The sequence below is a fragment of the Salinarchaeum sp. IM2453 genome (genome assembly GCF_019693215.1).
Taxonomy (GTDB): Archaea; Halobacteriota; Halobacteria; order Halobacteriales; family Salinarchaeaceae; genus IM2453.
Genome location: NZ_CP081183.1, coordinates 1 through 57,671 on the forward strand (window position 1 = coordinate 1; position 57,671 = coordinate 57,671).

General features: G+C 48.5%; 51 protein-coding genes and 3 tRNA genes (1 of these 54 running past the window's edge). 20 read left to right on the forward strand and 34 right to left on the reverse strand.

The annotated features are described in order from the left end of the window. Together K0C01_RS00005 and K0C01_RS00010 are read left to right on the forward strand one after the other, a co-directional pair. Positions 1–3,729, forward strand: coding sequence for a UvrD-helicase domain-containing protein (locus K0C01_RS00005; protein WP_221170045.1), 3,729 nt, complete (start codon positions 1–3; stop codon positions 3,727–3,729). 658 nt (positions 3,730–4,387) lie between these two features. Next, complete coding sequence (locus K0C01_RS00010) at positions 4,388–5,098, forward strand: ferredoxin--NADP reductase (RefSeq protein WP_221170046.1); 711 nt, start codon at positions 4,388–4,390, stop codon at positions 5,096–5,098. Positions 5,099–5,318: 220 nt separating this feature from the next. On the opposite strand, the gene K0C01_RS00015 is transcribed toward K0C01_RS00010, so the two are convergent. The 6 genes from K0C01_RS00015 to K0C01_RS00040 all read right to left on the reverse strand — a co-directional run bounded on the left by K0C01_RS00015 (position 5,319) and on the right by K0C01_RS00040 (position 11,208). Continuing rightward, positions 5,319–6,026 carry a TorD/DmsD family molecular chaperone gene (locus K0C01_RS00015; RefSeq protein ID WP_221170047.1) on the reverse strand — a complete coding sequence of 236 codons (708 nt, stop codon included), beginning with the start codon at positions 6,024–6,026 and terminating at the stop codon, positions 5,319–5,321. A gap of 37 nt (positions 6,027–6,063) precedes the next feature. After that, entirely contained in the window at positions 6,064–7,131 is a 1,068-nt protein-coding gene (nrfD, locus tag K0C01_RS00020) for an NrfD/PsrC family molybdoenzyme membrane anchor subunit (RefSeq protein ID WP_255568317.1), read from the reverse strand. Further along, positions 7,124–7,729 (reverse strand): 4Fe-4S dicluster domain-containing protein, encoded by a 606-nt coding sequence (locus tag K0C01_RS00025; protein ID WP_255568318.1) that lies wholly within the window; start codon positions 7,727–7,729, stop codon positions 7,124–7,126. The genes nrfD and K0C01_RS00025 overlap by 8 nt, the downstream gene beginning before the upstream one ends. Continuing rightward, positions 7,729–9,996, reverse strand: coding sequence for a molybdopterin-containing oxidoreductase family protein (locus tag K0C01_RS00030; protein ID WP_221170049.1), 2,268 nt, complete (start codon positions 9,994–9,996; stop codon positions 7,729–7,731). Before K0C01_RS00030 ends, K0C01_RS00025 begins: the two co-directional genes overlap by 1 nt. An 88-nt stretch (positions 9,997–10,084) precedes the next feature. Continuing rightward, positions 10,085–10,729, reverse strand: a complete 645-nt coding sequence (locus K0C01_RS00035) for a helix-turn-helix domain-containing protein (protein WP_221170050.1) — start codon at positions 10,727–10,729, stop codon at positions 10,085–10,087. A gap of 408 nt (positions 10,730–11,137) precedes the next feature. After that, positions 11,138–11,208, reverse strand: a tRNA-Gly gene (locus tag K0C01_RS00040). Between the two features lie 112 nt (positions 11,209–11,320). On the opposite strand from K0C01_RS00040, the gene amrA reads away from it, so the two are divergent. Beyond that, the gene (amrA, locus tag K0C01_RS00045; protein ID WP_221170051.1) at positions 11,321–11,905 is read left to right on the forward strand and encodes an AmmeMemoRadiSam system protein A; all 585 of its coding nucleotides are present in this window, start codon (positions 11,321–11,323) and stop codon (positions 11,903–11,905) included. A gap of 1 nt (position 11,906) precedes the next feature. Further along, positions 11,907–12,755: an AmmeMemoRadiSam system protein B gene (gene amrB, locus K0C01_RS00050; RefSeq protein WP_221170052.1), complete on the forward strand. Its 849-nt coding sequence runs from the start codon at positions 11,907–11,909 to the stop codon at positions 12,753–12,755. 111 nt (positions 12,756–12,866) lie between these two features. On the opposite strand, the gene K0C01_RS00055 is transcribed toward amrB, so the two are convergent. From K0C01_RS00055 to K0C01_RS00065, 3 genes are all read right to left on the reverse strand, one after another. Beyond that, positions 12,867–14,123 (reverse strand): RNA-guided endonuclease InsQ/TnpB family protein, encoded by a 1,257-nt coding sequence (locus K0C01_RS00055; RefSeq protein ID WP_221170053.1) that lies wholly within the window; start codon positions 14,121–14,123, stop codon positions 12,867–12,869. Positions 14,124–14,273: 150 nt separating this feature from the next. Next, positions 14,274–15,335: an AmmeMemoRadiSam system radical SAM enzyme gene (gene amrS / locus K0C01_RS00060; RefSeq protein WP_221170054.1), complete on the reverse strand. Its 1,062-nt coding sequence runs from the start codon at positions 15,333–15,335 to the stop codon at positions 14,274–14,276. Between the two features lie 155 nt (positions 15,336–15,490). After that, positions 15,491–16,747 (reverse strand): RNA-guided endonuclease InsQ/TnpB family protein, encoded by a 1,257-nt coding sequence (locus tag K0C01_RS00065; RefSeq protein ID WP_221170055.1) that lies wholly within the window; start codon positions 16,745–16,747, stop codon positions 15,491–15,493. A 271-nt stretch (positions 16,748–17,018) separates the two neighbouring features. Between K0C01_RS00065 and K0C01_RS00070 the strand changes: the two genes are divergently transcribed. After that, on the forward strand, positions 17,019–17,231 hold the full coding sequence (locus K0C01_RS00070; protein ID WP_221170056.1) for a hypothetical protein: 213 nt from the start codon (positions 17,019–17,021) through the stop codon (positions 17,229–17,231). 14 nt (positions 17,232–17,245) lie between these two features. On the opposite strand, the gene K0C01_RS00075 is transcribed toward K0C01_RS00070, so the two are convergent. The 7 genes from K0C01_RS00075 to K0C01_RS00105 all read right to left on the reverse strand — a co-directional run bounded on the left by K0C01_RS00075 (position 17,246) and on the right by K0C01_RS00105 (position 22,588). Further along, positions 17,246–18,490 (reverse strand): HEAT repeat domain-containing protein, encoded by a 1,245-nt coding sequence (locus K0C01_RS00075; RefSeq protein ID WP_221170057.1) that lies wholly within the window; start codon positions 18,488–18,490, stop codon positions 17,246–17,248. A gap of 70 nt (positions 18,491–18,560) precedes the next feature. After that, positions 18,561–19,232 carry a protein sorting system archaetidylserine synthase gene (locus tag K0C01_RS00080; protein WP_221170058.1) on the reverse strand — a complete coding sequence of 224 codons (672 nt, stop codon included), beginning with the start codon at positions 19,230–19,232 and terminating at the stop codon, positions 18,561–18,563. A gap of 116 nt (positions 19,233–19,348) precedes the next feature. Then, entirely contained in the window at positions 19,349–19,984 is a 636-nt protein-coding gene (locus K0C01_RS00085; RefSeq protein WP_221170059.1) for a 30S ribosomal protein S3ae, read from the reverse strand. A gap of 2 nt (positions 19,985–19,986) precedes the next feature. Then, complete coding sequence (locus K0C01_RS00090) at positions 19,987–20,229, reverse strand: KEOPS complex subunit Pcc1 (RefSeq protein ID WP_221170060.1); 243 nt, start codon at positions 20,227–20,229, stop codon at positions 19,987–19,989. Beyond that, on the reverse strand, positions 20,226–21,380 hold the full coding sequence (locus K0C01_RS00095) for a hypothetical protein (protein WP_221170061.1): 1,155 nt from the start codon (positions 21,378–21,380) through the stop codon (positions 20,226–20,228). The genes K0C01_RS00090 and K0C01_RS00095 overlap by 4 nt, the downstream gene beginning before the upstream one ends. Next, positions 21,380–21,844, reverse strand: coding sequence for a 30S ribosomal protein S15 (locus K0C01_RS00100; RefSeq protein ID WP_221170062.1), 465 nt, complete (start codon positions 21,842–21,844; stop codon positions 21,380–21,382). The genes K0C01_RS00095 and K0C01_RS00100 overlap by 1 nt, the downstream gene beginning before the upstream one ends. A gap of 168 nt (positions 21,845–22,012) precedes the next feature. Then, positions 22,013–22,588 (reverse strand): PspA-associated protein PspAB, encoded by a 576-nt coding sequence (locus K0C01_RS00105; protein WP_221170063.1) that lies wholly within the window; start codon positions 22,586–22,588, stop codon positions 22,013–22,015. 194 nt (positions 22,589–22,782) lie between these two features. Between K0C01_RS00105 and K0C01_RS00110 the strand changes: the two genes are divergently transcribed. Then, the gene (locus tag K0C01_RS00110) at positions 22,783–22,929 is read left to right on the forward strand and encodes a DUF7557 family protein (RefSeq protein WP_221170064.1); all 147 of its coding nucleotides are present in this window, start codon (positions 22,783–22,785) and stop codon (positions 22,927–22,929) included. A 1-nt stretch (position 22,930) separates the two neighbouring features. Here the strand turns inward: K0C01_RS00110 and K0C01_RS00115 are convergent, their stop codons facing one another. The 3 genes from K0C01_RS00115 to K0C01_RS00125 are packed head-to-tail and all read right to left on the reverse strand — an operon-like array spanning position 22,931 to position 25,671. Beyond that, complete coding sequence (locus tag K0C01_RS00115; protein WP_221170065.1) at positions 22,931–23,821, reverse strand: ketopantoate reductase family protein; 891 nt, start codon at positions 23,819–23,821, stop codon at positions 22,931–22,933. A gap of 9 nt (positions 23,822–23,830) precedes the next feature. Beyond that, a complete protein-coding gene (locus tag K0C01_RS00120; RefSeq protein ID WP_221170066.1) occupies positions 23,831–24,214 on the reverse strand; it encodes a tautomerase family protein in 384 nt (127 codons plus the stop codon). A 44-nt stretch (positions 24,215–24,258) separates the two neighbouring features. Next, on the reverse strand, positions 24,259–25,671 hold the full coding sequence (locus K0C01_RS00125) for an MATE family efflux transporter (protein ID WP_255568319.1): 1,413 nt from the start codon (positions 25,669–25,671) through the stop codon (positions 24,259–24,261). Positions 25,672–25,924: 253 nt separating this feature from the next. Between K0C01_RS00125 and K0C01_RS00130 the strand changes: the two genes are divergently transcribed. Beyond that, complete coding sequence (locus K0C01_RS00130) at positions 25,925–27,595, forward strand: sensor histidine kinase (RefSeq protein ID WP_221170067.1); 1,671 nt, start codon at positions 25,925–25,927, stop codon at positions 27,593–27,595. 19 nt (positions 27,596–27,614) lie between these two features. Here K0C01_RS00130 and K0C01_RS00135 read toward each other — a convergent pair whose 3' ends face one another. The 5 genes from K0C01_RS00135 to K0C01_RS00155 all read right to left on the reverse strand — a co-directional run bounded on the left by K0C01_RS00135 (position 27,615) and on the right by K0C01_RS00155 (position 31,206). Next, positions 27,615–28,661, reverse strand: coding sequence for a zinc-binding dehydrogenase (locus K0C01_RS00135; RefSeq protein WP_221170068.1), 1,047 nt, complete (start codon positions 28,659–28,661; stop codon positions 27,615–27,617). A 170-nt stretch (positions 28,662–28,831) separates the two neighbouring features. Beyond that, positions 28,832–29,278 carry an SRPBCC family protein gene (locus K0C01_RS00140; protein ID WP_221170069.1) on the reverse strand — a complete coding sequence of 149 codons (447 nt, stop codon included), beginning with the start codon at positions 29,276–29,278 and terminating at the stop codon, positions 28,832–28,834. Between the two features lie 210 nt (positions 29,279–29,488). Further along, positions 29,489–30,400, reverse strand: a complete 912-nt coding sequence (locus tag K0C01_RS00145) for an isocitrate lyase/PEP mutase family protein (protein ID WP_221170070.1) — start codon at positions 30,398–30,400, stop codon at positions 29,489–29,491. A gap of 98 nt (positions 30,401–30,498) precedes the next feature. After that, positions 30,499–30,570, reverse strand: a tRNA-Ala gene (locus K0C01_RS00150). Between the two features lie 48 nt (positions 30,571–30,618). Further along, positions 30,619–31,206, reverse strand: a complete 588-nt coding sequence (locus K0C01_RS00155; RefSeq protein ID WP_221170071.1) for a thioredoxin family protein — start codon at positions 31,204–31,206, stop codon at positions 30,619–30,621. Positions 31,207–31,318: 112 nt separating this feature from the next. On the opposite strand from K0C01_RS00155, the gene K0C01_RS00160 reads away from it, so the two are divergent. Then, positions 31,319–31,488: transfer RNA gene (locus K0C01_RS00160), tRNA-Trp, on the forward strand. A 294-nt stretch (positions 31,489–31,782) separates the two neighbouring features. On the opposite strand, the gene proC is transcribed toward K0C01_RS00160, so the two are convergent. The 4 genes from proC to K0C01_RS00180 all read right to left on the reverse strand — a co-directional run bounded on the left by proC (position 31,783) and on the right by K0C01_RS00180 (position 36,773). Beyond that, positions 31,783–32,559 carry a pyrroline-5-carboxylate reductase gene (proC, locus tag K0C01_RS00165; RefSeq protein WP_221170072.1) on the reverse strand — a complete coding sequence of 259 codons (777 nt, stop codon included), beginning with the start codon at positions 32,557–32,559 and terminating at the stop codon, positions 31,783–31,785. Between the two features lie 132 nt (positions 32,560–32,691). Then, complete coding sequence (locus K0C01_RS00170) at positions 32,692–34,281, reverse strand: aldehyde dehydrogenase family protein (RefSeq protein WP_255568320.1); 1,590 nt, start codon at positions 34,279–34,281, stop codon at positions 32,692–32,694. A 162-nt stretch (positions 34,282–34,443) separates the two neighbouring features. Next, the gene (locus K0C01_RS00175) at positions 34,444–35,610 is read right to left on the reverse strand and encodes an NAD(P)/FAD-dependent oxidoreductase (protein ID WP_221170073.1); all 1,167 of its coding nucleotides are present in this window, start codon (positions 35,608–35,610) and stop codon (positions 34,444–34,446) included. A 5-nt stretch (positions 35,611–35,615) separates the two neighbouring features. Beyond that, positions 35,616–36,773, reverse strand: coding sequence for a Rossmann-fold NAD(P)-binding domain-containing protein (locus K0C01_RS00180; protein WP_221170074.1), 1,158 nt, complete (start codon positions 36,771–36,773; stop codon positions 35,616–35,618). A 386-nt stretch (positions 36,774–37,159) separates the two neighbouring features. Between K0C01_RS00180 and K0C01_RS00185 the strand changes: the two genes are divergently transcribed. The 5 genes from K0C01_RS00185 to fdhF all read left to right on the forward strand — a co-directional run bounded on the left by K0C01_RS00185 (position 37,160) and on the right by fdhF (position 43,052). Then, positions 37,160–37,417 (forward strand): hypothetical protein, encoded by a 258-nt coding sequence (locus K0C01_RS00185; protein ID WP_221170075.1) that lies wholly within the window; start codon positions 37,160–37,162, stop codon positions 37,415–37,417. A 178-nt stretch (positions 37,418–37,595) separates the two neighbouring features. Continuing rightward, the gene (locus tag K0C01_RS00190) at positions 37,596–38,084 is read left to right on the forward strand and encodes a dihydrofolate reductase (protein ID WP_221170076.1); all 489 of its coding nucleotides are present in this window, start codon (positions 37,596–37,598) and stop codon (positions 38,082–38,084) included. A gap of 10 nt (positions 38,085–38,094) precedes the next feature. Next, on the forward strand, positions 38,095–39,510 hold the full coding sequence (locus K0C01_RS00195) for an alpha,alpha-trehalose-phosphate synthase (UDP-forming) (protein WP_221170077.1): 1,416 nt from the start codon (positions 38,095–38,097) through the stop codon (positions 39,508–39,510). Between the two features lie 118 nt (positions 39,511–39,628). Beyond that, positions 39,629–40,774 carry a dihydropteroate synthase gene (locus K0C01_RS00200; protein ID WP_221170078.1) on the forward strand — a complete coding sequence of 382 codons (1,146 nt, stop codon included), beginning with the start codon at positions 39,629–39,631 and terminating at the stop codon, positions 40,772–40,774. Positions 40,775–40,958: 184 nt separating this feature from the next. Beyond that, a complete protein-coding gene (fdhF, locus tag K0C01_RS00205; RefSeq protein ID WP_221170079.1) occupies positions 40,959–43,052 on the forward strand; it encodes a formate dehydrogenase subunit alpha in 2,094 nt (697 codons plus the stop codon). Between the two features lie 225 nt (positions 43,053–43,277). Here the strand turns inward: fdhF and K0C01_RS00210 are convergent, their stop codons facing one another. Continuing rightward, entirely contained in the window at positions 43,278–44,987 is a 1,710-nt protein-coding gene (locus K0C01_RS00210) for a formate--tetrahydrofolate ligase (protein ID WP_221170080.1), read from the reverse strand. Positions 44,988–45,348: 361 nt separating this feature from the next. Here K0C01_RS00210 and pdxS point away from each other — a divergent pair, with 361 nt between their 5' ends. Beyond that, positions 45,349–46,257, forward strand: coding sequence for a pyridoxal 5'-phosphate synthase lyase subunit PdxS (pdxS, locus tag K0C01_RS00215; protein ID WP_221170081.1), 909 nt, complete (start codon positions 45,349–45,351; stop codon positions 46,255–46,257). Positions 46,258–46,904: 647 nt separating this feature from the next. On the opposite strand, the gene K0C01_RS00220 is transcribed toward pdxS, so the two are convergent. Continuing rightward, positions 46,905–47,789 (reverse strand): homoserine kinase, encoded by an 885-nt coding sequence (locus K0C01_RS00220; protein WP_221170082.1) that lies wholly within the window; start codon positions 47,787–47,789, stop codon positions 46,905–46,907. Between the two features lie 149 nt (positions 47,790–47,938). On the opposite strand from K0C01_RS00220, the gene K0C01_RS00225 reads away from it, so the two are divergent. From K0C01_RS00225 to carB, 6 genes are all read left to right on the forward strand, one after another. Further along, positions 47,939–49,177, forward strand: coding sequence for an NAD(P)/FAD-dependent oxidoreductase (locus tag K0C01_RS00225; protein WP_221170083.1), 1,239 nt, complete (start codon positions 47,939–47,941; stop codon positions 49,175–49,177). 26 nt (positions 49,178–49,203) lie between these two features. After that, entirely contained in the window at positions 49,204–49,617 is a 414-nt protein-coding gene (locus tag K0C01_RS00230; RefSeq protein WP_221170084.1) for a DUF7124 domain-containing protein, read from the forward strand. A gap of 299 nt (positions 49,618–49,916) precedes the next feature. Then, complete coding sequence (locus K0C01_RS00235; RefSeq protein WP_221170085.1) at positions 49,917–50,699, forward strand: DUF7847 domain-containing protein; 783 nt, start codon at positions 49,917–49,919, stop codon at positions 50,697–50,699. Positions 50,700–50,786: 87 nt separating this feature from the next. After that, positions 50,787–51,305: a DUF5815 family protein gene (locus K0C01_RS00240; protein ID WP_221170086.1), complete on the forward strand. Its 519-nt coding sequence runs from the start codon at positions 50,787–50,789 to the stop codon at positions 51,303–51,305. A gap of 254 nt (positions 51,306–51,559) precedes the next feature. Continuing rightward, entirely contained in the window at positions 51,560–51,763 is a 204-nt protein-coding gene (locus K0C01_RS00245; RefSeq protein ID WP_221170087.1) for an HTH domain-containing protein, read from the forward strand. A 92-nt stretch (positions 51,764–51,855) separates the two neighbouring features. Then, positions 51,856–55,053, forward strand: a complete 3,198-nt coding sequence (carB, locus tag K0C01_RS00250) for a carbamoyl-phosphate synthase large subunit (protein ID WP_221170088.1) — start codon at positions 51,856–51,858, stop codon at positions 55,051–55,053. A gap of 73 nt (positions 55,054–55,126) precedes the next feature. On the opposite strand, the gene phoU is transcribed toward carB, so the two are convergent. The 4 genes from phoU to pstC form a co-directional block, all read right to left on the reverse strand. After that, positions 55,127–55,810: a phosphate signaling complex protein PhoU gene (phoU, locus tag K0C01_RS00255; RefSeq protein WP_221170089.1), complete on the reverse strand. Its 684-nt coding sequence runs from the start codon at positions 55,808–55,810 to the stop codon at positions 55,127–55,129. A gap of 104 nt (positions 55,811–55,914) precedes the next feature. Then, the gene (pstB, locus tag K0C01_RS00260; protein WP_221170090.1) at positions 55,915–56,727 is read right to left on the reverse strand and encodes a phosphate ABC transporter ATP-binding protein PstB; all 813 of its coding nucleotides are present in this window, start codon (positions 56,725–56,727) and stop codon (positions 55,915–55,917) included. Further along, positions 56,724–57,638, reverse strand: a complete 915-nt coding sequence (pstA, locus tag K0C01_RS00265; protein ID WP_221170091.1) for a phosphate ABC transporter permease PstA — start codon at positions 57,636–57,638, stop codon at positions 56,724–56,726. The genes pstB and pstA overlap by 4 nt, the downstream gene beginning before the upstream one ends. After that, positions 57,635–57,671: the 3' end of a phosphate ABC transporter permease subunit PstC gene (gene pstC / locus K0C01_RS00270; RefSeq protein ID WP_221170092.1), read on the reverse strand. Its footprint extends 887 nt past the window's final position; the window shows 37 of its 924 coding nt (coding positions 888–924); its start codon lies beyond the right edge, outside the window; its stop codon occupies positions 57,635–57,637. The genes pstA and pstC overlap by 4 nt, the downstream gene beginning before the upstream one ends.

Here is a 57,671-nt window from a genome sequence, read left to right on the forward strand (position 1 = left end):
ATGGTCTCATATGAAGATCTGACCGACGAACAGCAGCGGGCCGTTGACGCGCTTGATCGAAACGTGACGCTCACCGCCGGCGCAGGCACCGGGAAAACCACGACACTGACTGCCCGATACCTGCGGATGATCGAGAAGTCGTTAGGAGGAGCGACTGACGGAGGAGAAGAGAGCGAGGTTTTGCTTCCCGAAAATATCCTCACGACCACGTTTACGGAGCGTGCAGCAAACGAACTGGAAGACAACGTCCGTGGCGAGATTACGGATCGGATTTCGTCACTGGAAGCCGACAAATTCGAAGCTTGGCGAACGGTCGCTGACGAACTCGAACACGGGTACATTCATACGCTGCACGGCTTCTGTGCCCGACTCCTTCGAGAACACGCGCTGAGTGTTGACGGTCTTGACCCTAGCTTCGATACCTTGGACGAGAACGAGACGACCGCCCTCATCCACGATACCGTTGGAACGGTCCTCGAAGAACACGAGAACCACGACGCAGTCCGGACGCTGGCGCAGCGGTTTTCTCGAAATCAGCTGCAGGACGTGCTTACTGACCTCGTGAACGAGCGGCCGGAAAGTATCGAATGGGCAGAGCGATGGGCCGACGCGAGCGAAGAAGAATACATCTCGTTCGTTGAATCCGAACTTCATCCGATCGATCCGGACGAGGCAGCCGAACGATTGGCCCAGCCGGAGTTCACAGAGGCCCTCACAACGCTTCGGGAGCTCGTGGAGAATCCACCGGACATCTCGACAGAAGGAACCGCCTGGAAGCGAGCCGTGACCGTGGTCGAAATCCTCGGCGATGACTTCGATGATGGCGTCCCCAATCGAAGGAAACAGACGACAATCTCGAAACTCAGCATCCATCTCACGAAGGGAAGCGGCGAGCGCTACGCGGACTATACTGGAGCGAAGACGCACTGGGGGGACAATCCTTGGAAAGACGAGTTCGACACTGCCATCGAGCAACTGGTCGAAACGCTCCAACCGGAAGCGTATGCGGTCAGTGTCGATCCCGAGTTAGAGGCGAGGAGTTTCCCACTGGTCAATGCCCTCGCAGAGGTAACGTTACTCGCGGTCGAGGAATACGAGGCTCGAAAGCGCAGGCAGAACGCCGCTGATTTCTCGGATCTCATCACATACACAGTCGAGTTCCTCGACGACGAGGCGAACGAACACATCCGGACGGAACTCCGCGAGCAGTTCGACTACATCATGCTGGACGAGTTTCAGGATACCGATCCGCGTCAGTGGGATCTCATCAAGCTCCTGACGGCGAGCGAGAAGGGGACGTTCGATGCGGAGAACGTGTTCGTCGTCGGTGACGTGAAACAGAGCATCTATCGGTTCCGGAACGCCGACGTGACCCAGTTCAAGGAGATTGCTGACACGCTCGAAGAGACTGGCCCTGTCGCTGATCGAGATGACGACCAGCTTTCGACGAACTTCCGGACACTTCCGACAGTACTGGAGACGATCAACGAACTGTTCGAAATGGTCTTTGACGACGACGGAAAGCCATACGAGGCACCCCCACAGCGATTAACGCCCGCACGGGATGATCCAGCCGCAGTCGGGAGTGCCGAATATCTCCTCGTCCCGACTGATTCGGAGCTTCGGGAAGCCCGGTTCGACCACTACGAAGCGTTCGCCGACGCAGAGCCGGAGAGCGATGCTGAACTGGAAGCGATGGCTCTCGCAGCGCGTCTCTCACAGGTACTCACCGAGCCGTATCAGGTCTACCCAGAGGACACTGCTCCTGACGAGGAAACGCCCGAACCACGAGATATTGAGCCGAGTGATATTGCGATACTTCTCCGGAGTCGCACACATCTCAAGGCCTACGAGCGAGCGCTGGACGAGGCGAACGTCCCGTATTCCGTCGCGTCCGGGATCGGCTTCTACGAGACGACGGAGATTACGGCACTATTGAATCTGTTTCGAGCGCTTGCAGACCCACACGATGAGCGCGCACTCTACGCTGTGCTTCGATCACCGCTGTTCGGATTCACCGACGACACACTTGCGCACCTCAAGGTGCACGACGAGACGCTGTGGGATGCACTTGCGACGACGGAGACATCCGAGCTCGCGGAAGCTCACGGGCTGCTCCGTGAGTGGCGTCACCGGGCTGGACTTGGCGATGGTGTCGGTGATTTCGATGGATCGTGGGCCGCATTTCTGACTGGCATCCTCGAAGATACTGGGTATCTGGTGAACGTGAGCGCGGGTGACCGCTCACAGCAAGCGATGGCGAACGTCGAGAAGTTCCGAGAGCAACTGCGCGGCTTGAGCGACGATGGCGTCCGCAGTCTCACCACTCTGTTGAATCGAATCGAACGTCGGGTCGAACTGGGTGGCCGTGAGAGTGAAGCCGAAACGACCGACGAGGGGGTCCAGATTCTGACGATTCACGACTCGAAGGGGATGGAGTTCCCGTTCGTGGTCGTTCCGGAAATCAGTCGAGAATTCAAGGACGATGCTGCTCTCGGCAGCGGAAAAGTTGAGTTCGAACGGGTCGGTGACGAACACGCGGTCGGCATGAAGGCACCGAGTCCCGATGATCCGTTCGAACTGAAGGACACGATTGCCCGCGAAACCGTACGAGAGCAGCGTCGTCAAGAAGAACGTGCCGAGGAGAAGCGAGTGCTCTACGTGGCTTGCACGCGGGCCCGGGACCACCTACTCCTCTGTGGCACCCACGAACTCGATAGTGACGCGGAACAAACTACACTCACAAACATCGCTGAAGCTGATCCGGAATCGGCGTCGAGTTGGCGTGACTGGGTACAGCCGGCTCTTCTCCCCGACGAACTGTGTAGCAAATTAGATTCTGAGATCACCATCAACCGGTCATATGGTGATGGATCGTATCAGGTCTCGCTGCCGACACCCAAGGTCCAACGTGAACTGGATACGGGAGAAGTGGATCCAACAGTAGAACTGTCACCGGATCCACCGGAACGCGACATCACATTCCGCTTGTCAGCGACTGATCTGGCCGCCCTACTCGGCGGATACGGTGATCTAGAAGTTGACGAGAAGACTCGAACGGCTTTCGTCGAGAAGCAGGAAGATAGCCCAGACGATCGCCACGGTGAAGATGATTTGGCAGAGCAGGATAGTGAGAGCGAAACCGAGATCGGTTCGGAGTCGGCGACTGGAGAGACAAGGATCGATCCAAGAGTGTTCGGAGAGATGGTACATCGGATCTGTGAGTTGCGCCCCCCAGAATCCCAGTGGTCGAATCTCATGGAACAAACTCTCGTCGACGAGGACGCAGACGTAGAACTCACCAGCAAATTGCAGCGCCGTGTGAGTGAACACGCCCAACGAGGGATCGCTTACGTTGATGAGCAGGCTTCAGATTCCAAAATCAAACAACAGTACGACGAGCTATACGTTACTGCCGAGTTCGATCGAGGAGAGATTGCCGGCTACATCGATCATCTCATCGTAAGCGACGATGCGTACCACATCATCGACTACAAGACGGGTGCTGTTACGCCAGAGGAAATCGAAGAGGATGCGGAGTACTACCAGAACCAGATGAAGGCCTACGCTGTTGCCATGCACCAACAACAGACAGATCGTCCAGTCCGCGTGTCACTCGTATTCACCGATATTGACGAGGCATGGGAAATCGAGTGGAGCACGACAGAGATCGAGTCTATGCAGGAGAATCTGGAATCTGAGTTACTGACTCGAATGGAACTTACCTAATCTGGCGAAATAACTGTTCGGTGTGTGATGTGAACCAATACTGACTGCTGAATACAGAGGATAAACTCAGCAGCAGCAAAAATCTCAGTTACATCCCTGGTTATCAAGCAGAAAAGGCAATAAAGGTTCTTTCAGAAAACGATTGATCTATTCTTAATCAAATTCCGTATATCGGGTTGATAAGATCAGCTCATGGCGGTGATCAGCTCTTCAACTTCGTCTTCAGATCAACTCGTTCGCCGTCGCATACCCGCTGTCTTTGCAGGTTGTGAAGTACCTCGGCGACCGTCCGGTCGAGACCGCGAAGAATAGCCTCCAACGAATCGGGTCTCACTCCCGATACGGTTTCGGAGAACTGCGGCTGAAGCCCCTCGGCGAGCAGTATCAGGAATCAGAGAAGTAACGATTAACTGACGACCAATAGAACGCTAGAATGAGGATGAATCGGGCGAGAAAAATACAGCGGTGCGGCTGAATAACGAAATCGTATTACCAACAACTGATAAAGGACCGATGCACCACCTAAAACAATCCCGGGAGTTGAGATCTCAGTACGTGACCTCCTCCTGCGCCTGAAGGCTGGTGCTTTCGTCTCGGATCTTCTGTAACGATCACCATCCGACTTATATACTGTTAGAATATATACTATTGTTATAGAATGGCATACAAAGCAACCATCGTGGATACGTACCCATTGGCTAACCGAGTGAAAGGCTTCCGTCTCCGTGTGCCTGATCACACATTTGATTTTGAACCAGGACAGCACACAACAATCAGGTTCGAGACAGACGGTGATTCTGTCGTACGTCCGTATACGCCGACGAATCTGCCAGGAACAAATGAGCTGACACTTGCAATTAAGCGGTATGAAAGTGGATACGCATCATCATATATGCACACAAGAGACATCGGAGATACGATCACAATCGGACCAATTGAGGGGTCGCTAACGCTTGACGACCCAGATCGAGATATCGCACTGTTAGCGTCTGGAACTGGCCTAACGCCAATGTTAGCAATCTGTCGTCACTACTTACAGGAAGGATCTGGATCTGTCCACGTTGTATTAGGCGAGCGTACAGGGGAGTCAATCATGCATCGATCAACGCTAAATGAGCTAGCTGCAGAACACCCAGAACTGTCTGTCACATTCACACTTTCTGATCCGGAGTGGGACTGGCTAGGTCGTGTTGGATATGTACAGGAACATCTCGATGAGTTGTTTGATGACTTTGACACGCGGGACTTCTATATCTGTGGAGTGCCACAGATGGTCGTTGACACAAAAGAAGAGCTACGTGAACTTGGGACACCGGAGGAACGAATACACAGTGAAGGATGGGAAGATGGAGTTGTTGATGCTGAATAGATAGGATCACTGATACTAGCGGGGCCTGCTAGTCACCATGGATTCTTTTGTGCGGTGACAGCTAACTCTGTTGGTCAATAGTCCTTTCAGAGATTAGCTTTTGCTGGCTACGTCCCTGTTAACGAGCCGCTGAAGGCGGCAAGTAGGTAGAGCTGTGCAACGGTGTCATGCTACAACTATAATGAGTATACTTTATCCCAAGACCAGAATGTACAGCTAACTACCTAATATGTTCTCTGGCTCTGTGGTACTTATTCTGTACTTGTTCTGAGTTTGGTGTATCGATGTTATTACGTTTTCGGGCCGTAGCAATGATTTCACATGTAGCAGTAACACAATGGCGATGAAACGGTGCATCAGCAGCAGCTTCAGTAGCAAGTCGCCGAAGTGCCGGTAGCCAGTCGAGATGTTGCTCAATGAAACGTTGATACGCTGAATCTTGTTTATGCTGCAAGAGTAAAGCAGCATATTCCAGCATAAGCGCAAGGTGATCGTCAGCATAAGCATCCGGAGTCGATACTCCTATGATATCGTAACGACTACGCATGTCAGTTGCTGCTGGTCCTAGTAGTAGTCCATCACTTTGCCATGTACTGTGCCACGGACGGTATACCGACTCTATCAGTGGTGCATATGGAGTTACGAGCCCTTCAAACAGGGAGATATATTCAGTATCAAATGCCGCAGGAGTTTCCGGAGCATGTGTGGGATCACCATTTTCAGTTGACACCGAAATACCAAGACGGTCGGTATGTTCTGCAAGTTCGACAGCAAAGGAGTCATCTTGAACGTCACGATGGAACTGTTTATCAGGGTGCTTCAGCCCTTCTGCGAGCAGAGTGTATAGCGAGATCCACGTTTTACGTCTGTCGGTTAAACTATTCGCATCATCTTGAGTTGGGTTGTTATTACTGGTGGGATGTTTCATGGTTTGAATTATCTAAATTACACGTCAGTCATGGTGATCATGTAGCGAGGGGAGCGTTATATGCTGCGGCAATGATCAGATAGCGAAGCGCAGCTCCACCAAGCACAACAAAGGTAAATTTCACTGTATATGCTCCACGGAGGAACTTTTCAAGTCGACAATTCGCCTGAATATCAGCGTTCTTTTCTACCAAGATCAGAACAACTGACAGAATCAACGGAAGGACGAGCCCAATTGTAACAACGCCACCCCAGAACATAATTCCATACTCTTCTGTCAGCAAACTAAAAGCAACTTCAGCACCTGGTCCGCCAGAGGCTAGCGTCACTAACAGTAATGCGAGAACAACTGCTTCAGCGAGAATAATCGTATCATCAGCAACACTGAAACTGGTTACTTTTGTTTCCTGAAGGCCATCAAATAGGACAGTGGCACCCATCGTGGCTGCAATGCCGATTGAGAGTGCACTGGCTACGAATAGAAGTGGAAGCAACGTTCCATCCCAAAGGGGAACGGTTGAGGAGACATATCCAAGCTTTAACCCGGTGTAGGCGATGGTCGCAATTGCAAGTATTGAACCGATTGCTGTAGTTGCCAACTGTCCCGCTCGATTTGGTTTTATCCAGTTGGCTAGTCGTGTAAGCAACGTATCTATGGGAATGCCGGATCTACGTTCGACATATTCTGTGATTTTTCGAGGAAATGCGCTTTTGCCGACTGGCTCACTGCCCCACAGTGTCCAAAGTACCTGTAACGTCACAATGAGTGTGAACAGTACGATAAGCCACGTGCCAATCACAAGCCACGAGCCAAAATTGACAAAGAGAATCGGGAACAGTAAGGCTCGAAATGGTGCACCGAGATGGAAAAATAGCAGAAAAAACATGCCGGCTGCTATGCCTACAACCGTGAAAATGAGTCCCCACTGCGTTATTATGTGCATCGACTGGCCACTAGCCGTGCCGTCGGATCGCTGCCCAAGCAAATTAGCAGCTGTGCCAGTCAAATACGCGCCTCCAGCAAGTCCACTAAAGAATAGGTATGCCGCAATATACCAGCCATATTCTTGCTGAATCATCCAGATCAGACCATCTGGATCACTCATCACCATCGTTTACCTCCACAGTATTTTCTGGCTCAAGGATGAGGGCTGGACCAACATCATCAAGTTGAAACTCTTTAGCAGCATCCTCAGAAGCTTCCCGCACTAATTCATTGATTGGACCGGCTTTGAGCGCACCTGTTACGCAGTTATCAGTACAAGCAGGGGTTTCACGGGCTGTTTCAGATTCGTCTCGAGATGGCGAGTCATGACCGTTACCCGGTCCAGATCCAAGACAACCATTACATTTCTGAGCGATTCCATCTTCTCCGAACTGTATCGCTCCGTACGGACAGGCATATGAACAGTAATTACATCCAATGCAGCGGCTCTGGTTAATCGTGACAATTCCGTCTGTATCACGTTTTTCAAGTGCATGAGTTGGACAAACATCCCGACACGTGGGCTCACTGCAATGGTGGCATCCAATGGAAACAGAAACTTCATCATAATCTGGGAATTCACCTTCACCAACGTGTTCAACGCGTCGCCATAGAATACCTTCATCAGTATCAAGATCATTTTGAACCTGACAGGCCTGTGTGCAAGCGTGACAGCCAATACATTTGTTAGGATCAAAGTAGAATCCAAATTGACTCATCAGGTATCACCTCCTACACGTTCGAGTTTGACCGGATGATTTCTATCAACCATACCGGTGACCGGATCAACATGCTGTTCAGTATTCATCTTCATGAGGTTTCCACCAGCCTGATCAGGTGTAATTGAGTACTCACCAAAACCAGCTACAGTGAACAACCATCCAGGACGGACTCCTTCATAAACATGCGCAACAAGTTCAACCTCGCCATTCGTTGCCTCAACTCGAACGCGATCTCCCGTTGTAATTCCACGAGGCTCAGCATCGTCCGGATTGATATGTAGCAGGTTTCCATCATACTCTTCATTTCTGAATCCGTACCGATCCAGATACTCTTCGCGAGCCTCATCAAGAGCTTGACAGTGGCCGCGAGAAAGCTGTTCAACAAATCCGTCCGTTAACAGTAATGGATACTCTTCGTCTGTTGTTTCACCATATACTCCTTCAGGCGGACGCCATTCGGGGGCAGTGCTGACGCCTACGTCCTTTGCAAAACTTTCATATTCTTCGACAACATCAAGATCGAATTGAAATTTGCCAGTCTCCGTGTCAAACCCATCACCACGCCACTGCTCATACTCAACATCCGAAACAATCTCATAGCTTTGTTCAGCAACTTCGTCGAATGATTTTCCGATCCCTGAGAGTCGCTCATCATAGTACTCAGTGGCATCCTCCCATGGGAAATATTCACCCCAGCCAAGTTCCTCAGCCAGTGCACTATATATTTCATAATCTGTTCGACAGTTTTCAATTGGATCAATAATCGCCTTCGAAGCAGTGACCCAGCCAGACTTACTGTACGAACTGTCACCGCCAGTATCTAAAAATGGTTGTTCTAGTGTTGAAGCACCAGGAAAAACGACATCAGCGCGACGGCTGACACCACTCCAGAATGCATCAACAGTAATAACAAGATCCATTGCTTCAAGTGCCTCAGCCCATGCGTCACTGTTACCACTTTTCAGCGGAGCAGACCAGTTATTGACAAAGCCTTGTATATCTCCACGCTCGACTGCTGTTGGGACAAAATTATGAGAAAGATCCCGGATATGGCGCTGGTAAGGGTAGTCGTCATACTTGGGGGTTGACCGATCCTCGTGATTAGCAGGGACATCGATGCCCCTTTTCTCAAATGGATCAGCAAGTGTAAATCCAGACCGCCAGTGTCGAGTCCCTCCTTTTCGATCAATACATCCAACTAGACCGTTGAGTGCGTGAACATTCTGGCAGTTTTTAAACCCATTGCCCTGAAACGAAAGGCCAGTGAATGGAAAAGCAACTGATTTGGGAGCTGCTTTAGCAAATTCGATAGCAAGCTCTTTGATCGTTTCACTATTAACATCAGTAATATCCGCGGCCCACTCAGGAGTTTTATCATCGACTGCGTCACGGTATGAATCAAATCCATAGGTCCAGTCCTCGACGAAGCTGTCGTCATATAACCCTTTCTCAATAATTACATTACCCATCGCAAGTGCGAGTGCTCCATCGGTCCGTGGCCTAATAGGGATCCATAGGTCTGCGACCTCAGCAGTCTTTGTATATCGAGGATCAATACATACTAAGGTTGCATCATTCTCGTTAATTGCCTCCAAGATACCTTTTGGCTCCCATTGGCCACGAAATGATTCCATTGGATTTCGGCCCCATGCAATAATAAACTCCGAGTTCCGCCAGTCTGGCCATTCTCGCCCATAACCAGCCATCCATTCCCATGAATCTGAAAATGGACCGTGGCATGTCGTTTTTCGGCCGACCTGCACTGGAGCGCCGTATAAGTCCCGGAAGAGCAAGTCGTGAAAATCTCCACCAATAGGGTATCCCTGATAGCGGAGTAATTTTTCCGGGCCATGTATTTCACGGAACGATTGAAGCCGTTCGGCCGCATACGCAATGGCTTCATCCCAGTCAGAAGCCCGAAGATTACCGTCTTCACGAATGTACGGACGCGTTATCCTGTTAGGATTGTAGGTTTTATCAAGTTGCGCAAGGCCTTTGGAGCATAATGTGCCTTCAGTTCCAGGGCCAGCACTGGACTTTGGATGTCCATCAACTCCGGTCAAGTCGACCGGCTGTCTGTCCTCAAGAATAACTTCTTGTCCGCAACTGGCTCGACAAATCCAACAGTTGTTATATGCTGCTTCTCTGTCTGCTGCTGCATCGGCAGGCTCTTCACCAAGACTGATACAGCCGGCAGCTGCCGCAGCAACACCGGCAACAGAACCTTTGAGAAACCGTCGTCGTCGTACTGATTTTTCCGTCATTATGGGTACTAATCTGTTTTTACTGTTGTCTTCATTAGTGCTATATTGCTGGAACAATCAAGAGGGTATTTCCTTATTATGAGTCATTTTAAGTACTCCCGGGAAACGAGTCACAAGTAGCCTCGAAAACAAGCTTCCGTTCAGCTGATTGGAGCCGCTGTGAGACCGTACCTTTTGATACATCAAACTGATCAGCTAGTTCTTCAAGAGATATCGCGCGTGGCTGATCATAGTAACCGTTCTTAATAGCTTGGCGAAGTGTCTTTTGCTCTAATGTTGTTAATGTCGAAAAGTCAATCGTTCGTAAATCAGATGGATTATCTTCAGCATTGAATCTGGATAGTTTTTGTACAGTAACTTCTCCAATTGACGAGAGATTTTCAACGAGGTCAACCAGTGTGCTCCGTGAACAGACGTATCCCTCGATATGAATCCCGGATTCGGTTACATCTGTGACATGTGCACTAAATCCGTCATGGTTAAGAAGCTCATAATAACAGTCTTGATCATGACAGGGTTGCTCGACTTGTTCGATTTGTGCCCTGTCATTAACATGCTCCGCCCCCTCAATGGTTAGCAGACATCGATTCCCATTAGATTGGCGAGACACTGAGTCTAATGTGCAGGCATGAGAACAAAGATCGTTCACCAAACACGGATGCGTGTTAGGGAGATCAAGGTTTATCTCCACATAAAGATCAAGAGTATCAGCGTTTGGTAAAATGGTACTCATGATAACTTTATGTATTAATTGCAGGATCATAAGGCACTATATTTACATATACAGACATTATTTACCCCTTAGCCCAAAAATGTCTGCATAAGATTGGTGAACTACTCCACTCCCTTATTCACTCACCGCTAACGCGGGTCGCTCAACTTACTGCGTAGCTCCTTGAATACTGAGGCTTAGCCTGGAGAAATTAAAACCACCGTGTAACGTCAACAGCCTCGTGGTCAAGTCGTTCGAGGATCTCCGATTCTCGTGATCACGAAAATCGAAGTGTTTCGGACGACCCCGAGGTGCACTGCCTGCTTTCTCTGTAGGGATGTCTTAAGATAACCCGGTTTGTAAGCTTTCATAGGTGGATAGTCGAGTAATGCGAAACCGGGAAATTCAGAAGGTACAAGGCCTGAGAAGTGCGCCGACCGGGATTTGAACCCGGGCCATGAGCTTGGAAGGCTCAGGTCCTACCACTAGACCATCGGCGCGCACATGCATGTTGTCGGTGGACTATTAAGGGCGTTACGAAATTGGTGTCTCTTCGGGGGAATATCTCTAACAGAAAAATTGTTTCTGGATTAGGCCTATAGATTGTAATTGATGATCGATCAAGAACGGGGCACTGAGCTCGTTACCCGTGCCAGACAAGTTGCACTCGCAGCAGCACAAGGTGAGACGACACGTCCAGCACTTGACGGTGACGGGTCATATGGTGTATTCACGACACTGAATAAAAATGATCGATTACGCGGATGTCGAGGATATCCACGGCCAGTGGCATCACTTCCAACGCTGATTGACGCGGCTGCTATTGACGCAGCAATTAATGATAGTAGGTTTCCATCAGTGTCTCCCGACGAATTTGGTGCAATCACCGTTGATGTTACGATTCTAGGTGAATCTGAAAAGATTGACACAGAGCAAGCTAAGACAGAAATCGAGCTGGGATATCACGGACTGGTTGCCAAAAAGGGGCAACAACGAGGACTGCTACTTCCACAGGTTGCAGTGGAACGAAGCTGGGATGAATACGAGTTTGTTGCTGCAGTGTGTCAGAAAGCGGGGCTATCTTCTTCAGCGTGGCAACATTCAGAAACGCAGATTGAGCGATTTCCTGCACGAGGATTTAGGGAACAGGAGCCAAAAGGATCAATTGAGGAAATAGATATTACCAAAGGTGAATAGCATGACGGACATCCGCTCTCCGGCCGTTGCAGGGCAATTTTATCGATCAACATCTGAAGAACTCAAAAAACAGGTTGAAGAATCATTTGCGCATTCTGTAGGGCCGCAGTCAGGACCAAGGTGCGATAAAGAAGATCAACGTCTACATGGGGCTGTTGTTCCCCACGCAGGGTTACCATTCTCTGGACCAGTTGCAGCACACAGTTACAATAAGTTAGCACAATGTAGACAACCAGATACAATTGTTATCATCGGGCCAAATCATCGCGGCGGCGGTTCACCAATTAGCGTTGCCCCTCACGAGAAGTGGAGAACTCCATTCGGCGAAGTTAGCATCGACCAGCAACTTCGTAATGCTGTTATCAAGCAAACCGCGGCTGAAGCAGATCCAATAGGCCATACTGGCGAACACTCTGTGGAGATACAACTGCCGTTCATACAGTATATCGTTGATTCAGAAATACAGATTCTCCCGATCGTGCTTAGCGATCAAACCAAACAAATAACGAAGGAACTCGGAGAAAACATTGTAACAGCAGCAACGGAGCTAAACAAAGATATCACAATTCTTGCCTCAACGGACTTCACTCATTATCAGCCACATGAACAGGCCGCCGCCGCTGACAAGCCGGTAATCGAAGCAATTTCGAACGGAGACATTGAAAAGATCAGTCAAAAGGCACAGCGCGGACATTCAATGTGTGGTCCGGGGGCTGTAATTGCAATGCTCGCTGGTATGTCTGAACAGGGAGTTTCTACGGGGACAGTTGAAAAATACGCAACTAGCGGTGATACGGCCGGATCGAAGGACGATGTTGTTGGCTATGCATCGATTACATTCACCAGTTGATACGAGATGATACAATGATTGCGGAGAAGGACCCAGATTGCGATGTATGTGGACGAGACGCTTTGACATCCTCCTCCGCCTGAAGGCGGAGGAATCCCAAGCGTTGGGATATTAGGGTTTGCAGACTCCCTGTTCTCTCGTTTTGAACGACCCGCTCTCGCGGTCGAACAGGAAGACTCCGGGCTGTGCCAACCAGCCGTTACTCATATCCCCCGCTGGGGGACTCTGAGTTATCTTTCTACGGATGTTCACCGCGCCGTTCACGTCTGCGTTCATCGTCGTCTCACACGACTCACAGACGTACAGCCCGCGCTCCACGCGGTTCGCATCTCGAATTTGCCCGCAACACGAACACGTCTTTGAGGTGTTCTCCTCGTCTACCCGGTCAACGAGGATACCGTGTTCTTCGGCTTTGTATTCGAGGAGACGGGCGAATCGGTCGAACTCCCATCCGTGGAGTTTCTTGTTCCCAGACTGCCCCCACTCCCACGAGTCACCGTTCTCATCCTCGCGGATGTCGCTGAGGTCGCCAACCGCGATCTTCTCCACGCCTTCGTCGACACACCGCTCAACGATGTGTTTCGAGAGCGTGTGGAGGAAATGGTCTTTGCGTCGAGAGAGTTTCCGGCGAGCCTTCAACGCACGTTTTGATGGTCCGTTCTTGCCTTCGGTCTGGTACTCCTCACGGGTGAAGTAGTGCTTGTCCTCTTTCAGCGTGTTCCCCGGATACAACTCCGAAGGGCCGTCCTCGTAGTCGATGGCGAGGTAGTTGCTGATTCCGAGGTCGATACCCGCCGTCTTGTCGCCGGGAACATCCTCAACGGGAATCTCTTGCTTGCAGACGAGGTGGAGTTCCCACTCGTCTCCGTTCCAGACGGCACGCACTTGCTGGATGTTCTCCACTTCTACGTCGGGCCGAGTTTCGTACTCCGGGAGGACGAAGTCTGACCGTCCGTCTTTCAGATTCCAACCTTTCGAGAGGCGGAGTTGACCGTGTTTGGCGTCGTGTTTGATACCTTTCTGTTTCCACGTCACGGTGGATCGCGGGTGTCGGTCGCCACGTTTCCGGTAGCCCGGTGGGTTGTTGCCGTCGTCGGAGTTATACCACCCGTTGAACGCCTCAGCAAGCTCTTCAAGAACTCGCTGACTTGACTGAGAATGCAGGTCACTATAGCGTTCGTGGTTTTTCAACTCCGATTTCAATTCGGCTTCATCGGGTATCTCACCATCGTCATCCCACCGTTCTTGGATGTAATAGCGTCCGACGTTCCACAGTTTCGATGCAGAGAACCCGCACTGGTCGAGGTCGTCACGAACCTGACTGTGATTCGTGATGCGTGCGACATAGGTGCGGGTCGTCTCCAGCATCGTACTGTTCCCATAAATAGTTATGAACTAGAGTATATTAACTACTACGTTTGACGTGGAATATCCGGGCCTGTCGGTGCCGGTGGAATGTGTCACTAAGTGACGGCGCGTATTCACGGCCTGAAGGACGTGGTATTGCGCCTGATCCGCCTATAAATTCCGCAATCGTTGGTTGGATGTTGTAGTCCCTTGTGCCCATTGACGACCTGCAATCGGGATTGTTCGATTACACGCTGGACACCGTCCATCACGTAAGTTGTATTCCTGAATCTCGAACCCGTTCCGCTTGATTACCGTTGTGCTGCAATTCGGACAGACTGTGCTTTCCGATTCATGTCCAGGGACGTTTCCTGAGTAAACATAGTGCAAACCAGCGTCTTCGGCTACTTCGATTGCAGATTCAATTGTGTCGACGGGAGTCGGGGGCGTATCAGTCATATTATATGCCGGCCGGAATCGAGAGAAATGGACTGGGGTCTGAGGTCCAAGAACATCAACAATCCATTCCATACGGTCAGCAATTGTTTCCACGTCTGTGTTTTTTCCAGTCACGAGAAGGTTCGTAATCTCAATCCAGACATCGTGCTGGGCAAGGACTTCTAAAGCATCATAGATCGGCTCAGGATCAGGGATGCCACAATACTCTCGGTAAAATGACTGGTCACCTTTGATGTCAACGTTAATCGCATCAAGGTGTGGGCCAAGAGTCTTTGCGGTTTCCGGTGTCATGTATCCATTGGAGACAAACACATTGTATCTCTCGTCTGGAGTTGCGTTCATCGTGTCATATGCATACTCTAAGAAGATAGTCGGCTCTGTGTATGTGTATGCCATACCTGCTGCGCGTTCTTGGCTTAACCGTGTTGCAAGCTGCTCAGGTGAAAGTTGCTGTTCACGGGGAGTTCGTTGGTCAGCTTCAAGCGCGATTGTATAATTTTGACAAAAGTCACATCGGAAGTTACAGCCTCGAGTCGCGATTGACATGACGGACGAACCAGGTGCAAAATGGAACAGTGGCTTCTTCTCGATTGGATCTACAGCAGCTGAGACCGTTTTGCCATAGGTAAGCAAGGTTAGGGTTCCGTTTGTATTTTCACGGACACCACAGACGCCCCGCTCTCCAGAAGGAATGACACATCGTCTGGGGCAGACATGACACTGAATCCGATCAGCGTCAAGAGATTCAGCGTGGATTGTCTCTCGTGAAGTCACGTCTTAAAACTTAGATGTAGAAGAGAAAAAGTGTCTCGCCCCAAACAGACAGCATCAATTGACCTCCCCATGGGTAAACTACCCCCACCCTGCTTCGCTCACCACATACGTGGTTCGCTCGTTGAGGGTGGGGCTTTGATGTGGACTCCTGGCGATCAATTGTCGGCAGTTGGCCGATAGCCGTCGTCGTTCAACGTCCCACCATTTATACGCACGTCTACTGGTGCGTCTGCGCTCCCCGACGTGGGCGAGGAACGCAGTCTGTGTTGTCGCTTCCGCATATACCGCAGGCCGACGTTTTTCGCGCCGTTGTAGTCAGCGTTGATCTCGTACCCGCATTTGAGGCACTGGAACTGCTCGCCGTCGCGGTTATCCTCGTGAGTGAAGCCACAGTCAGTGTGTGAACACCGCTGGCTCGTGTGATCTGGCTCGACCTGTTCAACCGCGACACCGCAGTCTGGCGCTTTGTACTCAACGTACTCGACAAGACGACGGAATGCCCAGATGTGATGCCAGTCAGCGTGAGGCAGTCGCTCACGGATATCGGTCAAGTCCTCGAACACGATCACGTCGCAGTCGTGGGCAACTGCTTCGTCAACGATCTCGTTGGCGACTGTGTGGATATACTGTTTGCGCCATGCTCGTTCTCGCTTTCCAAGCCGAAGCAAGGCGTTGTGAGCGGCTTGCGTCCCACGCTGTTGCATCTCTGCTCGACGGTTTTCAAACTCTTGTATCCAGTGGTCGTACTCGTCACCACTCCAGAACGTGCCAGTGCTGGCGACGGCAAGGCTATTCACGCCGAGGTCGATCCCGAGGACTGTCTGGTGCCCGGTATCGTCCGAACCCTCAATTTCAACAGCTTCACCGTCTGTGCCTATCTTCCGTGTTTTAACGTGGAAGTAGAACTCGTCGGTGGCTTGGTCGTACTGGAGTGTACTCGTCCGAAACTCGTAGTCATCCGCAAGGACGTACTCCTCGTATGGTGTTGGACTGTCTGCTGGGAGTTCAAAATCACACTCGATGCGTCCGTTCACCGTCGAGAGTGAGATTTTGTTGCGGTAGAATGTCGCGCTCCGCTTGTCGTAGACCATACTCCAAGAGGTAAACTCTGGCTTGTTCGTCCGTTTGCCTTTCTTCCAGCGGTCAACACCACTATCGACGGCGTGAACGGCACGCCGGATGGCTTCTTGGACGAGATTCGCTGTCAGGTCGGTTTCCTCGCGGAGTCGGTCATACAACGCATCTCTGGCTTTCACGTTCGAAGTGACGCAATCTTCGTAGTCGGTGTTGTCCCAGCAGTAGTCACTGGCCTCGTTCGCGCAGTAGAGGAACTGGTCAGCAGTTTCGTGGAGGTCGTCGTGATACTCGTCGGGAACAACGAGTTTGACCGGCGCAGTTCGTCTGACCTCCATGTTTCAGATATGGTTTCAACGGTACTTGATTACTGGGGAGTCAGTCGGCTACTGTCTTGTGGTTTGCGTCACTCTGTGTCGGCTTTCTCCCAGGCCTACTCACTTCGTGCTTCCGACCAGTCGGAAGTCCTCGCTCCTTGAGGCCGGGGGCTCCGCCTCGAAACTGCTGAAGCCGGTGGGTGTTCAACTCGCTATCGCTGTAAACAAAAGAGGATGAAAAGATTCAGCAGAACACAGCATCTTTTTTACGCCTCAGAATAACATACAGATAATGGTTGATAAACAGAAACTCCTTGATGCGTTGCCACATTACTTGGCAATGCTGATCATCGTATTCGGCACTCTGTTTCTAATTGAAGCCGTATACGCTGAGTTGAGCTTTTGGATCGAACTCGCTATCATCTTTGTGATCGTGTTTGCGTACCGACCAATTGTTGTTCGCCTGGGAGTTGCTCCGCCGCACTGGATGCCAGACCGACGATAACGGAGGAAAGTTTATTAAGAGCTGATCGCTGATTTTGCTTTTTCTGCCTCGTATTGTACAAGATACGCTTGGTCTGACTCGTACTCACTTGCAATTTCTAATGCTTCTCTGGTCTGGATTTGCCGAAGTGCCCAGATTGCACTGCCTCTTACGGCATTATCTTCATCATCCTCAAGCGTTTCAGCAAGTGGGTCAGTCGCTCGGGTGTCGCCAATCATTCCCAGAGCACGGGCAGCCATCGAGCGCACTTCTGGATCATCATCAGTCTGCATCTGTTCTGCAATGTCTTCTACTGCCTGCTCACTGCCAATCTCTCCAAGTGCTCGAAGTGTAGTGATAGCCAAGGATCCGCCAGAGTCAATATGGTTGAGCAGTGAACTGACTGGTTTTTCACTTCCAATTGATCCCAGTGCCTTGATTGCTGTCTCATCCCGACGATTGGCAAGAGGCGTAATGTCATCGACAGCTGCTTCATCACCAATCCGTCCAAGCGCCTCAAGACAATACTCCTGCATGAAATCAGAGTCCAGCATATCAAGCGCAAGCATGATTTTTTCTGGTTGATCACGTTTCTCGTATACTTTGATTGCGCTCAGTTCAGGTGGGAAGTCCTTTTGATGGTCCAAGACATCATAGAAACCTTTGCCAGCGAGCTGTTCTCTGACAGAGAGATCACTCCACACTTCAGCATCATCAAGCGCTGACTGTAGCTGGTCAACATCGTCAAGTAATTGCTGGATTATATCCGCATCCTCATCAGGATGGAGATCCATCTCATCTTCGATAATTTCAGCAACGGATTCAAGCGTGTCTGCTATGTGCTCTGGATCGCTACTGGTAGTTTTCTCTACATCAGGTACTGCATTGAAAAACTGCTGAACGCTCGCTTGAACTGTATCAACACCATTTTCAGTCCAATCACTACGCATAACGGTTGAAGCAGCATCTGAAACCTCAGACGCTACATCTTCTGCATATGGACCTCGCTTTTCCTCGATGCTATCCGATAGTTCATCAACAGTATCCAGTAGTTCCTCGTCCGGCGGGGTAATCTCCTCGTCATCGTCTTCGTCTTCTTCATCTTCGGCTGTTTCGGCGTCTGGAACCTCAAATTCAGTCTGATTAATTTCGTCTTTGATAGAGTCTAGCTCTGCTTCGAGTTCATCTAATGCTGCCTCTGTCTGTGCGTCACTGATACGATCCGCAAGAGTGTCAAGGCGGGAACGGAATTCATCAGCCGCCGATTCCTCATCGGTCATTGTCCATGTAGTGTTGGTTCAGTTCACTAAGCGTTTTCCTTTGTCTATGCGGATAAATACCAAATCGATGCTATCGCCAGTACAAGATCGGACCAAATACTAGATACGCAAGTGCACCGAGTAATAGTATGATCGGGAAAATTCCACTGAATGCAGTTGGAACTAAGATGGCAAGCACCTGTATAGCGCCCATCAGAAGAGCATCACGAGGAAGAAGGTCTGGGTAGTCAACGTCAATAATCATCAAATAACAGAATACTGCTGTTAAGCCAAGGAGAGCTTCCGGAGAAACGAAGCTAGTCAGCACACCAGCACTGATGACTGTTGATGCGAGTGTGCTTGGAACACCGACTGTGTAAGCGTCGTCAATGTCATATACCGTATATAGGGCGAGACGGGTGACTACAGCTGCAACAAAAAGCATTGGTACCGCATATGTGAGGATCTGCCAGATTCCGAATGCAATGTCGGCATTACTAAAAATTGAATACACGAGTACGGCAGGTGCGACACCGAAAGAAACAGTATCAGCTAATGAGTCAAGGTATGGTCCGATTTCTGATCCACCCATGTAGCGGGCGACAATTCCGTCAAGACCATCCGCGATTGCGGCAAGTAAAATGAGTCGTGCCCCGAGTGATGGATCATCGAACGAAATAATCACAGCAAGGAATCCAAGTGCTGCATTTAGAAGCGTAATCGAATCTGCAAGACTGAACCGGCCAGCAAACCGAGGCTCCATATACCTAATCTGTATATGGCCCCTTATTACGCTTTGTTCTTTGTTTACCAAGGCGATGTTTCTGATCAGATAAAAACGACAAATAATAGAATACAGAAACAAGAACGAGCTACGTATTATAGGTCAACTTCGTCTTCTTCAACATCGACGGAGGTCTCTTCTTCAGCAGCAACTTCTTCAGGTCGAGCTTCAAGTGACATCTTCTGAATCTCAACGCGGCGAAGCGGGTAGACTGTCTTGGCTTCGCTGTAGATCGCACTTGAAAGCCGGCCTTCGACGACAGAATCAATGACTTCTTCGAATGTTCGTTCGCGCGTTGTCTCTCGGATCATGTCGATCATAATCCGACGAATAGCACGCTCTTGGCTTGCATCTGCGTTCTTCGTCGTGAAGGCGACTGGTTGAATTTGAACACGGTAATCATCTGCAGTAAGTTCCGTGACATAGGCTTCAACTTTCGACGCACCGCGTCGAACCAACGATCGAAGATAATCACGCGTCAATTCGTGCTTGATAAATTCGGTGTATGCTGCGTCGCTGCCAACATCAGTAATCTTAAACTCCAACTTCGTATTGTTCTCGCCAGCATCGTTTCGCAGTTCACCAAGCGTCGTTTCAACGGTTCGTCCGACTACCTGTTCTGGGTCTTTGGCGGGCGTTTCTCCTAATTCGGCCCGATCAAAGTGTTCGGGCGCATGTACGGTGTACCACCGCTTTCCTTGTCGTTGTCGTGATACGGATCGTTCACTCATAATTATGAATTGGTTGTGTTATCGTATTGCTTTGTTGTCTGTGCGACTGAAAGAGCGACATCAAGATTCAACAAATAATCATCAACAGTTGCTTCCAAGCTTGCAGTAGACTCTCGGTCGATAATAGTTACGACAGCGCCGTCCTCAACAGTTGTTGATACGTCTGCAGTGTTGTCTGGGCGAAGAGCCGCAGCAACCATCTCAGGGTCTTCGACAGTACTCTCAATGCGTGTCGATGGAGTCATATTTCACCTCGAATACTGTTAGCAAGGTCATTTTGTGCCGGTGGTGAATCACACTGAATGTGTGCCCGGGTTGTTGTCCGGTCAAATTCTCCACCAGTGTGTTCAGTAATCCCCTCGATCGCCGCAATGAGCCGATCTTCATCCTGTGCGGCGACTGCGACACCTTCGTCGCTACGAGCTATTGTTACTGGCTCCAGTGACATTGTATGCTGAACAACGCGAGCAGCCGTCCGAATCCACGTCCAGTCACCACTAAAACTGACAACGCCATCATATCGGTTTAGCTCGACATCGTTGAGTTGTTGGTGAACCGTCAAAGCATGTTGCCGCCATGTTTCGACTGCTGCCGACTGTACATTGCCTCCGATGGCTAGAGCAACGGCGGTTCCCGGATGAGATTGAGTCGTTGACATCAATATATCCGCGAACCCTTCAAGAGTTCGAAACTGATGAGACGTCACATGTGGATACAGAAATGATTCCACATAGTCTGCAGCTCGCTTCGGATTTGGTCCGTCTGTTGCATTAATCGCAACAGCAGACGCAATTTGTCGTAGCGTCTCATCAGAGTCGATCTGATCAATATCTACACCAACACGATCTAGCATGTCAGCAACCTGGGATCTGTCTCCCGAGAACGGTGCATGAATGAGCAGAGAGTGTGCGAGTCCATCGACGAGATCGTCAACCGGGATTCCAAGCCGTGAAGATCGAGATTGCTCGGGGTCCCGGGCTAAGCTAAGCAGTTCCGGAAGTTTTTCAGGATTTTCTCCTTTTGCAATGATACCTGCAAGAGGAAGGTGTGGATCTGGATCAGCACCGAGACGTTTCACAATTGAAACAGCCATTTCAACCGGTGTATGCTCAAGGACTATATCTGCCAGATCAGGATCCGTTAGTGACCCAATAGAAATCGTCACTGCATCAGCATCTCCGGCGCTAGCTCGCATGGTTCGATCATCTTGAGACGTTGTCGGGGATACCTGAAACGGTATCTGCTGCTCAGCAAGCCCTTGTGTCAACACTCCAGCAGCTGCAATGCTATCTGCAAATTGCTTTGTGAGAATACGGACCAGTGGTGCTCCACGCAACGCTGTTACGGCGGCATCCGGATCGATCGTCTGCTCTGTGGAGCGCCTGGCCGTAGACATCAGTCAAGGAGGGACTTTGCTGTTTCGTAGCTGTATGTGAAATCTTCGTCAAGCTCGTCGCCACGATAGTAATCGACAAGTCGTCGAACCTTTGACTCGACGTTTTGTCGCGCACGCTTGTTCTGCTTGTCCTGTGGATGTTCTTCGACGTGCTCGTTAAGACGGGCAGCACGTTCCATCAGATTCCGCAGATCCTCTGGGATCTCCGGCTCAGCATCGTGCTCTTCGAGAATTTCTGTAACCTTCTTTCCAGTCGCAGCTTTGACGTCTGGGACAGGAACACCAGCAACGCCTTCGTCACGGAGTTTCAGTCCGATCTGGCTTGGATCATGTCCCTGCTCTGCAAGCTGGACAACGCGCTCTTCGATTTTCTCTGGTTCAATGTCGCTCCACTCCGGTGGTTCGTCTGCCGCTGGCTTGTCCGAATCGGACGAGCCACGGCGTCGTGCATGCATTCGTGCCATATATAGAGGATAGGAACCGCACAACCGCAGAAAATGCACTCTAACGATGCACTACCGCAATCCCAAGCTGCACAATGCAGCGAGTCAGACTTGCGGTCGTGCTGTTCCCAAACAGATATATCGCATCCGCCATGAAAAGAATTTCTAAACGGTCTCCCAACAGGAGGATTAGAATGGAATATCCCAGAAGGCGTACTCTCGGTTTTTCTCTGTTTCTAAGTCCAGCTCACCGTCCATCAGCTCTCGTATCTCTTCTTCGGTTTCAGAGTCTCGTACACCCTGTCGAACCGGAACGAATGGATACCACTTGCCCCGTTTGAAATTATACAATAAATAGATCTCTTTATCGCCTGAAAAAGCAAATACAGCACATAATAGGTAATCGCCAAATCCTGATTCGATCAGCGTATCTGCAGCTCCATGAATGGCAGTCACCAGTTCATCAAAGTCTGAATTCTCAAGAATCACCCACGTATATCCATAGTCGTCTTCATGAATCTCCTGTCGTTTGGTTGTAATGCTTTGGGATACGCTCATCAGATCCTCAATTTCTTCGACAGCAGCGTCAAAGTCAGATGCATCAACATTTCCAAACGCCAGTGCAGCTTGATCTAAGCTTCCATATCCGTTGGCTCCAAGAGTGACATACCCAGTGCTGATTTCGAACAGATCATCAGGGTCAGCGTCGGCCAAGACACCTTCCCCAAATGCAATCTCAACAATTCTTCGCACAGGATCAAACATCGAAGGTAGCCTAATCTTTCAGTGCCGGTATCATGTGTGTTTCGGATAGTACAATCTCTGACTGCTCGGTTACAGCGGTATCGAGGTGAAAGCCCACCGGCTTTAGCCGTGTGGAGGAGATCAAAAAAGGCAGCACCAGGTATACATTCACCATACCTTACATGTTTATAACTATGCGGATCGTTAACTCATACATGCAGGATACAATTCGGCTCGAAGAAGACACCATTGAACGGCTTGATGCCCATCGAGAGGAAGGACAAACCCGGGAAGAGTTTGTCGAGGAACTGCTCAACATCTATGAAAGCACAAGACACATTCAGGAAGGATACTCAGAGTGACCTATGGATCAACAGCAGTAACAAGGTGATAAAGCGTCCAGTTGACCGGAGTTTGGACACCAACAGCATCTCCCTGTTCAAGGATTGTTCCGGTAATTCCGTCAATTTCTGTTTGACCCCCGCGGTGTAGATCCTGGCGCATAGATGAGATATTATCAGCTGTGTTCTCAGCAACGGTTAACAGTCTTTGAACGGTTTGTTCAGTCGAGATATCAATCCCTTTTGCCTGCGCTACGTTTGTCGCTTCTGTTGTTGCCTGAATCGCAATCTCTCGTAATGGGCCAGTTGTGATTGCTCCGTTATCGACATCTAAGATAGCGGTCACAGGATTAATCCCAGCGTTGATTGCTGCCTTTTCCCAGAGCTTTGCCTCAATTGCATCTGTTACCGTCAGAGGAATATCAGCAGTTGTGAATGCTTCCTTGATGGTCGCAACGAGTTCATCGGACGCTGGAGTAAACGAACCAATTGTGACTTCGCCAATCCCGGTGCATTGAACGGTACCAGGCTCCTGAATTCTCGCACCAAACGTCGTTGTTCCGCCAAATATGGGTCCACTGAGATGTTCTGCTAGTATATTTTCATTTCCAATGCCGTTTTGTACCGAAAGAATAGCGTCAAATTGTCCCGTTGCTAGCTCTTCCGCTGCCTGTTTTGTATCGAATGTTTTGACAGCAACAATTGCAAGATCAGCGGTGTGCTTTGTGCCGTCGGTAGTTGTTTTGGGCCAGGTCTGTTGTTGATATTGTCCAGTGATTTGTAGTCCGTCAGTATCAACCGCATTCATGTGGGGGTCTCGGCCAACGAGTTTCACCTCATGTTCTGTGGCAAGTAACCCACCCAGCAAGCTTCCGATACTGCCTGCCCCGTAAATTATAATGTCCAAGCCCATGACTAGAGTTTATTCGTTGTCATTGGCAGACCACGCCGTTCCAATCCGATGCTTGCCCATCATCATTTCACCTTCATGTTCAGTAAAAACAACTTTCATATTTTCTTCCGGCAGGCCGAGTTGTTGTTCAGCAAGTTCCATAACAGCAAGTGCAAACTCTCTTTTTTGATCAAGTGGACGTCCTTCTCGAATATCAGCATCTAAGAACAGAAGTGAACCATCGACTGATCTTCCCAGCGAAAGTGCAGTTTGTTGATGTTCCCGAATAACAACGGCAACATGGCCTGCTGTCGTGCTCATTTTGTCGGTATACAGGGTAGTTACCTGATCTGAGAACGTGTTTCGGTCTTGGTCTGATAATGTAAGTGTGGTATCAAACTTAAGCAGAGGCATACACCATAATTAGGCGGAGTCCTTTTTCCTATTCCGGCTCCATGCTAATCAAGCGCCGATCGATAAGAGCGGCTGATTGTCTTCCACCGGTCTGTTCGTACGCGGTAGAGATTCATGATCGCTGGGATCATCGTTTCTACAACAAAAGCAATGAGAAGTGCAGTTGCCCCGAGTGGCGTGACAAGACCAAGTGCAGCAATTGTTAATCCACCTCCGTACCGTCCAACAAGAGATGAAACAAATGGAAATCGACTGTCGCCAGCTCCACGGAGCGTCCCTGTTGCGGATCCATCGATCCCGAGAAAAACGACACTAATTGCAGCGGCAATAACAAATTGAGCCGTTAATTCGACACCTTCATCAACGAATATAGTTGCAATTGGTTCAGATAGTAAGATGACACCTCCGGCAACGACCACATACGTTAGAGCTGATAGACGAATAATTGACCATCCATAGATTTCTGCCTCTTGTTCATTATCGGCACCAAGTTGCTGACCAACAAGTGTACTGGCTGCAATTGAGAATCCCCATGAAAAGCTATCAGTAAATGCACGAACCCGCCGGGCAACCTCATACGCAGCAACGATTGTCGGACCAAATACCGATGCAATCCAGAGCAACGGAAATGCGACAAGCGTTTCTATGACTCGTCGGGCAACAAGCGGCGACGAAACCGACAGGAGATCACGAATAATGTTTTGATCAATCGTCAAGGCCTCTCGGTTGATTGCAACCGGACAAACACCTCTTGTTGGAATCGGTTGGCCTCCCAAGGCCCACAGAAACACAACAGCGACGAGAAAGGTTGCCGTTGTGGTACCAATAGCAGCTCCAACAACACCCATATCGAATCCAAAAATCAAGACGGCTGAAATAATGATGTTCGCAATCGCTCCAGTTACCCGAATGAGCATCGGCGTGAATGTATCACCAATACCAGCATAGGTTCGACTAGCCAGTAAATTCCAGAACTCAAAAAGAACGGCTGGTGCGACAAAGAGCAGATACAAGTAACCAAACTCCAAGATTTCTTGGGAATCTGGAGAGAAGAGTTGAATCAATGACTCAGGGATGATAGCAAACGCAGCAACGATCGGGACCGCTAGCATGGTCGCAATCAAAAATCCCTGTACAACGATACGTCTTGCTCGCATAGTCGATTCGCCTCCGTATGCCTGTGAAACAAGGGCAACCACTCCACCAGCAAATCCAATACCGATAAATTTAGCGAGATTCCAATACGCATTTGCAAATGCTAATCCAGCAACTGCTGAAGTCCCAATAGCAACGCCAATCATCGCAAGATCAACTGTACTCTTTGACATGATCGCAAAGCCCGTCATAATTCGGGGCCAAGCAAGATCAACAGTTTCTCGAAGCCGATGGCGTTCAATTACTCCAGCGCGTTCAAGTGCTGCTCCAATCACTACTACCAATTCGCTGTATGTGGTCACGGCTATTTTGTCCTTGGATATTGTTGAGCAACGTAGCGAAACACGAGCGTAATACCTCAATAAATTATAATTTTATATACATGGCAAGTAGATAATTATACCAAGAAATAGTACCGTTGGTTCTTCCAAGTTTGCTGTTAATCATCAAGTTTATCGTTATCTGAACATACATAACAAATAGATTATATAATGGTCAAAAATACATCAGCAAGTATTTGTATTTATTTGATTAATAGTAACGATTAAAAAAAAGATGAGTGAGATGCAGTTATTGATTGGGGCGTTTCACGTGGGGCCATTATTACTTAGTTTAGCCTTGGGAATCTACATCTGGCGGCATTTCAAGGGTAAGCCAATCGGGCAGACGTTTTCGTTATTCATGTTCGCATTATCAGTCTGGGTAATCGGAACGTTCCTGCGAACGTTTACCACAAGCCCAGAAGTATACCTTTTTCTTTCATCTGTAAAACATATTGGAACCGGATTAGCTCCGGTATTATTCACTGTATTTGCCATATATTTTGCCGGTAGGTCAGATGTAGTTACACCAACGCTCGTACTTGGACTGCTGGTTGTCCCGGCGCTATCTGTTATTATGATTCTTACATCACAAACATATGGGCTATTTTACCAGAGTATTTCAACGGTCGGTCTTAATGGTGAGACTGTTCTACAGACAGCATCTGGGATTTGGTACTGGGTGCATGGAATATACGGCTGGACATTACTTGCCGTGGGTTCGACGATTATTATTTACACAGGGCTACAGCTTGGAACTGAGTATCGGGCCCAAGCTTCGTTAATCACGGCTGGCATTATGGTCGCTTGGATAGTCAACCTCGGGTATGTTATTTTTGAATGGCCCCACCCGACTGTAGATCCGACACCAATTGGGTTTGCATTTACGGGACTAGTTATCGCTGTTGGGATCTTCTCTCGTGATCTTTTTGCTGTAGCGCCTGTTTCCAGGAGTAGAGTTGTCGATCGAATAGCCGATATAATTCTTGTCGTTGATGAGAATGAACAGGTTCTCGATGCAAATGAAACCGCCGAAGAAATTCTTGAGCAAGAGACTGTCGTCGGGGAACCAGTTGATGATGTTCTCCCGAGCCAGCAACAGCGAGCAGGAAAAGCCATTGACGCGGAAGATCGTGATGTAGTGACAATTGAGGGGCGAGTATTTCGAGAACAAGAGGTCCCAGTCACTGTTGACCCACACGCCGATTCGATTGTTGTCCTGACAGACATTACCGAGGAGGTAAGAGCCCAAGAACAACTGGCACAGCAAAACGAACGGCTCGATGCGTTTGCGAGCGTTGTGTCCCATGACCTGCGAAACCCGTTGAACGTTCTTTCTGGGTCAATTGAGTTGGCACGTGAGACCGGTGAGATGAAACATCTCGAACGGGGCGAAAAGGCGATAGAGCGAATGGATGAGATGATTGAAGACTTGCTGATGCTCGCCCGTGAGGGCCAGCGTATCTCAGGCGTAGAACCAGCGCCGCTATCAGTCGTTACAAAACAAGCGTGGGGCGCTGTCGAGACCGGCGAAGCTTCATTACAAGTTGAAACAGATCGTACTATTAAAGCAGATAGTAGTCGACTACAGCAACTGTTCGAGAACCTGTTTCGAAACGCGATTGAACACGGAAGTGCCGATACGGTGGTGGTTGATACGACACAAGATGGGTTTTACGTGGCTGACGATGGTACTGGAATTGACGCCGAACAAAAAGACCACCTCTTCGAGATGGGCTATTCGACTGTATCAGCTGGTACTGGACTAGGGTTATCGATTGTTGAGGCGATTGCGACAGGGCATGGATGGAAGATTACTGTTGACGAAGGTGAAAGCGGCGGGGCAAAATTTGTTTTCTCAGACGTTGAGCTTCAGCAATCAGAAAAGCAACTTATTGAGGAATAGGTACTAAGGAAAAACTCTGTTATTCGTACTCACTATCCGGGACAACAACGACTTTTCCAAATCCGTCACGGTTTTCGATCATTTCGTGTGCACGCTGGATCTCACTCATCGGCAGCGTATCTCGGATTCGTGGTTCGAAGGTTCCATCCCAGACAAGTTCTAGAACATCATCGACCTCGCCTGGAGTACCCATTGTTGATCCGATAACCGACAGCTGATTCCAGAAAATACGATTAAGACCAGCACCTGGGTTCCCACCAGTTGTTGCACCACATGTGACGACACGACCGCCTTTGACCAATGATTTTAGCGAGTCTTTGTATGTTTCTGCTCCAATGTGATCAACAACCATATCGACGCCGCGGCCATCGGTTCGTTCATGGATTTCGCTTGCAAAGTCATCTTCTTCGTAATTGATGAGATGATCAGCCCCACAGTCTGCCGCGTGCTCAAGTTTCTCTTCAGATGAGGCTGTTGCAAACACCTCGGCCCCAGCATGGTCAGCGATTTGTACAGCAGCATGGCCGACACCACCAGACGCCCCCAAGACAAGAGCCGATTCACCGGGATCAAGTTCACCTCGTGTCAGTAGCATACGCCAAGCAGTCTGAAACACCAGCGCTGATGACCCAGCAACTTCCCAATCAACGTGGTCTGGGACAGGGACTAGATTGGTTTCAGGTAATACAACGGATTCTGCATGGACGCCAGGTCGATGCTCGCCAAGAATTTGATATGAATCACAGAGCGTTGGATCACCATCACGGCAAAACTCACACTTGCCGCAGGAAACACCGGGACTAACAGCTACGTGATCCCCGACATCAAAACGGGTTACGTCATCACCAACATCAGTTACGATACCAGCACCGTCGCTGCCAGGAATATGCGGCATCTCCAAGTCAAGCATCGGAAGGCCTCGTCGTGTCCAAATATCTAGATGGTTCAGAGCTGCGGCCTTGATGTCGACAAGAACTTCTTCAGGGCCGGGAGATGGGTCCTGGTAGTCCTCATATGTGAGTACATCAGTTGATGTGCTATGCTCCAGCAGTTGAACAGCCTTCATATCTGCTATATTGACTACGGTTGCCACATAATTCTACTGATTATTCATAAAGAATTTAGAAAGTGTAATACCCGATCAGCCGGTGAAATGGTATTCTAGTCCACAGAGAAACAGGCCGATTGCCTCGGAGCTTGACCCGATGTACTTCACTGAAGGCGTAATTGACTACCTCAAGCCGGTTGTTCAGCAGAGTCAAGTCGCGTTTTTAAGTTTTCTAGTGTCGTTGTGAGTTCCCGTTCATTGTATTTTTCGACAAACGGTCGGGCAAGTCGTTCAATAATGTTTCCGGGGAGGTCATATCCAGCGGAATACGTTACCTCAGTTCCAGCTTCGGTCTCTTTGATGTCTAGCCGGATTTCACCTTCAAGTTGGCCCCGCATATCAAAGACCATCCGCTCCGGTGGCTCATGGACAGTCTGTACCAACTCCCCGTCCAATTTAATTCCACCAATCTTGAATGTATGATCAATACGTTTACCGCCATTATCTAGCCGTTCAATATTCTCAACACGTTCCAGACTTGGGGTAATCTGGTGATGATTATGCGGGTCATCAAGAAACTCAAACACGTCTTCGCGAGAGTGATCTAAAACAATTGTTTCGCTTACTTCGATCATGTATGAATCTTTGTTGCGCTGATACTTATTTGTTGACGATTTTTTCACTCACGTTGAGATACATACAATCATTGGATATCCAATTGGTTCTGAACAGAATATAGACAGAAGTCTCCACCTGAGGAGCCCGAGTTTACTGACAAGCCCCACGCCACCGTGCGCGGGGTAGTTGACACAGACGAAGGTTTGCAGATATTAACCACCGTTTGCTCACGTTTCTTGACTATCAGTAAATGATTCTTCATCAAGTGAGCCATATCTTTTCTCTTGTTCACGATACATGTTAGCGTTAATAATCTCATCAAAACGATCAAACTCAACTGCAGCACGATCCGTTGTTGTGCCTGTTGTCTGGAGTTGCTCGAACGTATCTGCAAGTGTCTGTGTGACCGCAAATAGGGCAGAGAGCGGATAGACAACAATGTCAAATCCAATTGATGCAAGTTCATTATATGGTAAGTACGGCGTTTTCCCGCCTTCAATCATGTTTGCAAAGGTTGGTTGATCGAACTCAGTGGCAATTGTTTCAAGTTCGTCACGCGACTGAGGCGCTTCGACAAAAATCACATCTGCGCCAGCGTTTGCATACATATGACCTCGTCGAAGTGCCTCATCGAGATCATGCGGCTCGCGAGCGTCTGTTCGACCAATGATGATAATATCAGTATCTGACTCTGCGCGAACATCTGCTGCAGCCTGAATACGTTGTGCGTGTTCCGTGGCTGGGACAACGCTTTTCTCACGCATGTGTCCACATCGCTTGGGCCATTGCTGATCTTCAAGAATGATTCCGGCAACGCCAGCATCGATTGCTTCATTGACGCTTCGTCGTACGTTGAGCGCATTTCCGTATCCAGTGTCCATATCAGCAACAAGTGGTGTCGAAATAGCATTCGTGATAGATCGAATGCGTTCGATATTTTCCGACATGGTTAACAGCCCGATGTCTGGCTTACCGAGTTTAGTTGCAGAGATACTGAATCCAGATGTGAAGACTGCCTCAAATCCTGCTTGTTCAGCCAACATGGCTGATAGAGCATCATATACTCCAGGCATGACGGCAATCTCAGAGGAGTCAATTTGATTACGGAGTGACTGGGTAGCTGGTGATGTATCTGCCATATTACCTATTGGTAGCGTGTCTCATAAGTGTCTATGTGCACAGAATCTGATCCAGTAAATTCAGCTGTTTTAGCGTGAAAAATACGCGAAAAGAAAGATGGACCGGCGGGGATTTGAACCCCGGGCCTCTCCCATGCCAAGGGAGTGATCTACCACTGATCTACCGGCCCGCACCGTATAATATCGGAGGGTGTTTCTTAAACCTCTCGAAACCGATGCTAGATCTCGGACCAGTAGTCAGGTTCGTTGTCTTCTTTCCACTTAATTGTACAGCCACGGGACGGCTTGAACTCTAACTCAACTGGTTCATCGTTGAGGACAGCGTCAATTGCATCATGAATTTCGAACTGCGTCGGCGTTTCTTGTGGACTTAGTGCATCATCAAGCCGACCGTGATAGACGAGCTTTGGCGTTTCATCTTCGATAGCAAATAAAAACGGGTCAGGTGTACAAACTGCTCCATACTGTTTGGCGACATCTTGCGTTTCATCAAATAGATATGCGTCGTACTGAATCGTACCGTTCTCCACGAGTTCCTGCATATTCTCAAATGAGTCATCGGGGTACTCCTCAGCATCGTTTGAATTGATGCCAACGACTGCAACCTCATCATGCTCGGTTGCAATCTCGTTTAACAGATCGAACTTCGCTTTTGCGTATGGACAATGATTGCAGGTAAAGATGATCAGCAGGGCCTCATTGTCGGTAAACGAGTCAAGGGTGTAATGATCGTTGTCTGTTCCTTTGAGCGTAAACGGAGGGGCTTTGTCGCCTTTCGAAAGCTGCTGAATAGATTCGCCTGCCATATCCGTATATAATAATTCAGGAATGATAGCTGTTGGCATGGAACTGATTTTTTGTTTATTCTCATTGCTAATCGAAACGCATAAAATACAATCCGACAAACATAGTGATGCCGGGGTCGTGGCCTAGTCCGGGAAGGCGACTGACTCCAGAGATCGCGCCTCTGACGACCGATCTGATATACAGAGCCCCCGCTTGATCACCGGGAGCAAGGAAGACTATCTGGAGTTCCGAGGCGCATCGGGGATATCAGTCGATCGGGGGTTCAAATCCCTCCGACCCCATTCTAGACACCTTTCTGATACTTTTCTCAGAAGGTAATACTTCTCTTTCCGTGTTTTATATACCGTGGCTTGAGCAGGGGAGGATTATACTCATTGCCGTACTTTGCACCTGCGGAATAACTCACGACCGACATCCTCGTTCAACCAGGAAGCTCCTGTCTCAGGGACCGACCGCATCAGTGATACGTGAGTAAGCAGGGGTAGTCCACGCAAAAATCCGTAGCTGTGAACGAATTCACACAGTCGAATCCAGCCAAATACACAATAGGTTTATCTACCAAATCTAGTAAGGAATTACTCCTCATTGAACGCTGCTGCAATTTCCTGTGACCGACGCTCAGCTGCACCAACAGCCGCCATGACCGCCTTGTCAGCATCACTGTCCCAAAGGACATTCATGCCCTCAATTGTCGTTCCATTGGGTGAGCAGACAGCGTCAATAAGTTCGTCAACACTCCGATCATCTCTGAGCACCGTCTCAGCCGCTCCTTTGAATGTCTGTGCAGCGAGCCGCTCAGCCGCATCGGGGTCAAGGCCACCGTTGATGCCTGCCTGTTTCATTGCGTCGATGAGGTAAAAGACAAATGCAGGACCACTTCCGTTTACTGCGGTCGCAATATCCATCAACTCTTCATCAATCTCGGCGAATTCGCCCAGTTCGTCAAGCAACGCCCGTATTTCGTCGGTTACGCCGGTCTTTGTTACTGCCGCTGCCATGTTTCCGGTTTCGGCGGCAAGATTAGGCATGACTCTAACAACTGAGGCGTCAGTCCGTTTAGCAACAAAGTCACGGGAAACCCCTGCGGCAAGCGTGATAAGTGTCTGCTCCTCTGAAAGAGTAAGTTCATCAAGTACTGTCGCTACAATATCCGGTTTGACGGCGAGAACAACGACATCGGACGCCGCTGCCGCTTCAACATCAGCAGTTGTTTCTGAAGCGTGTGCAGCAACCGATTCACGCGCTTCGGGGTCGAGGTCAATTGCTGTTAGGTGATGTGATCCACTCTGAGAGAGGCCCTTGAGAAAAGCGCCACCCATATTTCCACAGCCGATAACACTTACACGTGTCATTTTACCGTTATCAACGGCGGCCAGAGTAATACAGACTGCGATTACCATGGATGAAGAGTCAGCCTCCGTATGATAGCAGCTGACTATTTCTGCCCACGATGGTGTGTATAGTTCTGAGTGTCTGACACTAATCTATCGCACGCGAGTGCGGCTCTGTTCACGCATGAATTGTTGGAGATACCAGTATCCTCCTGCGAACTTCCCGGTCGTCCCTGAGAACTTCCAACCGCCGAATGGCTGAGCCTGTACAAGGGCTCCTGTTGTTGCGCTCTGTTTTCTATTGACATAGCACATACCAGCTTCAATTTCGTCAAACCACTGTTCAATTTCTGACTCGTCTTCCGAGAATAGCCCGGCGCACAGACCAAATTCACTGTCATTTGACTTTTCAATCCCCGCATCAAGTCCAGACACCGGGTGGATCGTCACAAACGGTACAAAATGCTCCTCACGAGCGAGGCTGTGCTCATGAGGAATCTCGGTAACAACCGTCGGTTCAACGTATCTACCGTCTGGAAGGTCAGAATCAGAGATAACAGAACCGCCAGTTAGAACAGTTCCATCGGATCGTGCTTGCGTTGAGATCTCTCGATAGCGGTCAACCGCTTCATCATCGATTAACGGTGAGACAAAGGTTTCGCGATCGGTCGGCTGGCCAACGACTAAGTTTTCGGTTTCTTCGACAAGGCGGTCGGTAAATGAATCGACAATGTTCTCATAGACATATACTCGAGAGGTCGCTGAACATTTTTGTCCGGCAAAGGAGAATGCACCTTTCATCACCCCATTCACTGCAGCGTCAAGGTCGGCCTCATCACTGACGATCACAGGGTTCTTACCTCCAAGTTCTGCGATAACCGGGCCACGCTTGCCGAGTTCCTGAAAAGTTCGTTCAATACCGACTCCAACCGCCCGAGAGCCAGTGAATGCAATTCCGTCGACAGCTTCGTGCTCGACTAATGGTTGGCCAGTTGTTGGCCCATCGCCAGTCACGAGGTTGAGGACACCATCAGGAATTCCTGCTTCCTCAAACAGATCCATCACCTTGTGTGCGACGAGTGGTGTAGCTTCGGCTGGCTTTAGTACCACAGTATTTCCGGTGATAAGTGCGCCAGTCGTCATTCCAACTAAGATTGCAAGTGGGAAATTAAACGGCGAGATAACACCGAATACGCCATAGGGACGAAGAAGATTAGTTGTATGTTGTCCAGGCGTCGGCTCACCGGTATCAAACCGATACCCATCTGCGGCTGTAATCTCGCGGCTATAAAACTCAAGGAAGTCAATCGCCTCATCAACATCGGCCATTGCTTCGATTCGGGTTTTTCCATTTTCAAGTGAGAGAGTTGCCGCAAACTCGAACTTTCGATCTCTAAGTTGGTCAGCAACCCGGGTGCATAGCTCGGCCCGTGATGATGGATCCATAGCCTCCCAGGCTGGTTGTGCGGCGGTCGCAGCAGCGACTGCATCGTCAACTTCAGATGAATCACCGACCGCAAACGTTCCGATTTGGCGGGTTGTATCGCCGGGGGAATCCACGGAAAACGACCTGTCAGTGGTGACTGGTTTGCCATCAATGCGCAGCGGATAACTTTCCCCGAGATCAGCCTTGATCGACTGCACAGCGCCATCATACGCCTCATGGAAAGCCTCAAGATCATCGTTTTCTCGGTACGTCTGATAGGTCAGTTCGTTATCATACTGGGAGGCTTCCATACTCATGCCCATTATTGAGGTTCCGATAAGTATAAAAGCTGGTCAGAATACAGATCAACGACATAACAGCGAAATGTGAGTGCTTAATATCAGGCCCAAAGGCGCTCTGCCTGCCTTTTTGTAGGTAGCATAGCCACAGTAAATAAATACGTCTTTGACTGTGGAAAATTAGGATCGGCTTCCGTCATCATATCCGCCTGTAAACTCGTTGCCATTGGCAAACCGTTGGGGGTGGTAGCGGTCTAAATCAATGGTAGGAGATTGTCCAAGCAGATCTTGAGCAATAGATTCAGCAAATCCGGGTCCTTCTTTGAATCCATGGCCGCTTCCTCCGGTGGCAAGATACATATTCTCAACGCCTTCTGGGATACCGATTAATTCATGCCAATCTGGAGGTGCAGTAATAACCCCACTCCAGTCACCAGCAACCCCAGATTCGACAAACGATGGAATCCGTCGGTCCAGTAGTTCGCCCATGCGCATTACATCGTCAGATTGTACGCCATCCAATTCGGTTCGTGCTGTGACTTTTTTGTGACCTGTTTCTCGTTCCATTCCGCCGGCAATAAACTGACCATTGGTCTCTGGTTTAGCGTATAGTCCAGTTTCTACGTCAGAAATAACTGGGTAGTCAGGAGTATACGGTTCCGGTGGATCAAAGATACACACTTTCACTTCATAACCTGTTATCGGCAATTCAACGCCGGCCATCGCGGCAATAGCGCCGCTTCCAGCACCGGCAGCGTTGACAACAAGGTCTGTTTCGTACCTTTCATTGCCAGCGTGAACTGCGACAGCCCTGCTTCCGTCCATTTCAATATCTGTCACCGGCGTGTTTGTATGAATGTTTACCCCAAGTTCCGCCGCTTTACGTGAGAATCCAGAGGCCACCATATATGGATCAGCAAAGCCACCTTCATGCTCAATAGCACCGACAGTAATTCCCGTGGTATCAACTGCCGGCATATAGTCTGTAATTTCATCCGGTGCCAAGAGCTCAACATCAATGTCCCGCTCCTGCTGCAATTCAATATTGCGTCGGAATTGTGCTTCGTTTTCAGCACCTGCCATGATCAGATAGCCACACTGATGGAACCCGCCATGTGTGTCGATCAATGCTGGGAGATTCTCGAGAATTTCTCGGCCACGCTTTGCTGCCTCAATGTGACACGCGTTCGAGTAATGATGGCGAACGATCCCTGCTGAGTTTCCTGTTGATCCCCCCGCGATATCTTGTCGTTCAAAGAGCTGTACTTCACAATCGGGGTCAAGACGCTTTAGAAAGTACGCGATTCCCGTACCAAAAATACCGCCACCGATGATTGTAATATTCATTGTTTTCAGTATGGCTTTTGGAAGTATGGTTGTTCGAGCAGGGTGTGAGTGGTTCCTATGTTTTCTTTGACTGCTGTCTCATACACATGGTTAGCCCATCCAACATCTTCCATCGGTAACCCAAGCGGGTAAAATATCGACCGGCCTTCCGGTCGAATTACGTGCGAGCTTGTAATAAGGTCACTAATGCCACGCAAATCATCTGGATGAAGTTCCATTCCGATATTATAGTCGACTGCTGCCCCAAGCGCTTCGACAACATCCCAGTCGATGTGACGAGCAATCTCTAGGTCATTCTCAGGATAGTCACAGAAGATACCATCTGGATCAAATGCAGACAGCGACTGGAGTTCAATGTCTCCAAGTGGAATTAACAACGCATCATCTTTCATCCACTGTGGCTTAAACTTTGGTGGAGGGCTGCCAGAAGCAGCGGATACAATGACATCGCTGTGATTGGCTGCGAATCTGTTGTCATCAGTCGGGATTATTGTTGCGTCTATGTCGTCCTGCATTGCAGTCTTGAACTTCTCAGCTTTGTACTGTTCAGGGTGTGAGACATACAGATCAGAGAGATTGTCAAGTCCTGCATCCAGTGCAAGAGCGGCTGTCTGACCAATTACACCAGGACCGATAATTGTTGCTGTGTCTGCTCTGCTACCTTTGATATGCCGGGCGCCAAGGCCAGCAACTGCTCCAGTCCGCATTGCACTTTCTGCTTGTCCATCCATCATCACTAGTGGTGCCCCCGTCTCCGGGTCATTAAGAATAATAACGTGCATTGATCGGGGGAGGCCTGATTCAGATGGGTTATTAACATTTGACCCGTACCATTTCAAGCCCATCTTATCGATATCCCCGCCAACGTATGCTGGCATCGCGCTGAACCGACGGTCAGGTCCTCCTTCAGGAATATCTGGATGTGGCGGATCTTCAGGAAAGACAGTTAAATGACCATGAATTGCTTGGTCAGGAGCAATACCCCCGCCCATAACAACTCGATTCTCCGATAGTAGCCGAAATACCTGCTCCATCGTCTCAATACACGCCGACATATCGGTCACCCCAGCTTCAACAGTTTGCTGTTGAGAAAGTAGGAGGACATCAACAGCAGCATGTTCGTCGTCTGGAGACGATTCAGCATTAGTGTGACGCGAACTCATATCATGGATAACAGCAAAAGCACACAAATATTTTTCATACAGGTCATATATTGCAATTTTGTTAGTCTATAGACCATTATTATTTCATACGTCCGCAGTTTTGAAGATTCAAACATGCTCTAAATGCTAAATTTAGCCAAAAAGAAAACAAAGTAAAATAATTGCAGTATTTCACAACTGATTGATTCGCTTATCGTGTGCTATATTAGTGTGATTTACAGAAATTCGAGACGAATGCCACAGGGCTTGATCCCGAGGCAGTTCACACCAGCTGTCAGAGGACACCTGTATGACAGAATGAACGCCTGTCATTTCTTTGAGTTGGTGCTGGTAAATATCCACATTGCCACATAGTTTAACACCAGAATACCTGCAATGACCAGTTGATGAAACCAGATTTTGAGATGGAGGATGAATTAGAGCAAGCAAAAGCGGAACGCGATTACTGGAAATCACTGTTCACATCGCTCATCGAAAATGCCCCAAAGCCCACGCTTGCCGTCGACCACAACGAAAACATTACCCCCGGAGCAGTCGCCTTGGCTGCCCGTGCAAAGGTTCGACTCAGGCGCTTGTTGACTACAATCCCACAGTTGAATCAAATTGAATGGGTCCTAAGCGACCACTTATCGCAGAGGGAATAGGAAATATCGACTGGAGCGAACGGAACGGGAACTCAAAATGAGGAATATGAAGAATAAGTAGTATACGATCGTGAATATATGCCGTTATCAGGCTATCGCACAATTACTTTCGTAGCGTTCAATAAATCCTTGCTTGAGTGACGAAACACGTTCAAGCCTTCATCATCACATTAATGATATGGTCGAGCTCGTCGCAATTGCCGGTGTTGCAAAGAATGGGGTGATTGGAGACGGAGAAGACATACCATGGCATTATGAAGAAGATCATAACCAGTACAAACGTCGTGTTCGTGATCATCCAGTTATTGTAGGCCGGAAAACATATGATCAGATGGGTAAAATCCCAACAACTATTCCGATTGTTGTCACGAGGTCGCCACAGTATTCATCTGAAACAGGCGCAATATACGTGTCTTCAGTTGGTGAGGCAGTAATGGAAGCAGAACAGTATAGTGATCGAGTGTATATTATCGGCGGACAGTCGATTTACTCACTGTTTTTACCCTACACTAACCGAGTATTAATTTCTGAAATACCAGAATATGACCACGGATCGCGAGTTTTTCCATATCTTGGAACAGATTGGAAGATTCAAACAGTACATGAATACACAGAATTTCAACTAGTTGAGTATGTACAGCCAAATCCTCGGTCTATTGATGGCTAACTAATTATCCATGAAGGATGAATTCAAAAACACGGAGCTAATCGTTCTTTCGAATCGGGAACCATACATCCATGAAGATCAGGATGCTGTTCGATCACCAGCAGGAGGACTAACTGCTGCGCTTGATCAGGTACTACAGCAACAGTCAGGAACATGGATTGCATGGGGCAGCGGTGATGCAGATTTTACAGTCACAACCGATCAATCAGTTTCTGTACCGCCTGATAATCCTAGCTACACCTTGAAACGGGTGAAATTATCAGACGAGGAGATAGCTAAGTATTACTATGGATATAGTAATCAAGTACTGTGGCCAATCTGTCATCAATTGCTCAGCCGGGTAAATGTGAACCCGGGATACTGGGAGACATACCAGACCGTTAACCAGCGATTTGCAGCAGCCACAGCAGAAACAATGACCAATCAGACGGAGGTAATCTGGGTGCAGGACTATCATCTTGCACTTGTACCGAAGTTCCTAGATGAATATACAGAAGAAGTGACTGTGCAGCACTTCTGGCACATCCCGTGGCCACCAGATTCTGTGTTTCGTCGGATTCCAGAATCAGTAATGCTGCTCCACGGGCTGCTTGCAACGGACCGCATTGGATTCCATACTGAACAGTATCGAACCTCGTTTATTGATACTGTACGGGAAGACGAGGTAGATGTAACTGTTCACAGCAATGGTCGAATTGAATCACGATATGGAACAACAGAAACGTACGTTTCGCCGGTCGGCGTTGATCAAACTGAAATTGAATCCAGCGTTGGAACGGAAGGAAGCCGAATGTTTCAGACAGCACTTCGAGGAAATCACAGAATAACGGATGCGGAGACAATAATCGTTGCTGTTGATCGTCTCGATTATACGAAGGGAATCCTTCATCGATTACGGACTATTGAGCATCTGCTTGAGACACATCCAGAGTTACATGGAAAGGTTCGGTTACTACAGAAAGGAACACTAACTCGCGAGCAGATTCCAGCATATCGGCAACACCAACAACAGATCCGAGAAACGATCAATCGAATTAATGATCGGTTCAGAACCAACGACTGGCAGCCAATTATTTATCGAGAACAGACAGATCCCCGATCAAAGGTACTCGGATTACTGTCTATGGGCGATCTCTGTATGGTCACTCCTGTCGCAGACGGGTTGAACCTCACTGCATTAGAATATGTATTCGCCAGAGGGAAGGCCACTCCTGGGAAACTTGTATTAAGCAAGTATGCTGGAGTCAGTGAGTATCTGGAGGGAGTATATACGGTAAATCCACATGACATTCCCGGTACAACAGAACAGCTCGCTGCAGCATTGACAGCAACAGATGTTGATCAAAAACAACGCTGGAACAGGCTGTACGATACAGCAACAAATCTTGACATTGTCGACTGGATTGAGGACGGTAACCTTCCTTGACCTCCTCCCACCTACAAAGGAGTGGGGTTTTGCCTCGCAATTTCTATAAGTATCAGAGGCCAATCTGGCGTCCAGACAGCAAGGTTATGCAACCTGACACCAAACATCTATCCAAGCAATGAAGACCGTAACAATCGATGGGATGCCGGTTGGCGATGGACACCCTCCACGCGTAATGAGTGTCCTAAATATGAGCGAGCAGTCTGGGTACAAACCAAGTGTCTATCTTGATGCAGAAAAGGCAGCTCAGCATATTGATGAAGAGCTTGTGCCAGCAGGGGCCGATATTATCGATATTGGATTGCAGTCAGCAAATCCAAAATATAAGGCAAAGGCAATTGAGAAGGAACTTGACCGGCTGGAAGATGTGGCTCCGATTCTCGATTATGTCGAATCGAATGTTCTGTTTTCACTGGAAACCCGATATGCCGAGGTGGCCGAGGAAGCGATCGGATATGGGTTTGATATTATAAATGATGTGTGTGGGTTTGCTGATCCAGAGATGAAGCCTACTGTTGAGGCACACGATGTACCAGTCATCAAGATGGCAAGCCCTTCGGATCTGACTAAACCGGGGGCATTGAAGACAATTGATGACGTGTTCGCTGCACTGGAACGTGATGGATTTACTGATCGGACAATCATTGATCCAGCATTTGGTGGATGGTATGATAAGAAGACCTTCGAGGATAACTGGGAGATGTTCCGTCGGCTTCGTGAATTTCGAGCATTCGGTCGTCCAATTCTGACAGCAACAAACCGAGAAGATTTTCTTGGAGCGCTTGCTGGCAAGCTTGATACAGATAAGCAATTAGCAGTCAGTTTAGCAGCGGCAACGATGGAAGTAGAGCGGGGAGCACACATTATTCGGACCCACGACACACCGGAAACGCATGATGTTGTCAAGGTCGCGCATGCACTTGGGGATAATCGTGTAACACAGCCAGACTCACCTGCAGTGATCGAGTTGACAAACGTTAGTCAACGAGAGCTAGCTCGGTATCGATCACGAGGAGTGGAAACAGCAACAAGTAATGATACGGGACCAATGCTGACCTTTGTTATCGGAGATATCGACGAAGAATTACAGACACGGTTGTGTACAGTTGCACGAGAGCAATCGATAACAGCAATCGAGCAAGATGCAGGATTATACATTCTAGGGATACCACAAAAGATCAAGAATTACGCAACAGCAATAGAAAAAGGACTCTCAACTGCAAGCAAAATTGCTGATCGAATGCACGAAGCAGCCAACAGGTGATCGCCAACTGCTTCGGGATCAAGTCCAAAAGCAGTCAAGTTTGAGGTGCTCTGTGATTCACAGAACAACATTTGTATTAATTATACTCCGAACGACTGAGGCATCTTGCCGCACTAAGCGGACAAAATAGAGAAATCCACCACTTATATATGCTAAGAAATGCAGTTTTAGATAGATTAGATACATGAGTCAAGAGCCAGCCAAGACCATATGTCCATATTGCGGTGTGGGTTGCGGAATTGAGTTAGAGCCCACAGAGAATGGGTCAGATGTTAATTTGAGTGGATGGCAGGACAATCCCGTCAACGAAGGGGCACTTTGTATCAAAGGGATGTCAGCAGATGATATTGTAACACATGAAGATCGATTGACGACGCCTCTAATTAAAGAAGACGGCGAGTTCCGCGAAGCGAGCTGGGACGAAGCAATTGACCGTGTGGTCTCAGAGATGGAACGAATTACTGACGAGCACGGAGCAGATGCCTTGGGCTTTTTCGCATCGTCACAGCTGACAAATGAAGAAAATTATGTCTATCAAAAGCTAGCTCGTCAGCTTGGAACAAACAATGTCGACAACTGTGCTCGGCTTTGCCATGCATCGACTGTTGTGGCACTCGGAGAAGGCTTTGGGATGGGTGCAATGACCAACAGCATGGAAGATCTAGAAGAGTCGTCTGATGTGTACTGGATTCAGGGCTCAAACCCTGCTGAAAATCACCCAGTAGCGTATAATAACTATTTCAAGCAAGCTGCAAGTGACGGCACATTTGTAATTCAGGTTGACCCTCATGAGAATAAACTATCACGAGATGCTGACCTTCACATCCAGCATAAGCCAGGAACAGACATTCCGCTGTTAAATGCAGTTCTGAAAACCATTCTCGAAGAAGATCTATACGACGAGGAGTTTATCGAAAGCCGAACGGAAGGATTCGAAGAGCTACAAGAACGGCTTGCTGACTTTGACAAAGAAGAGGCCGCAGAAATCGCTGAGGTTGATCTTGAAGATATCGAAACAGCAGCTCGCAAATTTGCTGAAGCCAGCAACGGAGCAATCTTTACTGGAATGGGTATGAGCCAGCACCGCTGTGGTGTTGACAATGTGCAGAACCTGATTAACTTATCTCTTGCAACAGGGCAAGTCGGTCGACCTGGTACAGGAGTAAACCCACTACGAGGGCAGAACAATGTACAAGGTGCGAGTGATGTTGGTGGGCTCCCGAGCGTACTGCCTGGGTATCGGCCGGTGGATGACAAAGAAGAGCGCGAAGCTGTCGAAGAGATTTGGGGCTTTGAAATCCCAGAGGAGCCAGGACTGACACATGTCGAGGTTGCACACGGAGCAGGTGAAGATGTCTTTGGTGCCTACGTGCTTGGGGAAAATCCCGTACGAAGTGAGCCAAACAGTGATCGAATTGAAGAAGGATTTAATGAGATGGAATTTGTTGTCGCACAGGATATATTTATGACAGAAACTGCCGAACTCGCCGATGTTGTTCTTCCGGCGACGTCTTGGGCAGAATCTCACGGCACGGTAACGAATACGGATCGTCGCGTGCAATTAATGCGACCAGCAACAAAGGTTCACGAGAATACTCGCCAAGACTTCGACATCCTTGTTGAGATCGGGTCGCGATTGTTTGACTCGGGATGGGACTATGATAGTCCAGAAGACGCCTTCGAAGAGCTTCGAGAGGTTGCACCGATATATCGAGGAATAACATGGGACCGAATCGGAGAAGAAGGTGTGCAATGGCCATGCTATAGTGAAGAAGATGAAGGCGAGTTATACCTTTATGAGGATGAGTTTGAGACCGAGAATGGGTTGGGTAAGTTCCGAGCAGTGGACCATATTGAACCAGATGAGACACCATCAGAAGAGTATCCATTCGTACTGACAACAGCACGAATTGAGCAGCATTTCAATACAGGATCGATGAGTACACGGTCAGATATGCTCAATCGTGTTGCACCAGAAAACTTCGTACATATTCATCCAAACGACGCAGAGGACCAAGGTATCGAAGATGGTGACATGGTCGTGCTCTCTTCACCACGTGGAGAGGTCGAGCTGAAAGCAGAGGTTACAGATGAGACAAAGCAAGGAGTACTCTGGTCAACGTTCCACTTCCCAGATGCACCAATCAACCGAATCACAAATGATGCGTTGGATCCGAAAGCAAAGATCCCAGAATTCAAGGCAGCCTCAGCCAATGCTGGCGAAGTCGGAGTTGACATCGAAAAAGTGGGCTCAGAGGCAGAGCCAGCCGACGACTAGCTGAGCTAGCACTCATCCAAGCAGTTCTGCAGACACTACATTCTTGATTGATCAGAGTAGGAGCGTCTCAGATATCCCAAAATCAATCCGTTTTGTTGTTATTCTTCCTCCAGTCAAAGCCCTGATGGTTGATTTCGTTGCCACCGCAAACGGCCGCTGCTTGAGTCCGTCAGCGGCTATTGACGTGTATCAGTAATAATAAAAGAAGAGAGTAGCTGGGCTGATTTAGAACAGTCCTGAGATATTGCCCTCAGAGTCGATGTCCATGTCAGCTGCTGCAGGTCGGGCTGGGAGTCCAGGCATTACCATGACGTCACCAGTTAGGACAACAAGGAACCCGGCTCCGGCGGATGGGTATACCTCACGGATATCAAGTTCCCATCCTTCTGGCGCACCCTTCTTACTTGGATCATCGCTGAACGAGTGGAAAGTCTTCGACATCACGATTGGGATATCGTCAAGTTCGAGCTCCTCCATCCGTTCGATGTCGTCTTCTGCCCCACTGGAATAGTTGACATCTTCAGCGCCGTAGATTTCGGTAGCAACAGTTTCGATTTTCTCTTTGATTGAATCCTCAGTGTCGTATAGATGCTGGAAGTCTGTCGGCTGGTTCTCGGCAGCATCCATAACCTCTTCTGCAAGGTCAACACCACCTTCGCCACCGTTTGCAAAGACTTCAGAAACAGCAACGTTGACACCAAGGTCCTCACGGCAATGCTCAACAACCGCCTCAATCTCCTCGTCAGTATCAAATGGGAAGCGATTGATTGCAACCACGACTGGCGAACCGAATTTCTGTAGATTCTCAATGTGCTGGTCAAGGTTTTCAAGTCCAGCCTTAACAGCCTCGACGTCTTCCTCTTCAAGGGCATCTGTGTCAGCTGGCCACATATCTTTGCCGTGGTACTTCAGAGCGCGGCAAGATGAAACGATAACCGTTGCATCTGGTTCCATATCACCAAACCGGCAGACAACGTTCATGAATTTCTCAGCCCCAAGGTCAGATCCGAACCCTGCTTCTGTAACAACCCAATCAGCCATTCCAAATGCAGCTTCATCAGCGATGAGTGAGTTTGTTCCGTGCGCAATGTTAGCGAACGGGCCAGCGTGAATCAGTGCCGGTGTGCCCTCGATGGTCTGGACAACATTTGGTTGCAGTGCATCTCGGAGAAGCATTGCCACAGGACCAGTAGCTTCAATATCATCAGCAGTAACCGGGTTGTTATCCTCATCATACGCGACAATAATACGACCAACACGGTCTTTGAGATCTTCAATGCTGTCAGCAAGTGCCAGAACAGCCATCAGTTCGGAAGCGGCAGTGAGCATGAATCCATCTTCACGAGTTACACCATTCGTTGAGCCACCGAGGCCAACGACGGTCTCTCGTAGGGCACGATCGTTCATGTCAAGCGCACGCTTCCACTCGATCATAGTTGAGTCAATGTTCAGCTCATTGCCCTTGGAGATATGAGCATCAAGCATTGCTGCAATCAGGTTATGAGCAGAGGTCAATGCATGCAGATCGCCGGTGAAGTGGAGGTTAATATCCTCCATTGGGAGGACCTGTGAGTATCCTCCACCAGCTGCCCCACCTTTGACGCCAAACACTGGACCGAGCGAAGGTTCACGGATTGCACAGACGGCACTTTCATCAAGATGATTAAGTGCCTGGCTAAGACCAACAGTCGTAACGGTCTTTCCTTCTCCAAGCGGAGTCGGCGTCATCCCTGTGACAAGGACCAGATTCTCATCACCAGTAGTATCCTCTTCTTTGAGTCGGTTGACAGCGTCAAGTGAAAGTTTGGCTTTATAATCACCATACAGTTCAAGGTCGTCGGCATCGACGCCGTACGGTTCTACAATGTCTTCAATCGGGTCAAGATCTACCGACTGTGCGATTTCGTAGTCGGTTGGAAAGCCATCATCTGACATGGCAGTATCGTTGTTCCAATCATGTGTATATATTAAAAAACTTGTGGAACTACCTCACAGACATCCGGAAATGCGGCAAATATAGCATACATATCAGTGTACCGTATGGTTCTCAGGGGAAAGATAGTACGCACAATAGGACATATATGAAACTATAAGGAATAAGAAACATGGAGTGACATCAAATCGAGTACTCACTGTACACTAGTTTAATAATATTCTGGTAAATTAAATTTTGTATAGTCAACAGTGACAGTGAGCGTGATTTGAATAACATCTGTTCAATTCACGTCGAAATATTTGCCGTTACTGTGTTTCCGACAACAACACAAACAAGTAGGTACAGTGTCAATGGAATTCTATGTCTGAGGAGACAGACTTAGAAGAACTGAAGCAAGGAACCGAGCTCGTAAAGCGCGGATTTGCGCGTATGCAGAAAGGCGGTGTAATTATGGACGTTGTCAACCGGGAGCAGGCCCGGATTGCTGAGGATGCTGGTGCAGTAGCTGTGATGGCTCTGGAAGCTGTCCCGGCAGATATCCGCAAGCGTGGAGGGGTTGCTCGGATGCCAGACCCAGCTGAGGTCGAAGGGATTATTGATGAAGTTTCAATTCCGGTAATGGGTAAATCCCGGATTGGCCATACAAAGGAAGCTGAGATCTTGGAGTCCCTTGGTGTCGATATGATTGACGAATCAGAAGTTCTCACCCCTGCCGATGATCGCTACCACATCGAGAAGAACGAATTCACATCACCATTTGTTTGCGGGGCTCGAAACCTACCAGAAGCCCTCCGTCGGATTAACGAAGGGGCAGCAATGATCCGAACAAAGGGTGAAGCAGGCACAGGCGATGTTAATCAGGCTGTGCACCATCAGCGGAACATCAAAGGCGATATTCGAAAAGTCAAGGGGATGTCACATGAAGAACGAGAGCGCTGGGCCCGTGAGAACGAAGCTCCTGCACACTTAGTTCATGAGACAGCTGAACTTGAACGACTGCCAGTCGTTAACTTCGCTGCCGGCGGGATTGCAACGCCAGCAGATGCAGCACTCATGATGCATCACGGATGTGACGGAATCTTTGTTGGATCCGGAATCTTCGGTGCAGAGAACCCAGAAGCGATGGGTAAGGCTATTGTTGAAGCTGTAAATAACTGGGATGACCCAGATGCGCTTGCCGATATTACAAAGGGTATTGGCAAGGGAATGCAGGGTGACGCAAACGTTGATTTACCGGAAGAAGAGAAACTACAAGGCCGGGGCGTATAATCTGTCTCCCATCGTTTTTGAATAATAGCGGAGCTGTCCAGCACTGAATGAACACACCGTTTTGTGTTCAGGTCAAAGCTCAAATTGGGACAGTGTCCTGTGAGTGAAGTACCTCGGGGTCAAGCCCCGAGGCTTCGCCGTCTTGGGACCACACCGCACCCGCAGGCGAATGTAATTCCTCCCGACCTTCTCCGTGAGGAGTCGGCTGGAATTCACACCCGAACACTCGTTGTGTCCGTGGGAGTCGGCGGCTCCACCACCGCCCGACAACTCCTGTCTCACCCACCATAACGGCGGGGTCTTGAGAGGAGTCGCAGTTCCAATCCAACGGCCAGCGAAGGAAATGAGGTCTTCATTTCCATACGTTGATCAGTTTGTTTCTGGCCGTTGTCAGTGTATTATAGCTTGAAAATCTTAGATTTGTATAATATTTCGACGGCATTCACCCTCGGGGTCAAGTGGTTCGAGACGCAAAGCGTCTCGTCATCATGGAAATCTCCGATTTCCAAACGACCCCGAGACACTCTGCCTGCTATCTCTGTAGAGTATGGAACAAACGTGGCCGTGTTAAATAACTGGGTGCTGAATTTTAGGACATAATGACCACACAATGAGAGATAGGCCGTAGTTGCGCAATTCTTTGTTGGTCAATCAAGGACCTCAACGCCATGTCCGATCCGGGTTTGATATGCACGACAGTCGATGGATTGTTGATCAAACGCTTCAACCATTGCTGATGCAACATCACGCTGGCGTCCAGGATAACACGTGGCGATTACACTTGGACCAGCCCCACTGACAGTTACTCCTGTTGCCCCCGCTTCTTGAGCAGCGACAGAAACAACATCAAACCCGTCAATAAGATCAGCCCGTGCAGGTGTTACGACAGGGTCATGCATTCCTTTCCCGACAAGGATTGGGTCGTTTTGAAACATACCAGCAACAAGCGTTGCTGCATGGCGAATAGTCGTAACCGTATCTGTAAGCTCTGCCGTCTCCGGTACTACATTACGTGCATCCTTTGTAGAAACAACGATTTCGGGGAGACACACAACAATTGGCAACGATGTATTAACATGAGTTGTACCAAGGTCATCCCCACCGGCAATGGTGAATCCACCAAGCAATGCTGGAGCAACATTGTCTTCATGGGCCTCACCTGAAACCAGAGCCTCACCCTCCGCTGCAATTGGGATCAAATCAGAACGCGAATATCCAAGATCATATAACTCATTAAGCGCAACCGCAGCGCCAGCCGCGCTAGCTGCGGATGATCCAAGGCCAGAAGCGGGTCGCACTCCTTTGTCAATATGAATGTGCGCGGGCGCATCAAGGGCCTTAGCAACAGCACCAACTGTATTCTTCTCGGGATCCTCAGGAATGTATCGGCTACCTACGCCAGTGACCTCAATTGTAGTCTGTTCGGCGGGTTCAACAGTAATATAGTCGTTCGGACGGTCCAGCGCTATGCCAAAGACATCAAAGCCACTTCCAAGATTAGCGCTTGTCGCTGGGGCCCGAACTGTGACCATACAGGTATGGAAGATAAGCGGGTGCAAAAAGCCAGCGGTCTCGATGATGATTTTGTTTAGGAATTTCAGTGCATGTCATGCAAAGACGGCAATAATATCCGAAATGTGAGATAGTAATATCAATACTACTCAAAGACATTTGAACTGGTATGAAGTCATATGTCATTATTGGCGATGGTATCGCAGGGAGTACCGCTGCAGAAACACTCCGTGAACGACAGCCAGATGCAGATATTACAATCGTAACGGATGAAGGCGAGGCCCTGTACAATCGAATTCTAATTAAGGAACATGCTAAAGGAAAACTGCCGGAAGTGCCGATTTCAATTCATGAAGAAGACTGGTATGAAGAGCGCGATATTAATCTGGAAATAAATACACTGGTCGTTGATGTAGATGTGGATGAGCACGTAGTACGAACCCATGACGGAGAAACACTCGAATACGACAAGTTGCTCATTGCCAGTGGGGGTACACCAACAAACTTGCCGGTAGAAAATGCAGACGCTGATGGCATTCATCACTTCTGGACATTCGAAGATGCACGAGAAATCAAGCAACACGCTGAAGAATCTGAAGAGGCGGTTGTAGTCGGGGCAGGATTGATTGGAGTAGATCTTGCAGGTGTCTGTGGAGCACAGGGTCTGGACTCAAAATACCTGATGCGAGGTAAATGCTGGTGGCGATATGCATTAAGCCAAGAGGGTGCCGAAATCGTACACGAAGGACTTCGCGACATTGGTGTTGAACCGGTGTTCGAAAGTGGCGTTGATCACTTCGAAGTTGATGAAGGTGGCCACGTAACAGCGGCGGTTGATCCGAATGGCGAGCGCTTTGACTGTGACATGGTTGGAGTTGGCATTGGTCTTGACTATAACACAGAGTTCATGCAGGGCACTGGACTTGAGACAGACAATGGCATTGTTGTCGACGAATACATGCAGACAAACCTTGAGGATGTATATGCTGCAGGTGATGTGACGACATTCTACGATACGATCACAGGCACATACGAAAAGAACGGATCTTGGGATTCTGCAAAGGAGCAGGGCAAAATTGTTGGAATCAATATGGCTGAAGATGACCAAGCAGAAGAGTTCCGAATGGTTTCAACTTATTCTGTTACACACTTTGATTTCCCATTCCTTTCGATTGGTCATCCGACAGAGGGTGAAGAGTATTTAGAAGAATTCTATGACGATCAAGTCTGGCGACGACTGGCACTTAAGGATGGGAAAATCATCGGCGCAGTGCTGATTGGCGATCTTGCACCACAGAACGCTATTAAGACACTAATAGATGAAGAAGTTGATATTCGAGGTAAAGAGGATGCTGTACTCGCTGAATCACTTGATGTAAGCGAAGTTGCACCGTCGTTAGAACAGTAAGTCTCCAGCAATTACGTGTTTCTACAATGGACACCGACAACAGTGACATGACACTGGCGTTTGAGCTAGCTGCTGCTAAACAACTTGCATCTCCAAAGACAGCAATTGAGGATGCACAAACATGGAGTAAATACCTCGGGATTGTATCTGATCGTCCAACGTACGTTGTTACGAATTACGCCCGCAAGCACCAAATTGATCAGGACTTCTTCTCCGGTCCTCGAGATAAATACGAGAGTTTATCAAATATCAAATCTCAATTCGGATCTGATCGGTACGTGTTTCTTGGAACAGACCCAGAAGATCAGGACGATATCGAGAGTATCGGATGGGAATTTCTGCCAATTGAAGAAGCTGCAGATGCTGCTGGATGGAAACTCACGGAGGAAGAGACAAATGGTTCAACCGATAGAACGGTTGAGCACAGTGACTGGCCGTAATTTATTATTTATTGCGGATGTGATTTCGGTATTTAGTTCGAAACGAGCAATACGTCCGTTCTATATGCAACTATCTATCGAATAGTATACAAATCTTACATTTTCAATGGCTGATAAGACAGTCACCAAATCAAAGATAGAGCCTATGAAACGACCGTGCCAACTCACCGAAATTTTTGTCACAGATTGATAGAGAATCAATTGGATTATCGAGATTTTTGACCGCCGGAACTGATCGATTAACAAGAGCGAGTCATTCATAATGTGTTTCAAACGCAGGATCAAATATTCATGACACCATGGAGTTCAAAGTCGAAGAAACTCTTCGAGGAACTGCAGACCGGTTATTATCACCGGTTGCAGCAGTGATCGTGGGATTGTATGTAATTGCATCACTTTTGTTCAGCATTGGGCAACAAACGTTGATAGAATCTGCATTAGAGGAGGGACAATTCGAAGGTACGCCGTTTGAGGGCGTAGTGTCAATAGAAGATGTTGCAGCTGATTTGCCCTTGGCAGTCGACGTGTCAGAAAGCGTTGGAGCGCTCATCTGGATTGTCGGATTTGTCAGTATATTTGCTGTTCTGACCGTTGGACTGATACTGCTTGGAGCAACAGCATTTGACTTCTCTGAAGAATCTGGAAAGTCGTTCGCTTGGAAATGGATTAATCTCTTTTTTGGCACGATTGTTTTCTCAATACTGTTTTCAATTGGGCTTGCACTATTTATCATTCCAGGACTGGTCCTCCTTGTCGTGCTTTTTTACTATCCTGCTGCAATCGGGATTGACGGGGAAAGTTTCGTGTCAGCGTATGGCTCATCCGTGGATATCTTTAGTGAAAATATGCTTGGAACAGTAATTTTGGTTCTTGCTTGGACACTCATCGCAATCACGGTGCAAGGAATTGCATTTGTCATAGGCTCAGGACTGCCAACAGCAATTGACATTCTGATCGATGAAGTTGCGACAGGAGTAGTAGCTGTGTTCCTGCTTGCTCTTGTAGTGGAGGTATATCAGACAACACAAACCAGAGAACAGAACAAGGGAGACGAATTACTTGAAGATCCACCAAAGTGGTAAGAAATTCAATATCTGTACTGGCTATCGGTACAATTTGTTGTCCCAAAAGAGGTATCGTATTGTGGGGACAACACATATACAGAGGAAATGACTAAAGCAGATGGGCCAGAGGCTGCTGAGTTGCCGTGTGGCTCGACGGTCAATGCATGGAGCCTGGATTTAGGAATTCGAGAGTACACCTGTTCATGTGGAGATAATCACGCGGTTGTGATGGGAAGTCATCCACCAACCCGTTTTCTCCCAGAAGAGTTCATCGAGATTCTTCGGGAGACCGTTGAGACAGCAGATGCATTCGAACAATTTGGAACACCACATCTCATTGGGCTCGTAATGGATGAGTACCCGGAGTGTGTTACTACTATTGACACTGGTGACATCGGATCCGTTGGTCATTCGATTGTGTGGATGACAACATTTGATGCCAGAGAACTACATGAGATTATTGTTGAACTCGTTGTTGACATGATGAATCATGCAATGACTCATGCAAGTGAAGATCCACAAGATCAGTTTGTCAGATATCTAAATCAGTTTGATATTGAAGAATTTGTGGATGAATATAGAGAAAAGCGTAACTTTACAAATCCGTCAGACGCACCAGTTTGATCTCTTCTCGTGACTGAAGCCAGAATATTCCTTCGTGAGTGATCGAACCAATCGATTAGCTTGGCTACGAACTTGCGGATTCCTTCAATATGTGTGATATGCTACGCCTGTGTACCTGTCCAAGTATTGGTAGAAATAAATACATGTGTCAGACAGATATCGGAATAGAGCCGTTATGACGTATATTTTCGACTATGTGTCATACGTTCGTCTGACAATGATTTATATGGGATAGGTGCATGTATACATGTAACATGAAATCGCGCCATACAGAGTTTCACGAAATTAAAACCGTTCTTAAGGAGGCTGATGAGCCAATGACGGCGCGAGAGATTCTTGATCAGATTGAGTCGGAATCGTTTGATAGTTCACATCAGATTGCGACTATTCTCGGAACACGGGCACAGTACGGGGATGTAGACGTGATTAGAGAGCGGCCGTACCAGTATCAGATATAAATATTCATCATCATTCGTGCCGGTTTGCTATCGATGTTCAGTATCTTTCGCTGAACTTATTAACGAGTGTAGTTTCCAGTGATGTGAAAACGATGAGTGACGGGCAAACCAAAATTGGCGAGGGTCGAAAAATCCTTCTGATCGGCTCTGGCCCAATTCAAATCGGCCAAGCGGCCGAATTCGACTATTCTGGGGCACAAGCATGCCGTGCACTACAGGAAGAAGGTGCTGAAGTCGTACTGGTTAACTCCAATCCGGCGACGATCATGACCGATCCGGAGATGGCTGATGAAGTGTATATCGAACCGATTACTCCTGAAGCAATTGCAGAAGTCATTCGACGAGAGAATCCTGATGGCGTCATTGCTGGACTTGGAGGCCAAACAGGATTGAACGTAACTGCTGAACTGGCTGAGATGGGTGTTCTTGATGAACACGATGTAGAGATTATGGGGACACCACTCGATACAATTTACGCGACAGAAGATCGAGACCTGTTCCGACAGCGGATGACTGAGCTGAATGAACCAGTGCCAAAGTCCACAACTATTTCACTGGAAGAGGGCGAGTCAGTGACAAACCTTAGTGAAGAAGATCTAAAACAACGTGTTGAATCAGCTGTAGAAGAAGTTGGTGGGCTACCAGTTATTGCCCGAACAACATATACACTCGGTGGATCTGGATCGGGTGTGGTTCATGAGATGGACGAGCTGATGACACGTGTTCGAAAAGGACTCCGTCTGTCCCGTAACAACGAGGTGTTGATTACCGAGTCGATTGAAGGGTGGGTCGAGCTTGAATATGAGGTCATGCGGGACGCTGACGATTCCTGTATCATCATTTGTAACATGGAAAACATTGATCCAATGGGGATTCACACAGGAGAGTCAACTGTCGTCACTCCCAGCCAAGTAATCCCAGACAAGGGCCATCAAGAGATGCGCGATGTTGCGCTTAAAGTGATTCGAGATCTGGGTATTCACGGCGGATGTAACATTCAATTCGCATGGCACGACGATGGAACAGATAGCGGTGAATATCGAGTCGTTGAAGTTAATCCTCGCGTCTCCCGGTCATCAGCCCTTGCCTCGAAAGCAACCGGTTATCCAATTGCCCGCGTTACGGCAAAAGTCGCACTCGGAAAGCGGTTGCATGAAATCGAAAACGAGATTACTGGAGAAACAACGGCCGCATTTGAGCCAGCTATTGACTACATTGTGACAAAGGTTCCGCGATGGCCGATTGACAAGTTCGAAGATGTCGAATTTGACCTCGGTACTGCGATGAAATCGACAGGCGAGGCAATGGCGATTGGACGGACATTTGAAGAATCCCTTCTGAAGGCCCTCCGATCATCAGAATACCAGCCGGATGTTGATTGGGACGAAGTTGATGATCGAGCACTTGAGGTAGCATACCTTGAGACGCCAACGCCAAACCGTCCATACGCAATCTTTGAAGCATTTAATCGAGGATACTCGGTAGAAGAGATAAGTGATCTGACCGATATTCGTGAATGGTACGTTAAGCGGTTCAAGCGCATCGCAGACGCAGCAGAAAGTGCACAGGATGGAGATATCGCATCGGCAGCTGAGCTTGGCTTTACTGACACACAAATTGCCGCAGAACTTGATGCAACAGACGCCTCAGAGATCCCGTCACCAGAGAATGATGCTGTAACCGAGGTAGCCGAGCAAACGACTGACCGGTCATTCAAGCAGGTCGATACCTGCGCTGGCGAGTTTGAAGCATCAACACCATATTACTACTCCTCGCGTGAGCCACAAGCAAGTGGTATTTCAACTGGTTTCGACGAAGTACAGGTTGACCCCGATATAGAAAGTGCCGTAATTGTTGGTGGTGGACCAATCAGAATTGGACAAGGTGTTGAATTCGATTACTGTACCGTTCACGCTGTTCAGGCACTACAAGAAGAAGGTATTGACGCACACGTTGTTAACAACAATCCGGAAACTGTCTCTACTGACTACGATACGTCAGATGGACTGTTCTTTGAGCCGATCAGTGCAGAGGAAGTTGCAGACGTTATTGAAGCGACAGGGGCAGATGGTGTGATGGTCCAGTTCGGTGGACAGACATCAGTTGATATTGGTGAACCACTTGCCAAGGAGTTGGATCGCCGTGATCTTGAGTGTGAAATCATGGGAACGAGTGTTGAAGCCATGGATCTTGCCGAAGATCGTGATCGGTTTAACCAGTTGATGGACGATCTAGGGATTGCGCAGCCAGAAGGGGGTGCAGCAGAATCACGGGAAGAAGCGCTACAGTTGGCAAATGAAATCGGATACCCAGTTCTAGTTCGTCCGTCGTATGTTCTTGGCGGACGAGCAATGGACGTTGTTTATGATGACGGAGAGTTGGTCAAGTACATTGAAGAGGCCGTTCGAGTCTCTCCGGACAAACCAATCCTCATCGACGAATTCCTTGATGATGCAATTGAGCTCGACGTGGATGCTGTCTCTGATGGTGAAAATACACTCATCGGAGGAGTAATGGAGCATGTTGAGTCAGCCGGTGTTCACTCCGGAGATTCAGCCTGCATGATTCCACCAGGGTCACTTGACGAAGAAACACTCTCTCGTGTTCGAGAGGTCACCAAAGATATTGCAACAGCATTGGACACAGTTGGCCTTCTCAATGTCCAGCTTGCTGTCCAAGATGGAAACGTCTACGTTCTCGAAGCAAATCCACGGTCTTCACGCACAGTTCCATTTGTGTCCAAGGCGACAGGCGTGCCAATTGCCCGAATCGCTGCGAAGGCGATGGTTGGTAAGTCACTAGATGATTTGGATGTACAGGAGCAGGTTCCAGAGCAGGTTTCAGTTAAAGAGGTCGTGCTTCCATTTGACCGTCTTCCAGGATCAGATCCACGACTTGGACCGGAGATGAAATCAACTGGTGAAGTAATGGGCACAGCAGACACATTCGGAAAGGCATATGATAAAGCACAGGACGCCGTTGGAAAGCCAATTCCAGAGTCTGGGACAGCAATTGTTGATCTCCCAGTCGAAGGATTCGGAGATTACTATAATGTAACCGACTTCGATGACCGAGTGCAGGCAATTCAAAACGGTGAGGTTGATCTTGTGATCTCCCGTGACCGACCAGCGTTAGAAGCCTGTGTCGAAGAAGAGATCACATACTTCTCGACGATAGCAAGTGCTAAAGCGGCACTGAAAGCTATTAAAGCGAAAGATGAACCAATTGATGTCCGGCCTGTCACTGATCGGGTTAAGCATCAACGACCTTGGGGCGGCAGTAAAAACTAGCTGGCGCTGACTGCTGATTCTATGGTTGGAGCTTAAGAACTGCCCCGCCGAAACGGATTACTCAAAAGAAGCTTTAATAGATTAGCTCATCGTCAGCCTCGATCATGTAGAATGTTCTTGCCGAGATATTGACTGCATGATCACCGACTCGTTCGAGATCGCGGATCGTCAGTAAGAGACGAGAGACATCCTGAAGGATTACTTCTATTTCTTCTTCTGTATGATTCATTTCTTCGAACTCCTGCTCAATGAGCCCCATCACAACAGCATTACTCGCCTTTTCACACATCTCGTCAAGATCCTCATCACGCTCAACAATCTCACGACACATCTCAGGGTTACGTCCAGTATAAGCAATCATCGCGTCTTCAACCATCTGTTCAGCAGTATCACCAATTGTCTGAATATCAACATCTGGGTATCGATCGCGCTGAGCCTCTATCGCGTACTCGGCAAGGTTTGTTGCCAAGTCACCGATTCGCTCTAGGTCGGTAATAATCTTGAACGAAGAGGCGACAAATCGAAGATCGCCAGCAACAGGCTGCTGCAGCGCAAGTAGGTCAATGCAGCGTTGTTCCAAATCAAGATACAGCTCATTAATCTCGTGATCACCAGTGATAACTTCCATAGCAGCGTCTTCATCTTTCGTCTCAAGCGTTGCAAGCCCCTCTCGGAGGCGATCACGAACCAGCTCGCTCATATACAAAATATCATCCTCTAGCTCGTCAAGTTGAGCTTGGTAGTCTCGTCGCGCCATTGTTTGCACCTATTTTGTGAAGTTGTGTGCTCGTTATATGCCTTACTGTCGGCTGATTTAATTTTAGAGACTTGTTGCAAAAATTGCCAAATGAATACGGAAATTCAGCCAAACTTCCCAGTAATATAGTCCTCAACACGAGAGTCATCTGGATTTTGGAATATCTTCTCGGTATCATCGAACTCAACCAACTCTCCACCGGTGAGGAACACAGCCGTTTTATCAGAAATACGTGCCGCCTGCTGCATGTTATGAGTAACAACAACAACCGTGTATTGATCTGAAAGATCAGTAATAAGATCCTCAATTTTTGAGGTTGCGACCGGATCAAGAGCACTTGCCGGTTCGTCCATAAGAATAACCTCAGGATCTGGAGCAATGGCCCGAGCAATACAAAGACGCTGTTGTTGACCACCAGATAACTCTAATCCAGATTCTCCGAGCTGGTTTTTTACCTCATCCCAGAGAGCTGCACGTCGGAGGGCATCCTCAACCTTCTCATCAACATTTTCATCCTTACCCTGAATTTTCAGGCCATAAGCGACATTGTCACGGATGGATTTTGGAAACGGATTAGGTTCTTGGAAGACCATGCCAATCTTTCGTCGAAGCGCAACCGGATCAACATCCTCATCATAGATGTTTTTCCCCCGGAACAAGAGTTCACCTTCAACGCGCGCAACATCGATAAGATCGTTCATCCGATTAATGCATCGGAGAAACGTTGATTTCCCACAACCGGATGGACCGATAATGGCGGTGACTTGCTGCTCAGGGAGATCAACAGTAGTCGGCTGAATTGCTTGTGTATCACCGTAGTAGACCTCCAGATCTCTAGCCTGCAGTATCGGGTTATCGTGCTTTGGTTGGCTAGCATTACGCGTCTCCGTCTCAATTGTCGGCTGAATGTTACTCATGTTTGGGTATCGAATTTATGTCGAATGTAAATAGCGATTGCATTCATTGTGAGCAATACAGTTAGTAGTACCACAATCCCTGCAGCAGTCACGTGCTGGAAGTCAGCCTCAGGTAGCTTTGCCCATTCATAAATTTGCATTGGCATAGCACTAAATGGGCCGGTTAAGGACTGTGGTTCAACGAACATCGATGTAGCAGCACCAACCATCAAAATTGGGGCTGTCTCACCGATTGCCCGTGACAAAGCCAAAATTGTTCCTGTCATAATCCCAGGTAAAGACGACGGTAACACAACGTCACGGACAACCTCCCACTTTGTGGCTCCTATGCCGTATGCGGCCTGCCGTCGTGAGTCAGGTACAGCGCGGATAGCTTCCTGACTTGAGACAATAACGATCGGCAGGATCAGCAATGTCAGCGTAAGGGCACCGGCAATGAGACTGGAGCCAAGTTCCAGTGCACGGACGAAAATTGCAAGTCCAAGTAGCCCGTATACGATTGACGGCACTCCTGCGAGATTTGCGATATTTGCTTCAATAAACGCAGTGATACGGTTATCTGGGGCATATTCTTCAAGATAGATTGCCGCACCAACGCCTAGGAACAGCGTAAATACTGCTGTCAGTGCGATTAAGAAAATCGATCCGACAAGAGCAGGATAGATACCTGCCGGATGCCGGCCTTCGCCAGGGATATAATTCTCAATAACCTGGGATGGGGGACTGGTCAAAAACTCCCAAGTAAGCCAACCCCATGCACCGTGGACGACATCAGCAATCAACGCAACTAACGCAACAATACCAACGAGGGCTGAGGCTATACAGAGTATGACAAATGCTTTGCCATAGATTTTCTTCCATCGAAGGTCGTCACCAGCGAGATCCATAGAGTCAGATGTTTCCGAGCTCATGAGTACTCCTCCCGATATCGTGATTTAATCCAC

Bases quoted from the DNA above. Each gene is read 5' to 3' on its own strand.
- K0C01_RS00065 (WP_221170055.1), bottom strand. From the start codon at position 16,747: ATGGAGGTCAGACGAACTGCGCCGGTCAAACTCGTTGTTCCCGACGAG.
- amrA (WP_221170051.1), top strand. From the start codon at position 11,321: ATGATCGATCAAGAACGGGGCACTGAGCTCGTTACCCGTGCCAGACAA.
- K0C01_RS00035 (WP_221170050.1), bottom strand. From the start codon at position 10,729: ATGAGTACCATTTTACCAAACGCTGATACTCTTGATCTTTATGTGGAG.
- K0C01_RS00130 (WP_221170067.1), top strand. From the start codon at position 25,925: ATGAGTGAGATGCAGTTATTGATTGGGGCGTTTCACGTGGGGCCATTA.
- K0C01_RS00170 (WP_255568320.1), bottom strand. From the start codon at position 34,281: ATGAGTATGGAAGCCTCCCAGTATGATAACGAACTGACCTATCAGACG.
- K0C01_RS00245 (WP_221170087.1), top strand. From the start codon at position 51,560: ATGAAATCGCGCCATACAGAGTTTCACGAAATTAAAACCGTTCTTAAG.
- K0C01_RS00010 (WP_221170046.1), top strand. From the start codon at position 4,388: ATGGCATACAAAGCAACCATCGTGGATACGTACCCATTGGCTAACCGA.
- K0C01_RS00175 (WP_221170073.1), bottom strand. From the start codon at position 35,610: ATGAATATTACAATCATCGGTGGCGGTATTTTTGGTACGGGAATCGCG.
- K0C01_RS00100 (WP_221170062.1), bottom strand. From the start codon at position 21,844: ATGGCACGAATGCATGCACGACGCCGTGGCTCGTCCGATTCGGACAAG.
- K0C01_RS00230 (WP_221170084.1), top strand. From the start codon at position 49,204: ATGGACACCGACAACAGTGACATGACACTGGCGTTTGAGCTAGCTGCT.
- K0C01_RS00030 (WP_221170049.1), bottom strand. From the start codon at position 9,996: ATGACGGAAAAATCAGTACGACGACGACGGTTTCTCAAAGGTTCTGTT.
- carB (WP_221170088.1), top strand. From the start codon at position 51,856: ATGAGTGACGGGCAAACCAAAATTGGCGAGGGTCGAAAAATCCTTCTG.
- pstA (WP_221170091.1), bottom strand. From the start codon at position 57,638: ATGAGCTCGGAAACATCTGACTCTATGGATCTCGCTGGTGACGACCTT.
- proC (WP_221170072.1), bottom strand. From the start codon at position 32,559: ATGACACGTGTAAGTGTTATCGGCTGTGGAAATATGGGTGGCGCTTTT.
- K0C01_RS00190 (WP_221170076.1), top strand. From the start codon at position 37,596: ATGGTCGAGCTCGTCGCAATTGCCGGTGTTGCAAAGAATGGGGTGATT.
- K0C01_RS00225 (WP_221170083.1), top strand. From the start codon at position 47,939: ATGAAGTCATATGTCATTATTGGCGATGGTATCGCAGGGAGTACCGCT.
- pstB (WP_221170090.1), bottom strand. From the start codon at position 56,727: ATGAGTAACATTCAGCCGACAATTGAGACGGAGACGCGTAATGCTAGC.
- K0C01_RS00185 (WP_221170075.1), top strand. From the start codon at position 37,160: ATGAAACCAGATTTTGAGATGGAGGATGAATTAGAGCAAGCAAAAGCG.
- K0C01_RS00090 (WP_221170060.1), bottom strand. From the start codon at position 20,229: ATGACTCCATCGACACGCATTGAGAGTACTGTCGAAGACCCTGAGATG.
- K0C01_RS00095 (WP_221170061.1), bottom strand. From the start codon at position 21,380: ATGTCTACGGCCAGGCGCTCCACAGAGCAGACGATCGATCCGGATGCC.
- pdxS (WP_221170081.1), top strand. From the start codon at position 45,349: ATGTCTGAGGAGACAGACTTAGAAGAACTGAAGCAAGGAACCGAGCTC.
- K0C01_RS00240 (WP_221170086.1), top strand. From the start codon at position 50,787: ATGACTAAAGCAGATGGGCCAGAGGCTGCTGAGTTGCCGTGTGGCTCG.
- K0C01_RS00135 (WP_221170068.1), bottom strand. From the start codon at position 28,661: ATGAAGGCTGTTCAACTGCTGGAGCATAGCACATCAACTGATGTACTC.
- fdhF (WP_221170079.1), top strand. From the start codon at position 40,959: ATGAGTCAAGAGCCAGCCAAGACCATATGTCCATATTGCGGTGTGGGT.
- K0C01_RS00070 (WP_221170056.1), top strand. From the start codon at position 17,019: ATGGTTGATAAACAGAAACTCCTTGATGCGTTGCCACATTACTTGGCA.
- K0C01_RS00110 (WP_221170064.1), top strand. From the start codon at position 22,783: ATGCAGGATACAATTCGGCTCGAAGAAGACACCATTGAACGGCTTGAT.
- K0C01_RS00075 (WP_221170057.1), bottom strand. From the start codon at position 18,490: ATGACCGATGAGGAATCGGCGGCTGATGAATTCCGTTCCCGCCTTGAC.
- K0C01_RS00180 (WP_221170074.1), bottom strand. From the start codon at position 36,773: ATGAGTTCGCGTCACACTAATGCTGAATCGTCTCCAGACGACGAACAT.
- K0C01_RS00085 (WP_221170059.1), bottom strand. From the start codon at position 19,984: ATGAGTGAACGATCCGTATCACGACAACGACAAGGAAAGCGGTGGTAC.
- phoU (WP_221170089.1), bottom strand. From the start codon at position 55,810: ATGGCGCGACGAGACTACCAAGCTCAACTTGACGAGCTAGAGGATGAT.
- K0C01_RS00195 (WP_221170077.1), top strand. From the start codon at position 38,095: ATGAAGGATGAATTCAAAAACACGGAGCTAATCGTTCTTTCGAATCGG.
- K0C01_RS00220 (WP_221170082.1), bottom strand. From the start codon at position 47,789: ATGGTCACAGTTCGGGCCCCAGCGACAAGCGCTAATCTTGGAAGTGGC.
- K0C01_RS00015 (WP_221170047.1), bottom strand. From the start codon at position 6,026: ATGAAACATCCCACCAGTAATAACAACCCAACTCAAGATGATGCGAAT.
- K0C01_RS00080 (WP_221170058.1), bottom strand. From the start codon at position 19,232: ATGGAGCCTCGGTTTGCTGGCCGGTTCAGTCTTGCAGATTCGATTACG.
- K0C01_RS00235 (WP_221170085.1), top strand. From the start codon at position 49,917: ATGGAGTTCAAAGTCGAAGAAACTCTTCGAGGAACTGCAGACCGGTTA.
- K0C01_RS00120 (WP_221170066.1), bottom strand. From the start codon at position 24,214: ATGCCTCTGCTTAAGTTTGATACCACACTTACATTATCAGACCAAGAC.
- amrB (WP_221170052.1), top strand. From the start codon at position 11,907: ATGACGGACATCCGCTCTCCGGCCGTTGCAGGGCAATTTTATCGATCA.
- nrfD (WP_255568317.1), bottom strand. From the start codon at position 7,131: ATGAGTGATCCAGATGGTCTGATCTGGATGATTCAGCAAGAATATGGC.
- K0C01_RS00155 (WP_221170071.1), bottom strand. From the start codon at position 31,206: ATGGCAGGCGAATCTATTCAGCAGCTTTCGAAAGGCGACAAAGCCCCT.
- K0C01_RS00210 (WP_221170080.1), bottom strand. From the start codon at position 44,987: ATGTCAGATGATGGCTTTCCAACCGACTACGAAATCGCACAGTCGGTA.
- K0C01_RS00200 (WP_221170078.1), top strand. From the start codon at position 39,629: ATGAAGACCGTAACAATCGATGGGATGCCGGTTGGCGATGGACACCCT.
- K0C01_RS00025 (WP_255568318.1), bottom strand. From the start codon at position 7,729: ATGAGTCAATTTGGATTCTACTTTGATCCTAACAAATGTATTGGCTGT.
- K0C01_RS00005 (WP_221170045.1), top strand. From the start codon at position 1: ATGGTCTCATATGAAGATCTGACCGACGAACAGCAGCGGGCCGTTGAC.
- K0C01_RS00145 (WP_221170070.1), bottom strand. From the start codon at position 30,400: ATGGCAGATACATCACCAGCTACCCAGTCACTCCGTAATCAAATTGAC.
- K0C01_RS00140 (WP_221170069.1), bottom strand. From the start codon at position 29,278: ATGATCGAAGTAAGCGAAACAATTGTTTTAGATCACTCTCGCGAAGAC.
- K0C01_RS00105 (WP_221170063.1), bottom strand. From the start codon at position 22,588: ATGTTTGATCCTGTGCGAAGAATTGTTGAGATTGCATTTGGGGAAGGT.
- K0C01_RS00115 (WP_221170065.1), bottom strand. From the start codon at position 23,821: ATGGGCTTGGACATTATAATTTACGGGGCAGGCAGTATCGGAAGCTTG.
- K0C01_RS00055 (WP_221170053.1), bottom strand. From the start codon at position 14,123: ATGCTGGAGACGACCCGCACCTATGTCGCACGCATCACGAATCACAGT.